The sequence below is a fragment of the Chitinophaga jiangningensis genome (assembly GCF_900142605.1).
Lineage (GTDB): Bacteria > Bacteroidota > Bacteroidia > Chitinophagales > Chitinophagaceae > Chitinophaga > Chitinophaga jiangningensis.
Map to the genome: position 1 here is coordinate 57,672 of NZ_FRBL01000016.1, position 41,220 is coordinate 98,891.

Annotated in this window: 32 protein-coding genes (1 of these 32 cut by a window edge); 7 read left to right on the plus strand and 25 right to left on the minus strand. The window is 47.9% G+C overall.

Features of this window, described 5'->3' with window-relative positions; genetic code table 11:
• From BUB18_RS28650 to BUB18_RS28680, 7 genes are all read right to left on the minus strand, one after another.
• Nucleotides 1-4,714 carry the 5' portion of a T9SS type B sorting domain-containing protein gene (locus BUB18_RS28650; RefSeq protein WP_073087761.1) on the minus strand. It extends 4,193 nt beyond the left edge of the window, so the window shows 4,714 of its 8,907 coding nt (coding positions 1-4,714); it begins with the start codon at nucleotides 4,712-4,714; the stop codon falls past the left edge of the window.
• Nucleotides 4,715-4,743: 29 nt separating this feature from the next.
• On the minus strand, nucleotides 4,744-6,036 hold the full coding sequence (locus BUB18_RS28655) for a DUF4302 domain-containing protein (RefSeq protein ID WP_073087762.1): 1,293 nt from the start codon (nucleotides 6,034-6,036) through the stop codon (nucleotides 4,744-4,746).
• Nucleotides 6,037-6,046: 10 nt separating this feature from the next.
• The gene (locus BUB18_RS28660; protein WP_073087763.1) at nucleotides 6,047-6,955 is read right to left on the minus strand and encodes a zinc-binding metallopeptidase; all 909 of its coding nucleotides are present in this window, start codon (nucleotides 6,953-6,955) and stop codon (nucleotides 6,047-6,049) included.
• Between the two features lie 28 nt (nucleotides 6,956-6,983).
• Nucleotides 6,984-8,453, minus strand: a complete 1,470-nt coding sequence (locus BUB18_RS28665) for a RagB/SusD family nutrient uptake outer membrane protein (protein WP_083550987.1) — start codon at nucleotides 8,451-8,453, stop codon at nucleotides 6,984-6,986.
• Between the two features lie 11 nt (nucleotides 8,454-8,464).
• Nucleotides 8,465-12,100, minus strand: coding sequence for a SusC/RagA family TonB-linked outer membrane protein (locus tag BUB18_RS28670; RefSeq protein WP_073087765.1), 3,636 nt, complete (start codon nucleotides 12,098-12,100; stop codon nucleotides 8,465-8,467).
• 408 nt (nucleotides 12,101-12,508) lie between these two features.
• Nucleotides 12,509-13,516, minus strand: a complete 1,008-nt coding sequence (locus tag BUB18_RS28675) for a FecR family protein (protein WP_073087766.1) — start codon at nucleotides 13,514-13,516, stop codon at nucleotides 12,509-12,511.
• A 108-nt stretch (nucleotides 13,517-13,624) separates the two neighbouring features.
• A complete protein-coding gene (locus tag BUB18_RS28680) occupies nucleotides 13,625-14,221 on the minus strand; it encodes an RNA polymerase sigma factor (protein ID WP_073087767.1) in 597 nt (198 codons plus the stop codon).
• A gap of 400 nt (nucleotides 14,222-14,621) precedes the next feature.
• Between BUB18_RS28680 and BUB18_RS28685 the strand changes: the two genes are divergently transcribed.
• Nucleotides 14,622-15,626 (plus strand): AAA family ATPase, encoded by a 1,005-nt coding sequence (locus BUB18_RS28685; protein ID WP_073087792.1) that lies wholly within the window; start codon nucleotides 14,622-14,624, stop codon nucleotides 15,624-15,626.
• Between the two features lie 41 nt (nucleotides 15,627-15,667).
• On the opposite strand, the gene BUB18_RS28690 is transcribed toward BUB18_RS28685, so the two are convergent.
• The 14 genes from BUB18_RS28690 to BUB18_RS28750 form a co-directional block, all read right to left on the minus strand.
• Nucleotides 15,668-16,594: a PorP/SprF family type IX secretion system membrane protein gene (locus BUB18_RS28690; protein ID WP_083550989.1), complete on the minus strand. Its 927-nt coding sequence runs from the start codon at nucleotides 16,592-16,594 to the stop codon at nucleotides 15,668-15,670.
• Between the two features lie 520 nt (nucleotides 16,595-17,114).
• Nucleotides 17,115-18,140, minus strand: a complete 1,026-nt coding sequence (locus BUB18_RS28695; RefSeq protein ID WP_073087768.1) for a hypothetical protein — start codon at nucleotides 18,138-18,140, stop codon at nucleotides 17,115-17,117.
• 39 nt (nucleotides 18,141-18,179) lie between these two features.
• Nucleotides 18,180-19,289: a hypothetical protein gene (locus BUB18_RS28700; RefSeq protein ID WP_073087769.1), complete on the minus strand. Its 1,110-nt coding sequence runs from the start codon at nucleotides 19,287-19,289 to the stop codon at nucleotides 18,180-18,182.
• Nucleotides 19,290-19,297: 8 nt separating this feature from the next.
• On the minus strand, nucleotides 19,298-20,014 hold the full coding sequence (locus tag BUB18_RS28705; RefSeq protein WP_073087770.1) for a hypothetical protein: 717 nt from the start codon (nucleotides 20,012-20,014) through the stop codon (nucleotides 19,298-19,300).
• Nucleotides 20,015-21,227: 1,213 nt separating this feature from the next.
• On the minus strand, nucleotides 21,228-22,676 hold the full coding sequence (locus tag BUB18_RS28710; RefSeq protein ID WP_083550991.1) for a sulfatase family protein: 1,449 nt from the start codon (nucleotides 22,674-22,676) through the stop codon (nucleotides 21,228-21,230).
• Nucleotides 22,677-22,805: 129 nt separating this feature from the next.
• Complete coding sequence (locus tag BUB18_RS28715) at nucleotides 22,806-23,474, minus strand: hypothetical protein (protein ID WP_073087772.1); 669 nt, start codon at nucleotides 23,472-23,474, stop codon at nucleotides 22,806-22,808.
• A gap of 4 nt (nucleotides 23,475-23,478) precedes the next feature.
• Entirely contained in the window at nucleotides 23,479-25,674 is a 2,196-nt protein-coding gene (locus tag BUB18_RS28720; protein ID WP_073087773.1) for a peptidase domain-containing ABC transporter, read from the minus strand.
• Entirely contained in the window at nucleotides 25,674-28,787 is a 3,114-nt protein-coding gene (locus BUB18_RS28725) for a lantibiotic dehydratase (RefSeq protein WP_178372227.1), read from the minus strand. The genes BUB18_RS28720 and BUB18_RS28725 overlap by 1 nt, the downstream gene beginning before the upstream one ends.
• 25 nt (nucleotides 28,788-28,812) lie before the next feature.
• Nucleotides 28,813-30,024: a lanthionine synthetase LanC family protein gene (locus BUB18_RS28730; protein ID WP_073087775.1), complete on the minus strand. Its 1,212-nt coding sequence runs from the start codon at nucleotides 30,022-30,024 to the stop codon at nucleotides 28,813-28,815.
• 79 nt (nucleotides 30,025-30,103) lie between these two features.
• Nucleotides 30,104-30,304: a class I lanthipeptide gene (locus BUB18_RS28735; protein WP_073087776.1), complete on the minus strand. Its 201-nt coding sequence runs from the start codon at nucleotides 30,302-30,304 to the stop codon at nucleotides 30,104-30,106.
• Nucleotides 30,305-30,326: 22 nt separating this feature from the next.
• Nucleotides 30,327-30,500 (minus strand): class I lanthipeptide, encoded by a 174-nt coding sequence (locus tag BUB18_RS29765; protein WP_178372228.1) that lies wholly within the window; start codon nucleotides 30,498-30,500, stop codon nucleotides 30,327-30,329.
• 93 nt (nucleotides 30,501-30,593) lie between these two features.
• Complete coding sequence (locus tag BUB18_RS28740) at nucleotides 30,594-30,788, minus strand: class I lanthipeptide (protein WP_073087777.1); 195 nt, start codon at nucleotides 30,786-30,788, stop codon at nucleotides 30,594-30,596.
• A 104-nt stretch (nucleotides 30,789-30,892) separates the two neighbouring features.
• Nucleotides 30,893-31,072, minus strand: coding sequence for a class I lanthipeptide (locus BUB18_RS28745; RefSeq protein WP_073087778.1), 180 nt, complete (start codon nucleotides 31,070-31,072; stop codon nucleotides 30,893-30,895).
• A 579-nt stretch (nucleotides 31,073-31,651) separates the two neighbouring features.
• On the minus strand, nucleotides 31,652-33,127 hold the full coding sequence (locus BUB18_RS28750) for a hypothetical protein (protein WP_073087779.1): 1,476 nt from the start codon (nucleotides 33,125-33,127) through the stop codon (nucleotides 31,652-31,654).
• Between the two features lie 128 nt (nucleotides 33,128-33,255).
• On the opposite strand from BUB18_RS28750, the gene BUB18_RS28755 reads away from it, so the two are divergent.
• Together BUB18_RS28755 and BUB18_RS28760 are read left to right on the plus strand one after the other, a co-directional pair.
• Nucleotides 33,256-34,092, plus strand: a complete 837-nt coding sequence (locus BUB18_RS28755; protein WP_245805757.1) for an SDR family oxidoreductase — start codon at nucleotides 33,256-33,258, stop codon at nucleotides 34,090-34,092.
• A gap of 156 nt (nucleotides 34,093-34,248) precedes the next feature.
• The gene (locus tag BUB18_RS28760) at nucleotides 34,249-34,749 is read left to right on the plus strand and encodes a low affinity iron permease family protein (protein WP_073087780.1); all 501 of its coding nucleotides are present in this window, start codon (nucleotides 34,249-34,251) and stop codon (nucleotides 34,747-34,749) included.
• 76 nt (nucleotides 34,750-34,825) lie between these two features.
• On the opposite strand, the gene BUB18_RS28765 is transcribed toward BUB18_RS28760, so the two are convergent.
• Together BUB18_RS28765 and BUB18_RS28770 are read right to left on the minus strand one after the other, a co-directional pair.
• A complete protein-coding gene (locus BUB18_RS28765; protein WP_073087781.1) occupies nucleotides 34,826-35,050 on the minus strand; it encodes a hypothetical protein in 225 nt (74 codons plus the stop codon).
• Between the two features lie 42 nt (nucleotides 35,051-35,092).
• Nucleotides 35,093-36,586 carry a SulP family inorganic anion transporter gene (locus tag BUB18_RS28770; protein WP_073087782.1) on the minus strand — a complete coding sequence of 498 codons (1,494 nt, stop codon included), beginning with the start codon at nucleotides 36,584-36,586 and terminating at the stop codon, nucleotides 35,093-35,095.
• A 131-nt stretch (nucleotides 36,587-36,717) separates the two neighbouring features.
• Here BUB18_RS28770 and BUB18_RS28775 point away from each other — a divergent pair, with 131 nt between their 5' ends.
• Nucleotides 36,718-37,053, plus strand: a complete 336-nt coding sequence (locus BUB18_RS28775; protein WP_073087783.1) for an MGMT family protein — start codon at nucleotides 36,718-36,720, stop codon at nucleotides 37,051-37,053.
• A 105-nt stretch (nucleotides 37,054-37,158) separates the two neighbouring features.
• Here the strand turns inward: BUB18_RS28775 and BUB18_RS28780 are convergent, their stop codons facing one another.
• Both BUB18_RS28780 and BUB18_RS28785 read right to left on the minus strand, forming a co-directional pair.
• Entirely contained in the window at nucleotides 37,159-38,175 is a 1,017-nt protein-coding gene (locus tag BUB18_RS28780) for a zinc-binding alcohol dehydrogenase family protein (RefSeq protein ID WP_073087795.1), read from the minus strand.
• A gap of 101 nt (nucleotides 38,176-38,276) precedes the next feature.
• Nucleotides 38,277-38,807: an NAD(P)H-dependent oxidoreductase gene (locus tag BUB18_RS28785; RefSeq protein WP_073087784.1), complete on the minus strand. Its 531-nt coding sequence runs from the start codon at nucleotides 38,805-38,807 to the stop codon at nucleotides 38,277-38,279.
• Between the two features lie 104 nt (nucleotides 38,808-38,911).
• Here BUB18_RS28785 and BUB18_RS28790 point away from each other — a divergent pair, with 104 nt between their 5' ends.
• From BUB18_RS28790 to BUB18_RS28800, 3 genes are all read left to right on the plus strand, one after another.
• Entirely contained in the window at nucleotides 38,912-39,280 is a 369-nt protein-coding gene (locus tag BUB18_RS28790) for a winged helix-turn-helix transcriptional regulator (RefSeq protein ID WP_073087785.1), read from the plus strand.
• 23 nt (nucleotides 39,281-39,303) lie between these two features.
• The gene (locus BUB18_RS28795) at nucleotides 39,304-40,104 is read left to right on the plus strand and encodes a class I SAM-dependent methyltransferase (protein WP_073087786.1); all 801 of its coding nucleotides are present in this window, start codon (nucleotides 39,304-39,306) and stop codon (nucleotides 40,102-40,104) included.
• Nucleotides 40,105-40,232: 128 nt separating this feature from the next.
• Nucleotides 40,233-41,220 (plus strand): hypothetical protein (locus BUB18_RS28800; RefSeq protein ID WP_143160135.1); only part of this gene is annotated, 988 nt, incomplete at its 3' end.

Here is a 41,220-nt window from a genome sequence, read left to right on the forward strand (position 1 = left end):
CTACCGGCAGGTCGATGACCATATTGGCCAGGCTATCATAAGAAGCAGCTTTGGTAAATACAATCCCACGACTAAACGAATCGCTCAGCGGTTTTATGGTAATATTTTTCCAGGTGATATAGCTGGACGAATCCAGTAACACCCCATAGTTTTGTGCGGCAGTACCGGCAGCGGAAAGCGTCACGGTAGCAGCATTATAAGCTTTGCTGGTAAACGTTACGCGGCTGGTATCCGTAGCACCCGGCACCCTGCGGATGACTACCTGTTCATTATAAACCCCAGGTACTGCTTCGAAGGTAACGGCGCCGGCTATACCACATTCCAGTTTCTGCGCTGCTGCAGTAAACGACTGGAAGTTAGTGGTGCTGGCAGGTTGCGAAGGATCGATGGAATATACTCCTTTCAGCAACGGATCATTCATGTTAGCCATCACCACGCTGGAATAAGCGGTATCAGTGCCTCCGCAAATGATCATGCAACGGAAATATTTCTTGGTGGTGAGCTCTGTAGACGCCAGTGTAACGTATTGTTTTGGCCCGATGGAATCCCAGGGCCCTGCAGCACTGATAGAGCGGTACCATTGGTACACCTGCTTACCACCTGTGCTGTTACCTGTTACGTTAAGGCTCAAACGGTTGCCCATACACAAAGGCGTATTGGGAGTAACTACCGCAGTGCCACCTACCACAGGGGTAATACAATCCGGCAGACTCACCTCGAAGGCGCCCATATCCGGTGATGTAGTACTTCTGTTAACGCCGCGTATATCGGCTGTTACGCCAACAGGTTTACCGCCATTGTCCATCGGAGATATCACCGGCTCAAAGTTACCATTGGCAGGATCCGCGAACACAGGGTCAATGTCAATAGAGTTACTATCCAGTTTAACAGCTGCACGCCAATTATTCAGCGTTGGGTATCCACTACCGGAATAACCGATATTTGCGGTACCTGCGCTTTTCACATAAATCAGGTTATAATCTGATTTTACCACATTCACTGTACTGAAATACAGGCCATGACGAGTTCCTGTACCGGCCCTTGATATTTTGAAAATATTATTTTCTACCAATACATCGTTGACAGCACCGGTATGATAAAATCCATAAATCGTAGAAGTAGTTGCTGCATTATCATCGTATACAACGGTATTATGCTGCCATTGTACAAACGGAGAATTGCTGCTGTACAATCCGTAACCTGTACCACCGGTATTGCGATAGATCAGATTATTAATCACTTTTACAGGAACTGCGGCAGTACCATCTGTATAATATATGCGTATACCATAGGATGTAGAAGTACTGGTACCCGGGCCCGCAAACAGATCGTGCACACGGTTATTACTCACCACCACGGTGCCGGTTGAATTTTCAACAGAAATAGCTTCAGCCGTCGTACTGTTGGTGCGTGCAGGCCTGCTCAGGTCATTTTTATCAATCAGCACGCTGTTGTTGTTATTCACCAGGATACCATTGGAATACCAGTCGTTCACTTTGTTACCGGTGATGATATTATTGTTGCTCATGGCAGTACCATCACCATACACCACGATGGCATAGTAACCACCGGTCACGGTGTTATTCACTATTTTGATACCATCACTTTTTGCGTTGGTAGTGCCGGTAGGACTGGTTTCTGAACCACTCACCACAATACCGCAATAGTTACTGCTGGTAGCAGCAATATCCGTCAGGATGGTACAGCGGCTGATGGTAATGCTGTCCGCATTATTATACAGCTGAATACCATATCCATAGGTAGTTCCGCGGGCATCCACGATGAGGCTGTCGAAGGTAACGTGATCGATTCCACGTAGTTTGATGGTGGCCCTGTCCTCACTGGTTTGTCCGGTAAAGGAGATAGTATTGCCGTTACCGTTAAACGTGATCGTGCTGGTAGCAGATACGCCCGGAATAGAATCCAGGATCAGCTGTTCTGCATAAGGACCGGTGCCGGGTACTACATCAAATACCACAGACCCGGTGATACCGCATGCCATGGCTTCCTTAGCAGCGTTGAAGCTGATGAAGTTACTGGTGCTGGCAGGCTGCGATTTATCGATAAAGTAATGACCTGCAGCAAGGGCAGGATTCACGGTTACCAATACCGGTGTAGAATACGCGGTGTTACCGGAGCAGGTAACTGCCGCGCGGAACCAGGTGGTAGCCGTCATGGTTACAATTGTATCCGGATTAGTAAGGGCAGCACCCACATTGGTAAATGGCCCCGCAGCATCCGTGGCAGTTTGCCATTGGTAAGTCTGGGTATCGCCAATGGTATGGCCTTGTAATGAGAGCGACACCTTATTATTTACGCATACCGGAGTTTTATCTACCACGGCTTTACCAGGCGTTGGCGGCATAGCACAGGGTGGCGGTGTAAACTCAAATGCGCCAATATCAGGTGTGGTAGCGCTGCGTGGTACATCCATGATATCCACTGTTACCAGCGATAGCGGCGTACCCATATTATTGATGGAAGCATTGTTTGGTGTAAAGTCTCCATTCTGTATATCCCTGAACATAGGATTGGTCACATAGGAGCTGGTATCCATGCCAGAGGCGGTCTGCCAGTCGAGCAGCAGTGATTTTGCAGCCCCCCAGTAACCTACATAGTTATTCCCATCGGTGGCACCATTGTAATAGATGTTGTTATTACCGGTAGCAAGACTGGTAGTAGTATTAAAGTAGATACCATACTTGTTACCTCCCCCGCTCCTGGTAACAGATACGAGGTTGTTGAAAAACTGGTTACCATCTGATTTGGTACCTGTGTAAATACCGAAATGGTTATACGTAGTGGTAGCGGTAGAAGCGCCGTCAATTGAAATGGTATTGTGGTAATACCAGTTGTTGTGCGCATCGCTGATGTAAATACCGTATGCACTTCCTGTACCACTGAATTTATAAATCAGGTTATTGGAGATGGTATTTTCCAGTCCGGCATAGGTATCCAGGTTGGTAAAATATATACCATATGCGGATGAGGTGCTGGTAGGATTGGCTCCAAAAGGATTGCTGATCCTGTTGGACGTAATCAAACAGCGTGTATTCATACCCGTGGCATAGATACCGTAAAACGTAGTAGTGACGCGGCGTACTGGTCTACTGATGATATTATCCTCCACAGTAAGCAGAGAGTTGCCATTGAAATAAATACCATATTGATAAAAATCCTGGAGCTTATTGTTTTTTATGTTAATGCCGAGGTTGGGAATAGTAGCACCGCCCATGGAGGTGATGCTGTAATATCCGCCAAAGATGGTGTTATTAATGATGTTCAGGCTATCGACAGAATTATCGCCGGTAGTGGTGGCAGATGTATTAGAAGTGGAGAGCACGATACCTGCGTAGTTAGAAGCAGTACCGGCAGTATCCAGCACCAGCGTACAGCCGTTGATGGTATTGTTATCTGCATTATTTTGAAGATGGAAGCCCCATCCGTAGGTGGTGCCTGTACCAATGATGGTTTTCAGTACCAGGTCTTTGAAAGTAAAATAGTCTGCATTATCCAGTTTTATGATGGCACGGCTGGCTGAAGTACAGGCAAACGCCAGTGTATCACTGCCATGACCGTAAAAGGTGATCGTATTAGTAGCAGAAGCGCCGGGAACAGGTGTGAACAACAGCTGTTCGTTGTAGGTACCGCTTCCGGCAATCACTTCAAATCTAACAGGGCCGTTGATACCACATTTAATGTAGTTGTAGGCATCGTTGAAGGATTGGAAGTTACGTCCACCGGCGGGTGCGTTTTTGTTGATGGTATAATCGCCCATTACCTGTGTTGGGGTGCTTACCTGCACTGCGGTGGAGGTAGCGCTGAGACCGGAGGCATCGCAGGTTACCACACAGCGGTAGCTGCTGGTTACTGCTTGCGTGGTGTTGATGGTGGATAGCGTATCATTGGACATATTCGTCCAGTTGGTACCGTCCGTAGAACTTTGCCATTGGTATTTGATACCGGTAGCTACCGTACTACCGCTCACGCTAAGACTAAAGCCGGTGGCTCCACAGGTGCTGGAAACACTGGCAGTGGCGGTACCTGCGGCAGGTGCGCCGGTACATGACGCAGCTGGCGTCCAGGAGAAGGTCACATCCGGCCGGGTAGTCATCGTACCGTTATTGGTGGTAGTAGCGGTGGCACATACATTCTCCTCGTTATCTGCCCGGTAAGTATGGTTCGCATTGAATGGCAGGCCGGTGGTCCATCCCACTACAGGGTTGTTTGTGTAAGTAGTACCAGGAGATAATACACTCTCACCGTTACATATTTCCAGTACTACGTTATCCGTACCGTTCCAGAAAAAACCGGATGGAAACGTGAAGTTATTCCAACCGGCTACAGGCGTGTAATCCGCGCCGGCGCGGCCCGTAAACGTGGTAGGCAGCCAGGAGGCATTGCTCAGTGTGGCCACACTGGTAGTTCCCATCTTTATGGAATAACCTTCGATGAGGCCGGCCGTTCCCATGGATATCACGAAGAACTTGACCCCACTGATATATCCAGCCTGCATTCCGGCAGCCTGTAGTTCCGAAGCCAGGAACAGGTACTGTGCTTTAGAGCCTTCATATCGGTCCTGCAAGGGACAGGGATACGTAGTAGCAGTATTACCCGTAGTGTTGTTCCCTATACGGATATCTACCTGCGCCGATAACCGGGGGGCTACCAGCAGCAGGAAGATGCTAAGGAGAGTTAAAGTAAATTTTTTCATTTCAGTTTGTTTGGGAATTCGCAATACAATTATCTGTACCAGGCTATCCAGGATTTACCTGTGGTAGCGCTGACCATGAAATAGATTTTTTCAGCAAACTTTACCAGGTAGTAGCCGCCCGGATCTGCAAACTTGGTGATGGTGCTGGCTACCGGCGTAAAAGGACTGGGGCGAGTTCCCAACTCACCATACACGGAGAAGTAGAGGAATCCGTTTGAGTCGAACCGCGGAGGACCATCAAAGCCCACCCCATAAGAATAGGTTAAGCCGGTGCCGGCAGCATTTACCACGATCCACGGCAGCAGATCAATACCCTCCTCATACTGCGGCCAGTAGCCGAAGGAGTAGAAGCGGGAAGTACTGCGTACCTTATAGGCATCCTCTACCCCATTGATATGCCAGCCGTTAAAAGTTTGCCAGTAGTCGCCCCCTTCCAGCGCTTCGTTGTACCATTTCCGTGGTGCGGCAGTATCTACCTGTAACGGCAGTACGGTTTCTGCAATCGTGGCGGACTTACCGTCTATATTGCAGCTGATGGTACCATTGTTCCAGGTGGCGCCGTCCAGTTTGGTGAAAGGCAGCTTCACTGTGTCGGAATAAGGATTGGCGAGGCCGATGCCGGTAGTGGTGTAGTAATAGTTGCTGGTAAATATTTTGTACTTACCTGCTTCCTGCCAGCCGATCAGCATACGGTGGCTGGCTACATCTACCTGGAGGTCGCATTTAGTTTCGCTGGAGGATAAGCGTGCAAAGAAGGTTTGCAGGGAACCGATTTGATCAAAGGTGCGCTGCACCTGCTGGGAGTAATGTGCGTCCTGATCCGCGCGGGTCGCCTTTACCATGTAGGCGGTGGTGTGATTGAAGCGGCCGCGCAGTTTCACGGTATCACCATACACGCCATCAAAGGCAAATTCAAAATCGGATTGCAGTCCGGCTCCATCTACCCCACCATTTACGCTACCATCCGGGTCACTCAGCTCGTGGAGGTAAGAGTAGGTATCAAACAACAGGCTGGGTTGCTGCAACGCTTTTAAGCGCCAGCTGCTCTCCTGCATCTGGTTGCTGCTTTCCAGGGAAAGGTCCGCAAACATCTGCACGCGGTTACTGTCGGTAAACTTCATGTAGAAATTATAGGCACCGCCCTGTAACGGGAATACCAGCGTATTCCAGCCGAATTCCGCGCTCATGAGAATGCGCTGATAGTTGTCCAGTGAGTCTTTGAGCCGCTTGTCGATCGACTCCGTAAACACCGGCTCCATTTCTTTCTTACAGGCAGAGAGGGCTATCATTCCTATCAACAGGCTGTATATAATTTTTTTCATCTGCTGCGATTTAGTAGAGTAATTTTTCGATTTCGGTTCTGGTACGTGCCTGCAGACTGTAGAAGTCGATGTCCCATACCTTATTGAAGTAGTTCACCACCATGGCTTCCTTGGCGCGGAGGTAAGCTTTGGCGGCCGCTTGTGGCGTACCGTTTACACTGCTGCCGGCCGGAATGCTGTTTACGATTTTTTCAAACCCAGCCTTGCCCTCTGTCAGCATGATCGCTATCATCTCCACAAAATCATCATCAAAACCACTCATGGCGTATGCTGTCACAAAGCCATCCCGGCGCGCTTCCGCGTCAGAAATATTATTCCAGTTGCCGGTATACAGCCCCGGGTTAATGCGTTTGTATTCTACAGGATACATGATGTTCTGATGGAGGATGTGGCCGAACTCATGTTCTATCACATGAAACATTTGTTTCACGGTGGATGAATCGGAATATTTATAGCCTGTCATTCCCTTGGTGCGGAACTCATTGAGCACGTACAACACTACCTTGCGGCCACCTTCGGCGGTTCCGAGGGTAATGGTACCATTGCTGTTCCAGCTGGCACTTCCGGAAAGGATGAGGAACTTAGGGCAGTATTTGATGAAGAAAAGGGAATCTGCTTCTGCGATATAGGTATTGATCCAAACCTTGCGGATGGCATCAATCACAGGAATAATTTTTTCTTCTTTTGGCGGTACCAGTGTTTTGTTTACCTCAAACTCAAACTGGTCCCATTTATATTTTACGGCGATGTTAAATGGTACGGTCAGGGAGTCGTACAGGTATTTATCCAGTGCACTGGCTTTCCAGGTGTCCCCACCGAGGCCCGGAATATCAGCCACCAGTTCCATATCATCATCTTTACTGCAGCTTATCAGGCAGCTAAATGAAAGTATCAGGAGAAGCCATTTGATTTTCAACATAGTCAAGAGATATTGGTTGATATAGAAATTATTTCCTTGGATTCAGATCGAGCCCGCTGTTGGCAACGGATTGCGGCAACTGGAAAGTGCATTGGTCATCACCGGGCCTGAGTACGAGATCGGCCCCATTGATGCGTGTATGCGTTACCGTCATACCATAGCGCAGCATATCAAACCAGCGCATACCTTCCTGCACATACTCTGCTCTTTTGAAACTGAGGATAGTTTGCAGGCTGGCGATCCGCTGATCGGTGGTGCCGTAGGCACTGAGGAGGCGGTTCATGGTGATGGCATGAGTGGTGGCACTGTAATTGGTGATGCGTTTGCTGGCAAACAGGTTGAGGTCTTTGAGCACCTCACTGTAATTTCCCAGCCAGGCGTTGGCTTCTAACCGGTTAAACATCACTTCCTCCGTAGTAAACAGCACGTTCATCACGTAAGGCTGGCCGATAGTGGCGTTCACGGAGTTCTTTACAAAGTATTCGGTGTTTTTAGGCACGAAGTAATCCTGGTTGCCGTAGTAGTATACCGGGTAAGCCCAGCGGCCGCCGGTAACGTTGTTGCCGAGTATTTCCACTTCTTTGGCAAACGACAGGTCGTAGCGGTAGCGGCCCATGTACCTGCCTGCGAGGGATTTGGTTTCCACGATGAGCAGGTTGGCATCTTCTGCCGCGTTGGCGTACAGGTCGCGGATCTGCGCGGGCGACATATTATTATACTTCGTGTTCCAGGGGCGCATATGCATACCCAGCTGGTCGCCGGGAAATGCCTGTGCTGCATAGTAGAGCACTTTCTGGTAATCTTTTTTAAAGAGATAGAAGCGCGTCGCAAAAGCATTTGCTGCCAGGCGGTTGAAGTGATAACGGTCAACGGTATACGCTTCGTCCTGTATCAGCGGCAGACCCGCCAGCAGGTCTTTTTCAATCATATCGTACACATAGGCTACCGTCTTTCTTTCATATTGTTTGTGCACCACTGTTTCAGGTTCGGTAACGTAGGGTATTCCCGGATTGCTGGCTGCGGTGGCCGGGTCATATATATGAGAGAAGAGATTGACCAGCATAAAATGTGCGTACGCCCTCGCTACGAGTGCCTCGCCTTTTTGTGCGGAATACAGCGCCGTATCTGTTGCTTCTGCGCAGGCTTTCAAGGCCTGGTTAGCCGCGGCGATGGCGCTGTAAGCGGCCGCCCAGTAAGCTTCAGGGGAATCTTCTTCAATGGATTGCACGTCCTGAAAAAGGTAGGTATCGCTGTTAGGGCGCTCCGACTGACCTATCCCTTTATCCGCCACGTTATCTGATTTCGACTCACACATCACGATGTAGCTGGATTGCGGATAGGCGGTGCCCAGGAGTTTGGATACTTTCTGCGGTGTATCGAGCGCCGTCCAGGTGCTGTCCGGCTGTTGTTCCAGGAACTTGGTGCAGCCGGTAGTGAGCAGTAATGCTGCTGCTACGGCTACGACTGTACGTTTATATATAGTAGGTTTCAGATTCATAATCATATTGTTTAGAGGCCTGCTTTAATGGAGAAGGTGAACTGTTTCTGGATAGGCTGTGCCACACCACCGGAGTTGAAGAATTCCGGGTCCTGGCCCTGCAGTTTCTTATCCGCGTAGATCAGCCATGGGTTGATGGCCGCACCGGTAAACGACAGGCTGTTAAACCCAATCCATTTAGCTTTGGCAGCAGGCAGGGCATAGGTGAGTGAAACTGTTTTGAGTCGCACGAAATCGCCGCTGGCTACCCGTTCTGTTGAATAGTTGTAGTTGTTATACGGATAGCTGCCCCAGATCATGCTCTGTTCAAAAACATCGAGGATGGAAGGGATCACGGTTTTACCTTCTTCTCCCGGCATGGCCCATCTGTTATAGAACTCTTTCGGCATAGCGTCCAGGTCGGAGTAAGCTGTTTTGAACGCTGGCGCCAGGCGGATTTTATTACCTGCCTGGTACGTCACAAATACATTTAAGGAGAGATTTTTATAGCGGAAGGTATTGGATACACCGCCCGTTACCGGAGGGTCTACCGGTCCCATATATACGAGGTGACCGGTTTTGAGGTCCTGCAGGTTTACGTTTTTGTCCAGGTCTCCCTTCTCGTTAATAAATTCAGGAACACCCTCGTAATGGGTCAGGTCTTCATATTTGAGGGAAAAAAGGCTTCGCACCGGGTAGCCTTCAATGTTACCTCCTTCTGCTACTACGAGGTCGAAGATGGCAGGAATGTTTTTAGCGTTGGTAATTTTGTTGGTGTTGTAACCGAAGGTGAGATTGGTTCTCCAGCTGAAGTCCTTTTTACGGATCGGTTCTCCGCCGATCATCACTTCCAGCCCTTTCGACTCCATATCCGCGTAGTTGGCGGCTTTATATAATTCGCCGCCAATACCGGATGTCTTGATTTTGCTGATGAGGTCGAAGCTCTTACGGGTGTATGCGTCGATGGCCCAGTTGATGCGGCCATTGAACAATCCTCCGTCGAGTCCGAGGTTGGTAGTATATAATTTTTCCCAGGTAAGGTCATCGTTTTGCAGGTGTGCCAGCTGAATCACGGATTCTACTTCTGTCAGGTGCGGCCGGCGTGTATTTACCGTTTGGAATACAATGTTTGAATTGGTGGCTGGGCCCATGCTGGCGGTGAGGCCATAGCTGGCGCGCAGGGTCAGGTAGTCCACATGGCGGAACTGTTGCATAAATGGTTCCTGTTCAATATTCCAGGACACGGCGCCGCTATAGGTAGGCAGCCAGCGGGCCTTACGGGAGATACCGAGCCTGTTGGAACCATCGTAGCGACCAGTAATAGTGGCGTTGTACTTGTGGTTATACGCGTAGGTGGCAGTGGCATAAAAGGCAGCGAAGCGGTCAAAATCGCGGCCCATGGTGTAGTAAGGAAAGTTGCTCTCGATGGTTTGCTTCAGTATCTTATAATCTACGAAAGGCACACCGCCATTGTCGTACTGGTAACCGTAGCCGGTGTTGGAAGCGGCCTGTCTGTCTGCCGCTTTCACCTGCTGCCCTACTAATACATTCAGTTGGTGTTTCGTGTTGAAGGTATCGCTGTAGTTCAGGCCATTTCTGAAATCGTAGTTAACCAGCTGATCTTCGGTGCGATTGTAAAAACCGCCGTAAGGTAGTACTACGACAGGTTCTGCGTCCGGGTTGTCAGGGTCGGTATATAAAAAACGGTTGTTGGCCGCGATGGTAGCGTTATCATTAGCGCGATAAGCGCCGGCCATGTTAGACCGTTCGGTGATATTATGTTCACGGCTGGATTTCACGTAGCGGATAGCGCCGGTGAATTCGTAGCGCAGGTTGTTGGTCAGCTGCCACGCGAGGTCGCCCTGCAGGCGCAGGTCCATCATATTCAGGTTGAGATAGTTGTTGCTCAGTTCATTGATAATGTTAAACGGTGCGTAGTTTCTTCTGAAATATTCCAGCTCACCATTTTCATCATAGGCGGTGAGGGTGCGGCTGGTGTTGAGAGAATAGCTGAACGGGTTGATATCGAAGTCGCGGTCGTACTTACCTTCCACCGGGTTGCTGCTGCGACTCAGCGCACCAGGTGCTTTCTGCTGGCGCACGGAGGCCAGCGTGGAAAAGTTAGTGGTAAGGCGGTTAGAGAGTTTATAGGTATTGCGATAATTAAGCGTATAGCGGTTTACTTTATCTGCCAGCGTCCAGCCGTTGTCGCTGTAATAGCTGGTAGAAAAGTAAGATTGTGATTTGTCGTTACCGGTAGAAATGCTCAGGGAATGTTCCTGTACGAAGTTGTTGCGAAAAAGGAGGTTGAACCAGTCCGTGTTGGCGTTGGCGTAGCGGAGCAGGAATTGCTTTCTGGCCTCCGGCGTGTTTTCCAGGGGAAATTCACCTTTATCATCTGCGTTGAGGCGTTCGTAGAGTTTTCCGAACACGCCGTTATCCGCACGGGAAAGGATATCCGAAGTGAGAATACCTTTTCTTTCGAGTTCGGCGAGGACTGACATTTGCTGTGCCGAGTTCATGATATTGAAATCGCCGTACTGTGGTTTCAGCTGCGTGCTGAAGTTGCCGCTGTAGGCAACGATTGGCCTACCGGATTTACCTTTTTTAGTAGTGATCACCACTACCCCGTTCATGGCGCGGGCGCCGTACAGCGCAGTAGCGGCGGCATCTTTCAGGATATCAAAGCTTTCGATATCATTGGAGTTGAGGCCGGCAACGGCGGAGCCGAGCAGTGTGGTAGGGTCGCCGCTGGAGAGCTGGTCGTTGCTGATGTTGACTACATCTTCCAGTACCACGCCGTCTACCACCCAGAGGGGTTTATTATCTCCATTGATAGAAGTAGCACCACGTACGCGCACTTTTGGCGCGGTACCGAAGGTGCCGGAAACGTTTTGGATGGCCACACCGGCTACACGGCCTTCGAGCATGCGGCTTACATCTGTTAACCCTTCGATTTTTACATCTTCCGCTTTGAGGCGGGTAGCGGCACCGGAAAATTTACTTTTATCGATGCTCTGAAAACCGGTCACGATGACTTCCTGTAAGTGTGTAGGCTTTTCTTTGAGTGTAATACTTTTCTCTGCAGTACCGAATTGCGACACTGGTATCTCCTCCGTTTTAAAGCCGGTAAAATTGATTACCAGTACTGCATCCGCAGGAACTTTTTTCAGTTCAAACTCACCTTTTTCGTTGGTGGTAGTTCCTTTGGAAGTGCCTTTGATGAGCACTGTTACACCGGGTAGGGCAATTTGTTTTACGTCAGTAACAATACCGCGTACGTCGGTTGTCCTGGGTTGAATCTGCCACAGGGAACCGGAGAGTTTTGCGGGAATATCTTTATTGTGATTATCTTTTCTGATCACAATACGATCATACATGACACTAAAGGATAGGGAGTATGGTGTGAGCAGTTTATGCAGCAGGACTCCTACCTTTTCATTGGTAGCTGTTACGGTTACTTTATTGGCATTGAGGGCATCGTTACTGGTATACACAAAGGATACTTCCGCGATGGAACTTATTTTTTCCAGTGCATCTTTCAGCAGCACATCGCGCAGCTGAATAGATATTTTTTTGTCGAGCAGGTCCTGGTTGGCAGCGTGTACCGACAAGCAAGGTATAAGCAGGATCAGGCAGAAAAGTATTTGCCGGAATTTCTTCAACATAATTCGGTTTTGATAGACATTATGGGTAATAGGTTCCCTATCCGGTTCCTGGCGGGAATCGGGCAATAGCGGGTCATCTGCTATGCAGTTAACTTTTTGTCAGATAAAACGGTAGGTTCTATCCGGTGGCGGAAGTAATAGTGTTCTTCGTAATCATGTTAGTCCTTATTTATAAACTGGTTGATAAATCTCATTAAGCGCCTAAACAACAATCTGACTAAACAACATATACATCCTCTTCCTGAGGGAGAAGAATAGGTTAAGATCTGTTGTGGGCAAAGTATTCCCGTCCGGAAAAACGTTGTGTTTTTTCCGGTATTAATATGGATAGCGTTAAAAAATTACTGTCGGTTACTCAAAACTCTGTTTGGAACAACGGCATGGCTAACGCATAGATTTTGGTTTGCTTCATTCGCAGGCTTCCCCTGTGATCATAAATCCTTTTCCGTTTTCCAGCTCATTTACTTTAGCATTTCTGAATGGTGCTGCAATCAGATCCAGCTGTTTGCGCAGGTCGTCATTGATGTTAAAGTTGCTAAAAATGGGACATTGTCTGATATTACGCGCATCTAAAGGCACATTATAGATACGTTCCAGATCGCGCAGCACCGTTACTACAGACTCGCCTTTATAGGTTAATACACCGGTACTTTTCCGGGCATAGAATCGGGCATCATCAGTTCCATCTATCAATTGTATTTCATTCGTCTGTGTATTCAGGACCAGCTCTTTGTTGGCGGTGAGTACTTCCGTTCTTGCGGAAGTTTTGTTACCGTTATGTGCATCTACCTGTACCTTTCCACTGATCACTACTACTTTTACTTCTTCGTTATCGCGTACGTCCATGTTAAAGGCAGTACCGAGTACTGTTGTTTTCAGGTATTTTGAGGAGATGGTAAAGGCCGCCTTAGCCGCGTGTTTCACGTTAAAATAGGCCTCTCCTTTCAGCGTCAGTTCCCGGGTATTGGTTCCGAAATTTTTCGGGTAACGGATGCTGGCGCCTTTCTCCAGCACAACGTCTGACCCGTCGGGGAGCGTAACAGTAGTACGTTCCTTGTCGGCGGATACGATCAGCATATTGCTGTTATTACGGAGCAGTATATACGCCGCTACACTGATCACGAGCAGTCCGATGGCTGCGGCGGCGATGCGGCGGGTATACAGCCGGAATACGCCACGGAAATTGTTATCGGTTATGCCTGCACGACGATGAATATTAGCCAGCATGGCAGCGGAGACTTTTTTATCCAGGGTGGACTTCATTTCAGTGAGTTCCAACTGAAAGTCTTCTGCTGCAACGGCCTGCAATTCTGAAAGGTCTTCCCCATCCAGGTAGGTTTTCATCCAGTTCCATTGTTCTGCGGACCAATTATCTGAATGCAGGAGCTGCTGTATATATGCTTTTCTGTTATTCACTATCGTGACGGTTTATATACTAAATACGCCCGTTTGAAAAAATGGAGGGGTCGAATCCCAACTTTTTTTAAAAAAATCACAGATATTTTATTTCCACATATGATCTTATCAGAACTGATCCGGTAAGTTGAGAAAGAACAGCAGGAGTAGTACGTATCGTTGTTCACCATTTCGCTGCATGTAATCGTTGAGTATAGACATGGCTGCAGACAAATGTTCTTTCACGGTATGGCGGGAAATATTGAGTTCTTCGGCTACTTCGGCATAGGTTTTTCCTTCCAGTTTGCATTTAGTAATAATGGTTTTTCTTCGAGGGGACAGTTGTTCAATTCCTTCCATCAATAGCTTGTATTGTGCTTCCTGTATCTGCAGGTTGTCGGTTCCTGCCGCTACGTCATCAGTCATGGCCATCAGGTCTTTTTGCAGCGCGTATTCGCGCACCCGCTTTCGGATGTGTGATACCGACAGGTTAAAGCTGATCACAAACAACCATCCACTGACGGGCTGGTCGGGTTTAAGATCATAGCGTTTTTCCCATAGGCGGCTGAACACTTCCTGCAGAATGTCCTGGGCAACAGTTTCTTCTTTCACGAACTTGAAAATATTGCGATATACCGCTTCATGATATTTCCAGTACAACCCGTCAAATGCAGGGACCTGACTGAGTTGTAATTGTTCGATTAATTCGGCATCGTTAATATTCATATCTCCTCTTTTATATGAATCATAGCGCGGAATATTTGTGGCATGTAAAGTCAGGTTCTTCAAATAACATCATAAGGTTTCATGGACCGTACTTTCGCTGTATAAAATAATAACAAAAAATTGTTATTTTATAAATATATTTATATTAATTATATTTACAACTTATTAGTTTTTGCTAATTAATTTAATGCTGTTAAAAAAATTAACAGTCGCGGTTGCTTTACAAACGGAAACCTGGTACCCGGGCGAATGTTACCTTCCCCAAATCTGCTTTATTTTACCACTATCAGATTCTGCTGTTGCTTTTTGGAGATATATAAACCAAAAAGTCCTTCAAATTCGTATTGCCGGCACCGTATTTTTTTTATTTTTCCCTTACTTTGCCCACCACAGCCTGCTTATGACTAAAGGATTTGTATTCGGAAAATTTTTGCCCTTCCATAAAGGCCACGAGGCCATGATAAGATACGCGCGCGTGGCCTGCGATCAACTGACCATACTGGTGTGTTGCAGCAACACGGAGTTAATATCTCCCGAAATAAGAAAAAGCTGGATCAGCTGCACGGTGGCCGATTTAACGGCAGTGGATATACGTATTTACAACTATAACGAAACGGAGTTGCCGAATACCTCGGTATCCTCGGAAAGTGTGTCTGCCGCCTGGGCGAAGGTATTCCGCTCACTCCTTCCGGAGGTGGACCTGCTGGTGACGTCGGAACCTTATGGGGAGTATGTTGCATCCTTTATGGGCATCCGGCATTTGCCGTTTAACCCGGCGCGTAGTGAGGTACCCGTAGCGGCCTCCATGATCCGGCGGGATCTGGCGGGATACTGGTCCTTTCTCCCCCCGGCGGTAAAAGCTACGCTGGCTTTGAAAGTAGTATTGCTCGGTACTGAATCCACCGGTAAATCCACGCTTACGGATAAACTGGCAAATTACTTTCATGGTACCGCCGTACAGGAAGCTGCCAGGGACATTATCCCTGATTCAAATGAGTTTACGGTAAAGGATCTGTATACAGTGGCAAATGCGCATGCCGCCCGCATTGATGCTGCAGTACAGGGGGATAGTCCGCTGGTATTTATTGATACGGACGTGTATATCACGATTTCTTACGGTATACATTTTTATGATACGCAGATAGCGGTTTCCCCTGAAATTTTTGACAGTAACCGGGCGGACTTATATCTCTATCTCAACAATGATGTGCCTTATTTCCAGGATGGCACGCGGCTGGAGCAGTCGGAGCGCGATGAACTGGACGCGGCACACCGGCGTGTTTTAGCATTGTACAATATTTTTTACAGAGAGATAAATGGAAGCTGGGAGGAGCGCCTGCAAGTGGCAATAGCGTTGGTAGCGGAGGCCTACGCACTTAAGCAAAAGACTTTCTTTGGGGAATAAACATCCCGGACATATCGTATGTCCGGGATGCCCGTATATTATTATTTGAACAGATCCAGGGTGAGGCCGGCTTCGAAACCGCCATCGGTATAGTTTTTATACCCACCGGATTGTTTGGTATACATTAAGTTGAGTCGCACTGCATCGAGCAGGTAAAAACCGGCCCCAACAGTATAGGTACCAGAGGTGTGATACAATCCCAATACATTGAGTTTCTGCTGGAGCAGTCCCAGGTTTACGCCCAGGTCTACAATACCATCATAGCCTTTGATGCTGCGGTAGCAGGCTTTCGGCTCAATGGAGCTGAACACGCTTTCCAGCTGGAATTTGTAGGATACACCAGAGAAGAATATCACCCCACCGTCGGCACCCACATAATCCTTATTGGAGAAAGTGGAGCGGATATTTGGCAGGGCTGCCTGGATGGTCCAGTGCTGATCCGTGTAGGCCATACCGTAGTCGGCCTCGAAGTAATCATCCCGGCGGTTAAACGCGTTGACGGACGGATCGTTCGGGTCACCGTTCACCTTGCTATAATCGATACGTTGGAAGTTCATTCCCAGCGACAAACCGAAATGGAGCATGTTTCCATTCTGGCTGAGCGGGAGGTGATACGCGTAGGTAAGTGCTACACGGGTGCGGTTGAGAAGGCCGGCCTGATCGTTCATGACATTGATACCACCACCGATACGGCTACCGATGTAACCATCTGCGGAAAAGAATTTAGTGGTAGGGGCACCATCGATGCCGTCCAGCTGGCGGCGGTAGGCGGCATTGAAGTGGAAACCTGTATCAATCCCAGCCATAGCGGGGTTTGCGAGATACTGATTTTGGAAATACTGTGTAGATGAGGGGTCCAGCAAAGCACCTGCTCTACTTAACGTCTGGGCTTGCACTTTGGCGGCAGACCCTAACAGCAACGATGCGAATGACAGCGAAACAAAAATCTTTTGGTAAAAATATTTCATTGGTTGTTTTTGGAGACCAGGAATAAAGCAAACATTACTTTCTGTGCGAAAGTAAGGAGGGCCATTCAAAAGATGTGGTAAAATTTGGGAATATAAAGTTAGAATTAATTTCTGGTTATTACCAAATTCTGTGACCAGTCGTGTTATTTTGAGCCAATCGTGTATTCATCAACGTATTGGGGTAGGAAAATGTTGATGAACTTATCTTGATTTTTTTACTTTTAATTTAGGTGGAAAACACGGTTGCATATTAGGAAAGGTTTGTAATCGCGCCTTTGGTGCCATTGGGAGGTGCGGCGCCCGGCTTTTCAGTCCATAGGCAACGAGGCCGGTTCCTGGAATGGGTACCGCGAGAGCGCAGCACGGCACATGATCAGCGCACTGGGAGAGGATTTCTTTGGCAGCTTTGGGGCGTTTGGAGTGGGATGCAGATAGTTTTTGCGATATAAGTGGATGCCTCCGGCATCCACTTATATCGATTTGATCAGGGCCGCAGGCCCTGATCAAATCGATATCTACCCTATTTCAGGGACAACAGGAAGCCGATGGTGAAGTTAGCATCCCAGTCGAACACGAAGGTATCGCAGCTGGTAGCGTCTTTGATGGCTTTATAGATGTTCAGACCACTTTTGATCTTAATTTTATCGGAGGAATACTGACCTGGCTCATTCAGCACGGTGAAGCGCTCTTCGCCATCACGGATTTCCTTGGCCAGTTCGAAAGGTACCCCACCAATGATGAAGCAGATTTCGCGCTTGGCGGCAGGTACTTTTTCTGCCAGGGCCTTGATGCTGGCGTATACGGCATCATCTTTCAGTTCTTTTTCGTAGTACTTGGCGCCGGGGCCTTCCACGGATTTGATGGCACCGCCTTCCATCCAGGAGATTTTCGTGTTACCGGAGCCGATATCCACTACATAGGAGTTTTCTTCGTAGGTAGGAGGCAGTACGCTTTTCAGCGCCAGTTTACCTTCCTGCTCAGCGGTTACCAGGTTTACGATATAGCCCATTTTTTTCAGCTCAGAGGCGATAACGGCGGTCTTAGGCTCTTTTTGTGCGCCGGAGCTGATAACGAAATGTACGTTTTTGGATTTCACCCCTTTATCGAACATGGCACCGATATAGTCTTTCAGACCCTGACGGATATCCGCAGTGGTGGCCATTCCTTCGTAAACGAATGACTTACCGAAATCTTTGGATACTATTTCCCAGTGCTTTTGTTTGTCTACGTTGATCACGAATGAGTTGAAGCCGGAGGCGCCTACCTCTACCACCCCTTTCATTTCACCATCCACTGGTTTTTCGGGCACGTAGTTGAAGGTACGGCGTTCAGCCGTGGCAGTTGTTTTGGACTTGGAGGAAGCTGATTTCTCTGTATCGCCCCATGATTTAGCAGCGGCGGTATCAGTTTCAGTTGCGGGCTTGCTACCTACAGCACCCAGCTTTCCACTTTCTGAGGCCCAGTATCCAATGCCGATGATAGGGAGAGCAATGATGAATACTTTGATTGGCCAACGGAGTCTGGCCCAGGTTGATTTTTCTTCCATTTTAAATTTGTATTTGTTTTTTTTCGGGTTAAATGTTGATTAGTCCATAATAGAGAATCCTTTGTCTACCTTGTCTTCCGGCTTCAGTTCATAGTAGGAATCAGCCATCTGGCTTACGTTCAGTACTTTCAGGTTTCTTTCATCTACCTTGCGGATAAACTCTTCCAGTTCACCCTGTGAAGGTGCGCCACCAACGGTGATGTTGTTGTTCTGGTCGAGGAAATCGAGATTAGAGCGGATGGAAGCGATGTTCTGGCTGATAGCTCCGGTAGCCGCGTTCATGGCCTCCTGGAATACCCAGCCATCTTTGATGTTGAATACTTCCGCCAGTCCTTCCGTGGCATTTTTCATTTTCTGAGTGGCTTCCAGTTTCTTGGAGATGATGGAGATACTGCTGTCGAGCGTGCTCACGTAGATGCGGGCCGCACTTTCGTTGTCTTTCAGTACTTCCAGCACTTTTGCGAACTGGTTGGCATATTGCACGTAGCTGCGAGCGTTTTGTTCTTCTGCCTCTCCTTCTTTACCCAGCAGGAAAGCCTTGGTACGGGTTTCTTTGGCATCACGGGCGAGAGCGTTTGCCTTTTCCATGTTGCTGGCGCCAGCTTCTGCTTTACTTTTTTCTTCGAGGGAGGCGGCTTCCTGTGTGAACCGTTTTGCCAGGCCATATTTTTCCTGGGCAGTTTTCTGAGAAGTTTCGCCGCTGGAAATCATTTCGATTCTGACACCATCCACGTTGGCGATTTTCGCCTTTACGCGTTTGAGGGTATCTCTGGCATCGCGGGATAACATCTGCAGTGTTTCGATCGGGTTGTTGCGGATAATCGCTTTTTCCCCTTTAAACAGCAGGGTGTTACCTAAGCGGTGCAGCACCTGTATAATCTTTGGTGCCAGCAGCAGCAGTACGATGAGTACAATACTGAAGATGACCAGCAGGATACTTTTAGCTGCATATTCCAGCATGAGCGGCAGGTATTTGAAGAATGCGAATGCACCACCAAGTACTAATGCCCAGAAGAAAACACTGGCTACTTTTTTCTTGGCTTCCGGTGTCTGCATCTGCTGTGGCAGATGATCTCCAAGGACCTGGAAAATTGGGAGCTGACTTTTTAATTCGGCAGGGATGTTTACCTGTTGCGGTTGATTTGCCATAGGGACATTTAAATTAAGTTACTTTCAATCAGTTGAAGTGCTTGCTGGATATCGTTGACTACCTCTGCTACAGCGGTGTTGCCTAATGCGATTTTAGCATCGATATCACGTAATTGCGGTTCGTACTTACTATTGATTTCTCTCAGACTTTTTTGTTTAATTTCTAATTGTTGACGCAGTTCATTCAATTTCCGTTCCAATTCCTGAATTTCATTACCCAGGTTGGCTTTTTCTCTTACCTGCTCCTGCTCTACTGCCTGCTTCTGTTGCTGTTTCTGAGCGGTTTCGCGATCGATAATATTTTTCAGTTCAGCAGCATAATGCTGACCTGACTGCAGGAGTTTTTGCTTATCGAGCGACTTATCGACATACTTGAGCGAGGTGTAGGCGGCCTTTAAATTGTTGCCATCTACTCCACCCATTTCGGCGGCGGCGTTCCATACTTCGAAGAAATCGACGCCCGGCTCGTTGAGTTTTTCGAGCATTTCCAGCACTTTGAGTTTCATCTGTTTCACTTCACTCACCGGCTGCTGTCCCGGTAATGGTGGCGGTGTAGCAGGCAACGGTGGGGGCACTGCCGCGGATGTAACAGGTGCTTTTTGTTGCGGGGCTACAGGCTGCGGGGCAGGTGATGGCGGGGGAACTGCATTCGGGTCGTCTTCGAAAATGAGCTTCTTTAAACTTTTCAAGATCCCGAAAGAATTCTTGTCTTTCTCCTCATTCATTTAGTACAAAATTAAAGTTGCTTAAAAATAGGAAATTATTCTGTGCACCCGCCAGCATTCTTGTTATTTAACAAGATGATGAGACTTACGGGAGGGGGTATACGAAATATGTGGCAACATGGAATGGCGTATTTTCCGGTATAGCCGCCTGGCAGGCGGCTATACCGGAAAATCTATATCGTATTCTTCGCGGTGAATATCCGCGAACTGGAAATCCGCTTGCATTGCAACAGGCTTACGCAGGAGATTGTATTGGAGACCGGTGCGCATAGCTGCCTGCCAGGCGGCTCTACGCTGCTAATCGGTAAGGTTCCCTGATAGGGAGGTTATTCGCTGATAATCTGTGTGGTGCATTGATTAGCAATGCGGAATCGCAGGTATTTAAACATCAGGTACACTTTAATTTAAAACCAAAGCCTGAAACTCATACAATAGCGGCGTAGAGCCGCCTGGCAGGCGGCTATGCGGGAAAATCTATATCGTATTCTTCGCGGTGAACATCCGCGAACTGGAAATCCGCTTGCATTGCAACAGGATTACGCAGGAGATTGTATTGGAGACCGGTGCGCATAGCCGCCATACCTGGCGGCTCTACGCTGTGAATCGGTAAGGTTCCCTGATAGGGACGTTATTCGCTGTTAATCTGTGTGGTGCATTGATTAGCAATACGGAATCGCAGGTATTTAAGTAACAGTAACAATTAAGCATATAGCCAAAGAGACAAACTCCCTGATAGGGTGATTATTCGCCGGGAATTTGTGTGGTGCACGGATTACCAATGCAGCATCGCAGGTATTTAAGCATCAGGTACACTTTAATTTAAAACCAAAGCCTGAAACGCACACAATAGCGGCGTAGAGCCGCCTGGCAGGCGGCTATTCGGGAAAATCTATATCGTATTCTTCGCGGTGAACAGCCACTAAACAGATATCAGCATCCATTGCAGTAGGATTGTGCAGGAGATTGTATTGGAGACCGGTGCGCATAGCCGCCTGCCAGGCGGCTCTACGCTGTTAATCGGTAAGGTTCCCTGATAGGGCGGTTATTCGCTGATAATTTGTATAGTGCACGGATTAGCAATGCAGCATCGCAGGTATTTAAGCAACGGTTACCCTTAAACATTAACCCAAACGGTAGCCACAGGTATTTTAGCAACGTTTAGCCGTTAATGTACTGGCGGGTAGCAACATGAAGCTACCCACCCATCATCCCCTTACGGGTTAATTTTCAGCGCCTCCGCCCAGGTTAGTTTTTTCGGATACCCCCACCCTGGCTTAGCCGGATCGCAGAAATCATGGTAACCTTTCATTGACTGGTAAAGCGCTGCTGTCATTGCTTTTACTTTGCCGGCATAAGCCTTGTTACCTGCCAGGTTATTCATTTCCAGGGGGTCTTTATGCAAGTCGAACAACTGTAAGGGGTGCTCCCCTTTTACATTATATATCACCAGCTTCATACTGTCGATAGTAATAGCGCGCTGTAAATTCGAGTAAGTGGTAAAAAGTTCTTTGCGCCCTTTGAAACTATTGGATGTAAATGCCTTTGCCAGTGAAATACCGGAAATACCGGCAGGTGCACGGAGCCCATTGAGTTCGCAAAGTGTAGGAAATACATCGTTGAGGTAGCAGTAGGCGCTCACTTGTTTGTTGGCAGGGATGCCCGGACCACTCCAGATGAGCGGTACACGCATGGAATGATCGTATAGATTCTGCTTGCCCAGCAGACCATGCTGCCCCACTGCCAGGCCATTATCGCCCGCCAGCACGATGATCGTATTTTCCAGCTGACCACTTTTCTCTAACGCCTGCAGTACCCTGCCTATTTCATGATCCACTTCTGTAATCATGGCGTAATACTTTGCAATCTCCTGCTTTACTTCACCAGGGTTCCTGGGGTGCGACAATAACATTTCATCACGCACGTTCATCTCTCCGTTGTCAAAAGGGTGCTGCGGGTAGAAGTTGGCTGGCAGTGAAATTTTGGCCGTATCATACATCGACAAAAATTCAGCTGGCGGCGTGCGGGGATCATGCGGCGCCGTAAATGCAACATACATCATCCAGGGCTTGGTATTGGCCGATTCCAGGAATTTAGCTGCAGCATCGGCATACATTACAGAAGAAAACTGTGCACCTTTGAAGCTATTCCTGTAAGCCCCCACAGGATCATAATGATTCAGCTTCGGCGTCAGATGGCCTCCCTCCTTTTCAGTATGCATACCGCCGAAAAAGATATTATCGCCATCTGCAAACGACCGGTTAAAGGAAGCATAATCACTATGCCACTTGCCAACGCCGTAAGTCTGATAACCCGCCTGGCCGAAAAGTTCCGGGAAAGTAGTATCCCCTGCCGGAATCACGCCGCCGTCCTGATGTACCTGAAACACATGGCGGCTGGTTAACAGCATTGCCCTGCTGGGGGCACATACCGCGCCTCCAAGGGACCCCATAATGTGCGCCTGCGTAAAAGTAGTTCCGCTACGCACCAGCCGGTCCATGTTTGGTGTAATAATCTCCTGGTTTCCTAAGGCATGAATGGTGCTGAATCGCTGGTCATCTGTCAGCAATACCAGCACATTGTAATGCTTTTTCTGCTGCTGCGCCAGTGCGGACAACTGTAAAACTGCCGCTACCATTGTCAGGGCTATACGTAATCGCTTCATAGTACACTGTTATGTTGCGAACATACATTTTCAGTGGTAATCCGAAAGATACTATTTTGGCTTTCCCTGATACTTTACGGCGAAAACGCGGATACAAACACTAAAAATGATACACAATGCCTACCCCGCCTACCCGCCCATAATTGCGCTGCCCAGCAATCGTTGCAACAGGCTTGTTGTTGCCGTGGTAATTTCACCGTTGCCTGTCAGTCGCACCAGAGCGGGTAAACGCTTCCCGTTAGTGGTAACCAACCCATTTTCCAGTGTTATATCTACCGTCAGTAAGGAATCCGCTTCTTCGGCCCGGAGACCCGCCACCTTTCCCCGAAGCAATCCAAACTGCTCCGAAGGAAAGCCGGTCACCCGTATAAGTACTTCCTGCCCCTGCTTCATATGCCAGGCCTCACCAGCCGCGATCTTTCCCGTGGCAGTAATTAAATTTTCATGCGTGATGATAGTTACAGTAGCGGGTGTTACTTCCGGATAAGTAAAAAACCAGGCCCCTGCAAATAGTCCCAGTATAATCACTCCCAACATTACGATACCCTGCCGAATCAGCCAGGGTGGCATCTTACCCATAATTTCCTGCACCGGCTCACTGCGTATATCTTCCAGGGAAGCATGCAACGTACTGCCATTAACGTGATGCCGGTTTCCTGGTACTGGTTCATCACCGGAAGCATGTAATGGATCACCTTTTATGTGATCCTGATTTGGCAGTGCGAACCCGTCGCTTCTCTCCTCCCCGGAAGCATGCAACGTACTGCCGTTACCGTGATGCCGCTTAAACTTTGCCATAACTTTATCCTCCCAGTTCCAATTGATTTTTTACCAGTGAATAATAATTTCCTCTCCGCGCACTCAGCACACCATGGGTACCGGTTTCGACTATACGGCCTTTTTCCAGTACTACAATCTGGTCCGCCTGTTTAACGGTGCTCAATCGGTGGGCGATCACCACCACCGTTCTGCCTTCAAAAAAACGATCCAGGTTTTCCATGATGATGCGCTCATTACTGGCATCCAGTGCACTGGTAGCCTCGTCGAAAAAAAGATACACCGGATCCTTATATACCGCTCTCGCAATCTGAATCCGCTGTTTCTGGCCGGCTGAAATATTATTACCAGCGTTCCCCAGCTTCGTTTGATATCCCAGCGGCAACTCCTCTATAAACTCGCGGATGTTGGCAGTCGTAACGGCATTCAGCAGCCTTGCATTGTCAATTTTCTCATCACTGATGGCTACATTCCTGGCAATACTGCCGGAAAACAAAAACCCATCCTGCATCACATTCCCGCATTGATGCCGCCACCAGCGGGGCGAAATATCCTGCAGATTATGCTCCCCCACATAAATATTTCCGGCCGTAGGCTCGTAAAACTGCAGCAGCAGTTTCATCAAAGTAGTTTTTCCACTACCACTGGCCCCTACTATAGCCGTCACTTTTCCCTGCGGTATCACCAGGTTAATATCCCGGAGAATATCGGGCGACTGCTCACCCCCATAACGGAAGGAAACATTTTCGAGCCGAATGTCACCAAAACCATTGATATTTTCTTTCAGGACAACATGTCCTTCCCGCTCTTCCTCTTCGCGGTTATGGATCTCACTGAGCCTGTCCAGACTAATCCGCGCATCCTGGGCAGACTGAATAAAACTCAGCAACTGATCCAGCGGACTGTTCATCTGCCCGATGATATAACTTACAGACAACATCATCCCCAGCGTCAGGTTACCATTCATAACCTCTCTCGCGGTAATAAAAGATATCAGTATATTTTTCAGTTGATGAAAAAATACGGAACCCACCTGCTGGTACTGGCCCAGCGCCAGATTCTTTACATTGAGGTGAAACAACCCTGCCTGCACCCGTTCCCACTCCCACCTGCGGGAAGTTTCACAGTTATTGAGTTTTATTTCCTGCATACCTGTGATCATTTCAAACAACACGTTTTCATTCTCACTCATGCGCTGGAACTTTTTATAATCGAGTGCTTTACGTCTCTTTAAAAAAAACAGAATCCATAAAATAGCTGCCACGCTAAACACCACGAATACCGCCAGAATTTTCAAACTATACACTGCCAGCACGCAGGTAAATACCAACAGGTTTACAAACGAAAACAATGTGGACAAGGTAGTTCCCGTCAGAAAACTCTGGATCCTCGTATGGTCGCTGATGCGCTGGTGAATATCGCCGATCATCTTACTGTCGAAAAACCGTATCGGCAATTTCATCAGCTTTATCAGGAAGTCGGAAATGATGTTAATGTTGATCCGCGAATTCATGTGCAGCAGTATCCAGCTACGGATCATCTCAATAGCAGTGCTGCCCACAAACAACAACAACTGGGATAAAAGCACCAGGTATACGAAGCCGGTGTCCTGGCGGTTGATGCCATAATCCACCAGGCTTTGCGTAAGGAAAGGCAATGTCAGCGACAACAAGCTCGCCAGAAAAATACTGAGGAACAGCTGTGCAATATATTTTTTGTAAGGTCGCAGGTACTGAAACAGAAAACGAAAACCGGTTTTTACCGGCCCCTGATATTGCTGCGCATAAAAAGCATTGGTGGGTTCCAGCAGCACTACGACTCCTGTATTGGCATTACCCTGCCAGCATTCCAGGAATGTTTCCCGGTCCACCTTTACCATGCCATGGCCCGGATCAGCCACCAGCAGCTGGTCTTTTTTATTATGCCGGTTATAGTTTTGCGGCGGCAATACCACAAAGTGCTGTTGATTCCAATGCAGTATGCAGGGCAGGTCCACCTGTTCATCCAGCTGCTCAAAGGTAATCCTGACAGCGCTGGTATGGAATCCGATTTTCTCTGCGGCCTCGCTGATGCCGAGCATACTCACCCCTTCCCTCGTGATGTTGGAGAGGGCACGCAAATGCTCCAGCGGATAATTACGCCCATAATGCTTTGCCACCATGCGTAAGCAGGTAGGGCCGCAGTCCATGGCATCCAGTTGCTTATAGAAAGTAAATCCCATTACTTAGCGGCGGCCTCCATCGCCAGTTGTGACAGATAAAATTTTTCAAGAAAATGATAGAGCACCAGTTCATGCTTGCGTTGCTTACCCACAAACAGCCGGTTGATAAACATATGCAAGTGGCTGGCCACAATACGGGTATACGTTTCCGTGCTGCCGCAGGTCTCGCGTATCTGCGCGGCCACCGGGCGACAATGGGCACTTCTTTCCGTAAAGCAGGCAATCGCCTCGGCAATATCATTTGCATCATCCTGTTCGGGATGCATGTAGGAGGCTATCTCCTGCTGGTATTTCCTGTACTTATCATTAAGCTGCTTATGCAGCAGTGCCGCCCCGCCAAACTCCTCCAGGAAACCCTCCCGTAAACTGCCCAGCAGTTTTTTCCGTTGGGTCAGTGTTAATCCAAAATCATCCAGCATGGTATGCATTCCTCTCAACGCCAGTTTCCAGCGATACTCCTCGCCTTCCACTCCATCCAGCATGCTGATGATATTAATAACGGCATAGCTGTCGTGCCAGAACAACGCTTCACTGGCTTCCATGGCCTGCGCAGCATACCGTTCCAACTCCCGTACATAAGTATCCGTTTGTATTTTATGTACCAACCCGTTTGCGATATACGGCGCCAGGTACTCCTGAATTTCATGCAGCAGCCCGTCGTTGAGGTGAGGCTGCCGGCTGTTTAAAAAACGTAACCGGATATGCGGATGCGGATCGGCATACCGCAGGAAAAAGAACTGTTCAAAACGCTGGTCATCATTCCATATCGGCAACTGATCAGCAAAGTATCCGGATAACAGCTCTTCAGCCACCCGGTAGCCACAATATATTTTCAGGTACATCCATTCACTGCCTGGTGCAAATGCGCGGATTGGAGATGCGTGCTCCTGCCGGGATTTCGTCACCGGTTGGGCAAAAACCTGTTGCAGCGGCGCTTTGGTAAAACTTAAAGGAATTAATAACTCATGCGCATATACGTTGCCGGCACCATCCCGCAGCACACCAGCACCACTATCAGACAAAAATTCCCGGAGTCGCGCCTGGCCATGCTTTCTCAGATGGTCCGCCAGTATTTCCACGGCCAGCAGGGCAGATAAATCCAGGAGCAGCTCATTATCCGCCTCCGTGAGCACTACCCTACCGGGTAGTTGATATCTCCCCATAAAATTTTTAATGGTAAGCTCTTCCGGCTCTTTCTCTTTTTGCTGTATGTTCCAGCAGGCCCGGGAAACAATAATATTTTTGTATGTCACCCGTGGCAGTTGCGGCCTTGCATTCAGCACACCCCAGTCCCAGGCGAGGTTTGAGACCAGGGACTGGTGCTGTAAATCACAGAGAAATTTATAGACCGGCAGCGAATTATAGCTGTAGTTATGCGCAGAGCTGAGCCGCGGATAAACACGCTTATTCAGCCTGGCACTTCTCAATATTACTTCATTACCTTTCACGGATACCAGCAGGTCATCTACAGGCAGTTGATAAGCCTGCGGCACACCGGGTACGCCGATATAAGGAATTTCAAACTGTCTGAGGGAAGGTCTGATCAGTACATTCGCTGCTCTTGCTTCCGGGAAATGCACGATTTCAGCAAACACCGCATCTGGCGCACTGGCTTCTTCCTGCGCCAATGCCGCTTTCATTTTTTCCGCCAGCACCGGATCACCACTACAGAAGCGGCCTATCAGGTTAGCAGCGGAAGGGCCGCCGGCCGATTGAAACACAAAACTAAACTCGCCACTATCCGCGTGTGCAGCACTTTCTGCCAGCAATGAGCCGAACAGGTAACTGCTGCTGGCCAACTGTAACTCATTAGGATCTCCAAAAGCTTTCAGCTCGTCGGTGGTGATATTAACCGCAGCACCTGTTTGCAGGAACTGCTCATATTTTTCAAGGGTATATTGCTGGTATTTGGACCAGCTAACGGTGGTGGGCTGTTGTGGCCCATTGGTTTGGATGTCCTCCACAAAGGGGGCATGTACAGATTGCTGGGAGGCTTGTCCATAGCCTATTCCGGCTTCTGTGTCCAGCACGAGGCAGAGAGCTACTTCTGCTCCGTCATAACGTTCGCGGAAGCGCTCGGCGAAGGCCGACAAATCACTGCTTCCTCCTTTCGTATAGCCGTGACAGAGTGCCGTCAGTTCGCTCACCTGCTCCAGCAGGTTGGTGAGCAGCTGTTCGCCAATGGTACAGGTACCGGTTTTAAACAGGTCTACCTGCAGGAGGTCTTTAGGTGTATCAAGTGGAAATGCGGCGGAGCAGGCCTCCTGGATTTTAACCAGTCGCGCAGGTTCCAGATTTTGCTGTTGTAAAAGCTGCTGTATATGCAGCAGGTGGGTTCTTAGGGTTTCAACGTCTTCAATGGTCGAAAGGCGGTCTATGAGGGAACCGAGGTTGTCTACATCGGTTATCTTAGGCTCAGTTTCGGCAATGAGCAGCTGGGCGCTGATCAACTCTGTTACAAAGCTCATTGCTTCTTCATTGGAAATAGCATTATCAGTAGCCATTATACTATCGGCCACCTGTTGCATGGTAGCACCATTAGCAGCCGCTTGCAATGCGGCTTTCAGGTAGTCTGTCACCGGTACGGCCGTGAGCATATACTTCCGCTTGTTGTTAACAATGGAAAACTCGGCATAGCGGTATTTATTCCCGCTCTGGTAAATGCTATTATTGGGATAGTAACGCAGCTGTGGTGCAATGGCAGGTTGTTGCTGCAAATAATGACATATGCGGGTAAAGTAATCCATATCCAGGCGAATGTGCTGACGGGCCGCTGTTATGCTATTTAACTGCCATTGTGTATGCGCGCTGATATTGCCGGTGATACAACCGGCAAACAGGCCGTAGGGGGTGCTGCGGGTACAGGCACGTACCCAGTATTTGTAGAGCGACTTACGCAGCTTTGCCACTTTTTTTTCAGTGAAGTCGTGTGGCGTGGTGGTGAATCGCTCCAGCTCCTTCAGCAACTCCCGTGAAGCGATGTGCAGGGCATAAAGAAAATCGGGATGTGCTGCCTGCAGGTCAGGCAGTGATTTTTCCAGTATTTGCCGGTAGTAGTCTACCGGGTAAAGCGGGCTTCTCAACAAAAAAAATCCGGTATGCGACAGTGCCATTGCTAATAGTTTGTTGAATAAAAAATCAGGATAACAGAAAACATTCATCCCAGGTGAGTGGAGTTTCATGTAGTCGCGACATCAATGCCAGTCCTACTCCGGCGCCGCCATCCAGCAGGTCCCAGGAGTAGCACCAGTCTTTATCCTTTCCTCGCCACACGAGAATACCGTGTTTGGAACCATCATCGCTGAATGTGATTTCCAATGCGGCTTTGCCGTACCAGTATTCCGCGCATGCCTGGAAGGCCGGTTCACCCGTTTCGAACCAGAATTTGCGGTAGAAAGCGGCAATGCCGCTGGTACCGTGGCAGAGGCAGCAGTCCAGCACGCCGGCCGACTCATTACTATTCCGACGGATGTTGTAGTGCATGATGTCCAGTGCTTCTTTTTTCCAGGTTTCGTTGTTGAAAATACCGCCGCAATACCAGAGTGTCCATGCCACGTTGAGGTCACCGTAGCACCAGGCAAGGCGACTATTACTATTGGCGTATTTTCCGTCGAGGATAGCGGGGTATAATGCGTTGAGTTCATCCGGCACCGCGGCAAGGCGGTTGTTGAGGATAAAAGCCATACATTCCGTTACCAGCAATTCGCAGGTATCTTTGGAAATGCCTGCGGCGTAGAGCTTTGCCAGCAGTATCAGGGCCGCGCAGCTGCCATGGGCGAGGCTGAAAGCATCTACATATTCCCCTACTGGTTTATCGTGCGTGTAGAAGATGGGCAGACTTCTTCCTTTGGGAGTGAGCTTACTTGCTGCGAGGAGGTGATCTGCGCAATCGGACAGGTGCTGCCTTACATCGGGCCTTGTGGCGAAGGGAACGAGGAAGTTGCACATACCGATGCTACCATGCAGGAAATCAAAATTTTTCCATTGCAGGTTGAGGTTACTCTGTGCAATGGTGGCTGTAACAAAATCGTCGGCGAGGTGGTGCAGGTCCATATCCAGGAACTGGTGCCTGCTCAGGTGTTCGAGCAGCCAATAGGGGCCGGTGTGGCCGGAGCAGAAGGAGTAATTGGTTCCTTCTTCCGGTGTATAGGCGTCGTAGATTTTTTCCAACAGGCCGGCGGCATGATCAGCGTTAGGATCGATATACTGTTCATAGTAAAACAGGTATAGCAATGCACCCCAGGGACCTTTAAAAAGGCTGTTGGCATATTCGGCTCCATAGCGCTGTTGATCCAACACGGGGATCAGGTCTTCATAAATTTGTCGCAGCTGTAATTTTGTTGTTTCCATTGGTAAGAGCTGGTGAGGTTGGAACAATAGGGAAAGCAGTGGCTTTCCCTATTGAAAAAATTGCTGTCTTTTACTACCATCAAGGGATCTGGCAGCAAGGCTGGCCGGCACCCGGGCTGGTTGCTCTGCAGCTGGAGATAGCGCGGGTATCTTCTGTACAGGTAATGTACAGCGTAGCGGCGCCACCGTTAATCCGGTATTGTTGCTCAGCATTAAGCAGTGCTACCGTTTCTTTTCCGAGCATCAGCTTTTTGCTGAGGTCTACTTTTTTCTTTTTCATAAACAAGATTTTGAGAGTAAGTTTATCGTACGCAGTCGATCGGACAGGTAACTTCATCCGTTTCAACGCAGCATGCACTCCACCAGGTCAGTGGTGCGCCACCGGCGATTTTAGCCTGTTGCTTGGTATTCAAAGAGGCGATCGCCTCTTTTTTCAGCAACAGTTTTTTGCTGAGATCTACTTTTTTCTTTTTCATTTTGTCAGAGTTTGTGGGCATAGCAATGCCAGTAGCTGTTGTGCACCACAGCCGGACAGCTATTTCCAGATTAACGAATACCGAATTGCTTAATTAGCACATGATGCAGTACATCTGTCCCGGAGGAATTGTTACACATGTCTCCTGACTGGTAACCAGGCATCCATCAATACGAGAGATAGCAAGTGCGCCACCGGCAATTTTCGTTTGCTGACTGGCATTCAGAAGGGCTACAGCCTCCTTGTTCAGAGAAAGTTTTTTCTCTAAGGGAAGTTTTCTTTTTCTCATAACAAAATTGGAATAAATGATTACGGGTTACAGGTTTTGTTGACACGAATGCGATGATATGAAGGCGGGTTAACGACCAGCATACCTCCTTTTGGGTAACAACATTAAACGCACTGATAGCCTGGGCGTGGGTGTGTTTCACAGGTTTCCTGTGGATCATAGGTATTGCAGTACTGGGTAGCTGCACCACCTGCCAGGGATTTTTGTTCAGATTTGCTGAGTGTTGCTACTGTTTGTTTTTTGAGGGACAGTTTTTTCTCCAAAGAGATTTTTTTCTTTTTCATAAACTAAAAATTTACAAAAATATCCTCCCCTGTCTTCAATGAAGCCATTACGCCATGGGGCGGTTGTTCAGCGCAAAAATTTTCAGGATGGGAGTGGATTAATTTCCAAACACGTTGACATATCAGCAGTATAGTTATTTTGAGCAATTGAGATACTGAAGATAGGAAAAAGGAATTTGAAAAAAAATAGTTTTAGAAATTTTTCTGAAAATTTCTGAAGTTGGGGTTATTATGTTTATTGATAATTGATTAAAAAATGATTAGCCGCGTAGGGACGCCTCGCAGGCGGCTATCAATACACCATCTGCGGTACAAGGATTTTAGCGAAGATCATGGAGTAGAGATGTCCGGATAGACGCCTGCGCCTCGCAAGCGTGTATAAAAACACCATCTCCGCGACAAGGATTTTAGCGAAGATCTTGGAGTAGATATACCCGGATAGACGCCTGCCAGGCGTCTCTACTACGCGTTTAATATGGTTATCAAACCGCAATATTATTTTCCTAAACAATAGAAAAGGTAAGGTAGGTATATATTCACCGCCAAATAAAAAAAATTATTAAATCACTACAATAATGATCAACGGCTACATTTAAACCCTTTACGCACCGCTTCCAAACCACTCCATACCTTATGCCCGAAAGGCCTGGGCGATAACTCAATAAACACACGCTTATGCTTTTCCTGCTCACAATCACCCACAATTACTCTTGTATGTAAAGCCATTGGCAGCTGGGTCATATAATCCAGCATCTTCACCGTTCCTTCATACACAAGATCTTTACTTCCTGCTGCTGATACAGGTTTGAGCGAAACTGTAACCGGTATTAATTTATCTGACGGAATATTACGCGGACCTATGTTCCTACCCACCAATCCTTTGTAATAACTTTCCAATGCAGTTTTAATATCATTTAAACCGGTAGCTGCACCGGCTTCCAGCCACCAGAGTATCACATATGACCAGTATTCCTCACTATCCTTATCACCCCATCCCGGTGCGAACCTGATATCTTCCATACCTTTGTAATTAATTTCAGGTGCAAACTCAATCGGAAATGGGATCAGCTCTGTTGCCCAATCCTTTGGCGCCGGCAGGAAATAAGGCGGTTTGTACGTAACCGGATCAAAAATATTCAGCTTGTTTTTAACCCAGTGAATACAATCCACTTCATCAATCACCGACCAGGCAGCGGGTGTGCGCACTCCATTGCTCCGCATTCCAGGTGCCAACGCCGGCACAAATGAAGCATCCTTATTCCCCAGCAACAACAGGCGCTTGATCAGCTCCGCTCCTTCCGCCATATTAGTTTCCTGTACGCTGAATCTGCGATGTTGGAGATACCAGCTAATATCGGTATCATAGTATAACCGCACCGGCATATCTTTTAAATATTTTTCATTACCAGTACTATCATTTCGTATATCCAACGGCGTTAGCTCTGAAAATTTCAGCCTGGCTTTATCAGGGGTTCCTATATTTTCACGCATATGAGCAGTATAAAATTTTGCATCCCCTACACTCCCCGGAAAAAAATTAATACGTATTGCCGCGTTACTACGTTCCCAGGTACCTAACAGATCCAGCCGGCAATCGGCACCAAACAAGGCTTTGATTGATACAGGAGCACGGGAAGGGTCCTTCACCATCATTTCCGCATAGCGAAACACTGCTATTCCCGGATCACCATACGCCCCCAGTGCAAACTTATCCGCCGGCACCCCATATCTTTTTACCACATCGTTCAACACACTATCCATGCGCGCAGTTACCTGCGGTGTAGCATAAAACTGCAGTTGCAAAGAGGCGTATACCGTGAGTAAATTATTAGCCGCAGCCACATTATGCAATTTGGTTTCCGGTAAAAAACTTTCCGGCGGCGCATAGCTACCGAAAACCACTACCGCTCCTTTTACAGGACCATTGGGCTTTACAGCCATATAGTATCCATTGGCAGTATCTGTTGGGGTGAAATAAGTTTTATCCGTCTGCTGGGCCAGCAGATTGCCGGAAGCCACGGCAAGGGCGGTTAATAATAAAAAGTTGCGCAACATGGGACAGGCTGTTTATGGTGGATATCTTACTAAGGTAGATATCAGCATGCACTTATTTAGCAAGGCTACGAAAAATTAATTTCCACTTGAAAAATTGATTCCTGATAAATCTCCTCAAAAGCTTCACTATGAACAATTACAGCCAACGGTTGTTAACTCAGAAAACAGAAACCATGACTGATTTAAAAGGAAAAAATATAATTGTAACAGGCGCCGGCATGGGACTTGGTCTGGCCGCCTCCATTGAGTTTGCAACACAGGGCGCTAATGTTTTGCTGGTCGACTATAACGAGCAGGCATTGGATGATGCAAAAAAGCAGGTGAGTGAGAAAAATCCAAATGGTAAAATTGCTATTGCATTGGCCGATGTTTCCAATGAAGAACAGGTAAAAGCCTATGTTAAACAGGCCACGGATACACTCGGCAGCATAGACGGGTTTTATAATAACGCAGGCATAGAAGGCAGGCAGGCACCAATCGCGGAATATGATGTGAATGTTTTTCGCAAGGTAATCGACATTAATCTCTTTGGCGTGTATTATGGCCTGCGCTACGTGTTGCCCATTATGCAGGCGCAGGGAAAAGGCCATATCGTAAACGTGGCTTCCGTGGGTGGTATACGCGGCGTTTTAAATCAGATGCCGTACGTAGCCAGTAAACATGCAGTAGCGGGTATGACTAAAAACGTAGCCCTGGAATATGCCCGCCATGGCATTGTGGCCAATGCCATCGCTCCGGGTGCAATTCTGACGCCCATGGTAGCCGAGGCATTTAAACAGGTAAATCCCGCCGATCCTAAAGCTGCAGAATCGGAGTACGCAAAAGCCAATCCCACCAAGCGACTCGGCCTGCCCGTGGAAGTAGCCAAACTGGTGGCATTCCTGCTGAGCGACGACTGCACCTACGTTAACGGTCAGATTATCGCCATTGATGGCGGGGAAAGTAACAGCTATGGAAACGTGTAAACCACGATTAACCACATATTTTTTCACAGCCCGTTCCACGCGACGGGCTGTTTTGTTATACACGCTAAGGGTACAAGTATCCACAGTTTAAGGGGCTAAACGCCTGTAAATGAGGTGGTCTTAATTTTGCATAACATCCTGTAAAACCCATCGGTTATGCAAAAACAGGAAATAGTTCCCGGCAATGGCCAGTCAAAAACCGGTTTCTTCGAAGGCCTTGCCACCAAAGCAGTATCCATTACCGGTAGTGCAGGTGCGTTTATCACCGCTATGCTGGTTGTTATTGTGTGGGGTATCACCGGCCCAATCTTCAATTACTCCGACACCTGGCAACTTGTTATCAACACCGGCACCACCATCGTTACCTTTCTCATGGTATTCCTCATTCAGAAATCCCAGAATAAAGATTCAAAATCTGTACAGCTGAAACTAAACGAACTGATCGCTGCCAACAAGCTGGCCAGTAACCGGCTGATAGATGCGGAAAACCTTTCTGAAGAAGAGCTCGATATTTTACATAAATATTATTGTAAGATGGTAGAAGTTACCCAGGAACATATTCACCTCAGGGAATCACATTCTGTGGAAGAAGCCATAGAGGGGGCTATGAGCAAGAGCGGAATAGATGAACAAAAAGAAGAAGAAAAGAAACCCTGACATCACCTTCCTCAACATAAAAAAACTCAGGCAATCCGATTGGGGATTGCCTGAGTCATTTTGTAGAAATAGCGCGCTATTTCTTATCCTTTTTTTGCTTGGTATCTTCCTCTTTTTCTTCCGGCTCACCACCGAAATTATCGTCACCGGCTTCTGCTATTCCCTTAATAATCGAAGATACGGGGCCTTCCATTTTCTCCTGCGGTTGCGGCCCCAGCGTTTCCGGATCAGGCTTTACAGGTGAATCATTTTTTTTCTGTTCCTCCTTAGCCTTTTTTTCGAGTTTTTCTTTGTCAGACATAGCAAATGGTTTTACTAAACTTGTAGAAAAACCGTGCCGATACTAGATTATATTTACACTGATCACTGACGCAGCATTTTTCAGCAATACATGACTATCCTCGCTAAGGTGCCTCAACTGCAGATTTTTACCTGCTTCCGCATAGCGGGCGGTGAGTGCATGTACGGCGTCGATGCCGGACATATCGGCGATTCGGCTATGTTTAAAATCAATGATTACTTCCTGCGGATCTTCTGCAACGGTGAATGTCTGATTAAAACCAGCGACTGCGCCGAAAAACAGCGGTCCCTGCACCTCATAGTACTTAATACCCGCCTGATCTGTAAAATGGGTGATTTTTAAGCGCTGCGCACTCTGCCAGGCGAATACGAGTGCAGAAATAATCACTCCTGTCAGCACTGCCAGCGCAAGATTGTGCAATAATACCGTGATCACTGCCACCAGGATACCGATGAAAATATCGTGTCGCGGCATTTTGTTGATAATCCGGAAGCTCGCCCATTCGAATGTACCGGCTGCCACCATGATCATTACGCCGGTGAGCGCAGCCATCGGCACGCTGCCAATCACAGGGGCGCCAAAGAGTACCACGGCCAGGATGGTCAGGCTCGCAATGATGCCTGACAAACGGGCCCTGGCACCAGCGGATAAATTCACCATCGTTTGTGCAATCATCGGGCAGCCTCCCATACCGCTGAAAAAGCCGTTCAGTATATTGGCGGCACCTTGTGCTATACTTTCGCGGTTGCCGTTGCCTTTGGTACCGGTGATCTCATCCACCAGGTTGAGGGTGAGCAGGCCTTCCGTAAGGCCTACACCTGCCATTACAAGAGAGTAAGGCGCTATGATCTTCAGCGTTTCCATACTGAAAGGCACTACCGGCAAGTGAAACGGAGGAAATCCACCGCTAACGGAAGCAATGTCACTCACGGTTTTGGTATGAATACCAAGCACCATTACAATCACAAACACGACAATAATAGCCACCAGCGAAGGGGGAATTGCTTTAGTCACTTTAGGCAGGAGCACCACGATGGCGATGGTGAGGGCTACCAGGGCAGCCATGGTGAGTAATGCAGCACCTGTGAGCCAGGAGGTAGCGCCATTCACGGTTACCTTGAATTGCTCCAGCTGCGCCATGAAAATAATCACGGCCAGCCCGTTTACAAACCCGTACATCACAGATTTAGGAACCAGCGCAATGTATTTTGCCAGCCGGAAGAGCCCTACCAGCAGTTGAAACACGCCTGCCAGTGCTACGGCTGCAAACACATAATCGATCCCGTGCGACTTCATCAGCGCAATCAGCACTACTACGGTAGCGCCCGCTCCTCCCGAAACCATGCCCGGGCGTCCGCCGAAGATGGCAGTTACCAGCCCCATCATAAAAGCGGCATACAGCCCCGTAAGCGGCGGCAATCCGGCAAGGATGGCAAATGATAACGACTCGGGAATCATGGTCATGGCGACGGTTAAACCGGCCAATACCTCGTTTTTATAATCCGGCTTCTGACTGAAATCAAACAGATTGAACATTTCTCTATGTACGATAAACAAAAAATAGCTTTGAAGGGCGCAAAGGTACGATTAATCACGCGGCATAGGGAGACTAATATCTCCCCAAACAAAAAAATTAATACCTTGGTATGGAATAGAAAACCTTGTGTATGCAATCCAAAATAACTGATACCGAATCCGTTTATAAAGCAATTTTTGATATAGTGAGATGTATACCCAAAGGCCGGGTCACCTCTTACGGAGCGGTAGCTAAAGCGGCAGGATTAAAGTCCGGCGCACGGATGGTGGGCCGCGCCATGAGTTTTGTTCACGGTCAGAAACCTCCCGTACCGGTGCAACGTGTGGTTAACAGCAGCGGGCAACTCAGTGGCGATGATGGTACGCGTGCAAAAAAGCTGGCGGCCGAAAAAGTGCAGGTGAAAAATAACCGGGTGGTGGATTTTAAGAAAGTCTTCTGGGACCCTGTAACGGAAATTGAATTGTAGTATATATTCCAATGACAAGCAAGGGATCATTGGCACCAGCGCCTGGCTGCAGCAAATAAAAGGCGGCGCCAACGATAGCAATTAGTCACCATCGACGCCAGCAGATTAATCCAGTTCAATCATCGCCTTAATAACGCCTGTAGCGGGATTCAGCCAGCTTTCAAACACTGCTGGCACCTGCTCAAACTTAGTACGATGAGTTATATAGTTTTCCGGTTTGATGCGTCCTTTGCGGATGCTGTCGATCACCAGGTCAAAGTCCTCCCGGGTGGCATTGCGGCTACTCATCAGGGTAGATTCGCGTTTGTGAAATTCAGGATGAGAGAAACTAAATGCTTCTTTCTGGAGGCCGATGAGCACATACCGTCCACCGTGTGCCAGGTAGTGAATGCCCTCATTGATAGCCCGGAGATTACCCGTGGCATCTATCACAACGGTGGCCATGTCTCCCCCGGTGATATCCGCTAACTGCTGTACCGATTCCGGCTTGCCGGCAACAATCGTGTGCTGTATGCCCAGCTGTTTGCGACAAAACTCCAGGCGACTCTCACTGATGTCCATCGCGATTACCTGCGCGCCTGCAATCCTTGCCAGTTCCATGGTACCGAGTCCGATAGGCCCTGCACCAATCACCAGCACAAATTCATCTTTTTCCACCGCAGCACGGCGCACCCCGTGGGCGCCAATTGCCAGCGGCTCTACCAGGGCCAGACTATCAAAACCCAATCCCTGACCATGAATAAGTGCGTACTCCGGCACCTGGAAATATTCCGTCATACCCCCATCAATATGCACCCCGCAAACATTTATTTTAGCACAGCAGTTAGGTTTACCACGCCGGCACGCGATACAGGTACCGCAGTTCAGATAAGGGATAAATGTAACCGCCTCGCCGGCAGCGAAGCCGGTGGCAGGGTTCACCTCTTCCAGAATACCTGATAACTCATGCCCTAAAACACGGGGATAGCTGAAGAATGGCTGCGTACCCTGAAATGCGTGCAGGTCGGTACCGCAAATGCCTATACGTTTTATACGAATGATCGCGTGGCCTTTTTTAGAAGCAGGTTTTTCCCTGTTTTCCCAGGCAAAGCTGCCGGGAGTGGAACATACCAATGTTTGCATGTAAGCTGAATTTGACTGTATGCAGGCAAAGTTAAGCGGCGGTGCAGGCGGCATATAGATTAAATCGGACTTCTTTTTATACAAATCCGACCTTTCAGCTCTTAGAAAGCGGCTAAAAAAGCCAGGTACTGCGCTTCACTTTCCTGAATCCATTCCGGCGCAGCGTTCAGTTCCAATCCGTACCACGCAAAAAATGGCTGGTAATCCGCACGTATATACTGAAATGTTATTTCAAACGGAGCTGTCAGCTGCGCCAGGGTGTACTTATATTTCGCACCGGGTGCATATTCAGCCTCATTTATACCTACGGACAGTGCCAGTGCTACCTTTTTACCGGCCATCTGATAGCCGCTTTTACTGCCATATGCCCAGCCATAGGTGAGCACCTCATCCAGCCACTGTTTGAAAAAGGGCGGACAATTAAACCAGTAAAACGGGAACTGGAAGATGATCTTGTCGTGCGCAGCCAGGAGCTGCTGTTCTTTTGCCACGTCAATCTTCCCGTCAGGGTATACCTGATGCAGCTCATGTACAGTATATTTTTCCGGATGCCGGCGTGCCGCCGCTACCCATGCCTTGTTGGCTACTGACTTTTCCATTTCCGGATGTACTACGATAATCAATGTTTTCATATTGCCTGTTTTGTGATTCGTTTGATAAGGCAAATGTAGGCCCGTTACCTGCTATTTTGTATCTTAGCAACCGATTGTATGGTACTATCAAAAATGTAAGTATTATGACCAGTATTAAGAAAACCTCTGTTAACTACGAAAATAAGCTGCAGTTGGGTTCGGAATGTGCGCAGGTATATGCTGCACTTATGCTCGGCGGGCAATGGACCCTGGCCATCTGCTGCCACCTTGCCGGCGGCAAGCTGCGCTTCGGGGAACTGCGCAAAAAAATTCCGGCTATCACGGAGCGTATGCTCACGCTGCAGTTAAGGAAGATGGAAACTAATAAACTGATAGTGCGGAAAGTATATGCAGAAGTGCCACCACGGGTGGAATACGAACTGTCTGAGAGCGGGCAGAAATTAATTCCGATCCTGATCCAGCTGGACAACTGGGGCCGACAGCACCAGGAATACCTGCAGCAACACGCATAAATCACGTTAACCACTATACGAAAATGGAAAATTACGATCTCTACTTTGCCGCCAATAAAAAACTATGGAATAACAAAACTGCGGTGCATGTAGCTTCCGATTTTTATAACCTGGCGCAATTCAAAGCCGGTGCTACGAGTCTGAACCCGGTTGAACTGGCTGAAATGCCGGATGTAAAAGGCAAATCCCTCCTGCACCTGCAATGCCATTTCGGAATGGACACCATCTCTTTTGCGCGCATGGGCGCCACCGCCACTGGGCTGGACCTCTCCGATGCCGCCATTGCGGCAGCCACCGAACTGGCCGCTTCCCTGGAAGCCAATGCCAGCTTCGTATGCGCTAATGTATACGATGCCAATGAGCATCTCTCCGAAAAATTTGATATTGTATTTACCTCCTACGGCACCATTGGCTGGCTGCCGGATTTAAATCGCTGGGCTGCGGTAATAAAGGAAAGACTGAAACCTGGCAGCATCTTTTACATGGTAGATTTCCATCCGGTGGTATGGATGTTTGATGATAACTTTTCTTTTATCAAGTACTCCTATTTCAATACCGGGGAGCCTATTGTGGAACAGCTCAGTGGCACGTATGCGGACCGGCAGGCGGACCTCCACGATACCGAATACGGCTGGAATCATTCGCTGTCGGAAATCATCAGTGCATTGCTGAATGCCGGATTAACCCTTGAATTTTTCCATGAGCACCTGACATCTCCCTATAATTGTTTTAATAACACGGTGGAAGTGACACCTGGAGCGTTTCAGATAAAAGGGATGGAGGGGAAGATACCTATGTTGTATTCGATGAAATTTATTAATTAGTAATACTAACTATATTTTCAAGAGCATATCATTTCCCTTCTTTTTTATTTTTTGGCGTAGATTATGTTTTGATAGACGCCTGCCAGGCGTCTCTACACCATTATTTCATTTTTAGCATAGATTATGTTTTGATTGGCGCCTGCAAGGAGGATTTACACCATTATTTCATTTTTAGCGTAGATTATGTTTTGATTGACGCCTGCCAGGAGGATTTACACCATTATTTCTTTTTTAGCGTAGATTATGTTTTGATAGGCACCTGCCAGGAGGATTTACACCATTATTTCATTTTTAGCGTAGATTATGTTTTGATTGGCGCCTGCAAGGAGGATTTACACCATTATTTCATTTTTAGCGTAGATTATGTTTTGATTGGCGCCTGCAAGGAGGATTTACACCATTATTTCATTTTTAGCGTAGATTATGTTTTGATTGGCGCCTGCAAGGAGGATTTACACCATTATTTCATTTTTAGCGTAGATTATGTTTTGATAGGCACCTGTCAGGAGGATTTACACCATTATTTCATTTTTAGCGTAGATTATGTTTTGATAGGCACCTGCCAGGAGGATTTACACCATTATTTCATTTTTAGCGTAGATTATGTTTTGATTGGCGCCTGCAAGGAGGATTTACACCATTATTTCTTTTTTAGCGTAGATTATGTTTTGATTGACGCCTGCAAGGAGGATTTACACCATTATTTCTTTTTTAGCGTAGATTATGTTTTGATTGACGCCTGCAAGGAGGATTTACACCATTATTTCTTTTTTAGCGTAGATTATGTTTTGATTGACGCCTGCCAGGAGGATTTACACCATTATTTCTTTTTTAGCGTAGATTATGTTTTGATTGACGCCTGCCAGGAGGATTTACACCATTATTTCTTTTTTAGCGTAGATTATGTTTTGATTGACGCCTGCCAGGAGGATTTACACCATTATTTCTTTTTTAGCGTAGATTATGTTTTGATTGACGCCTGCCAGGAGGAGTTACATCCGTTTATACTGTGGCTTAGCGAAGTAGAGACTTTTAGATTTGTGCAATGCATACACTTAATAAAAATCTTTACTATAAAAATTCTTATTACCTCTTTTCCGTTTGTGAATTTGTCAG

Bases quoted from the DNA above. Each gene is read 5' to 3' on its own strand.
- BUB18_RS28655 (WP_073087762.1), bottom strand. From the start codon at position 6,036: ATGAAAAAAATTATATACAGCCTGTTGATAGGAATGATAGCCCTCTCT.
- BUB18_RS28660 (WP_073087763.1), bottom strand. From the start codon at position 6,955: ATGTTGAAAATCAAATGGCTTCTCCTGATACTTTCATTTAGCTGCCTG.
- BUB18_RS28665 (WP_083550987.1), bottom strand. From the start codon at position 8,453: ATGAATCTGAAACCTACTATATATAAACGTACAGTCGTAGCCGTAGCA.
- BUB18_RS28670 (WP_073087765.1), bottom strand. From the start codon at position 12,100: ATGTTGAAGAAATTCCGGCAAATACTTTTCTGCCTGATCCTGCTTATA.
- BUB18_RS28680 (WP_073087767.1), bottom strand. From the start codon at position 14,221: ATGAATATTAACGATGCCGAATTAATCGAACAATTACAACTCAGTCAG.
- BUB18_RS28685 (WP_073087792.1), top strand. From the start codon at position 14,622: ATGACTAAAGGATTTGTATTCGGAAAATTTTTGCCCTTCCATAAAGGC.
- BUB18_RS28690 (WP_083550989.1), bottom strand. From the start codon at position 16,594: ATGAAATATTTTTACCAAAAGATTTTTGTTTCGCTGTCATTCGCATCG.
- BUB18_RS28695 (WP_073087768.1), bottom strand. From the start codon at position 18,140: ATGGAAGAAAAATCAACCTGGGCCAGACTCCGTTGGCCAATCAAAGTA.
- BUB18_RS28700 (WP_073087769.1), bottom strand. From the start codon at position 19,289: ATGGCAAATCAACCGCAACAGGTAAACATCCCTGCCGAATTAAAAAGT.
- BUB18_RS28705 (WP_073087770.1), bottom strand. From the start codon at position 20,014: ATGAATGAGGAGAAAGACAAGAATTCTTTCGGGATCTTGAAAAGTTTA.
- BUB18_RS28710 (WP_083550991.1), bottom strand. From the start codon at position 22,676: ATGAAGCGATTACGTATAGCCCTGACAATGGTAGCGGCAGTTTTACAG.
- BUB18_RS28715 (WP_073087772.1), bottom strand. From the start codon at position 23,474: ATGGCAAAGTTTAAGCGGCATCACGGTAACGGCAGTACGTTGCATGCT.
- BUB18_RS28720 (WP_073087773.1), bottom strand. From the start codon at position 25,674: ATGGGATTTACTTTCTATAAGCAACTGGATGCCATGGACTGCGGCCCT.
- BUB18_RS28725 (WP_178372227.1), bottom strand. From the start codon at position 28,787: ATGGCACTGTCGCATACCGGATTTTTTTTGTTGAGAAGCCCGCTTTAC.
- BUB18_RS28730 (WP_073087775.1), bottom strand. From the start codon at position 30,024: ATGGAAACAACAAAATTACAGCTGCGACAAATTTATGAAGACCTGATC.
- BUB18_RS28735 (WP_073087776.1), bottom strand. From the start codon at position 30,304: ATGAAAAAGAAAAAAGTAGACCTCAGCAAAAAGCTGATGCTCGGAAAA.
- BUB18_RS29765 (WP_178372228.1), bottom strand. From the start codon at position 30,500: ATGAAAAAGAAAAAAGTAGATCTCAGCAAAAAACTGTTGCTGAAAAAA.
- BUB18_RS28740 (WP_073087777.1), bottom strand. From the start codon at position 30,788: ATGAGAAAAAGAAAACTTCCCTTAGAGAAAAAACTTTCTCTGAACAAG.
- BUB18_RS28745 (WP_073087778.1), bottom strand. From the start codon at position 31,072: ATGAAAAAGAAAAAAATCTCTTTGGAGAAAAAACTGTCCCTCAAAAAA.
- BUB18_RS28750 (WP_073087779.1), bottom strand. From the start codon at position 33,127: ATGTTGCGCAACTTTTTATTATTAACCGCCCTTGCCGTGGCTTCCGGC.
- BUB18_RS28755 (WP_245805757.1), top strand. From the start codon at position 33,256: ATGAACAATTACAGCCAACGGTTGTTAACTCAGAAAACAGAAACCATG.
- BUB18_RS28760 (WP_073087780.1), top strand. From the start codon at position 34,249: ATGCAAAAACAGGAAATAGTTCCCGGCAATGGCCAGTCAAAAACCGGT.
- BUB18_RS28765 (WP_073087781.1), bottom strand. From the start codon at position 35,050: ATGTCTGACAAAGAAAAACTCGAAAAAAAGGCTAAGGAGGAACAGAAA.
- BUB18_RS28770 (WP_073087782.1), bottom strand. From the start codon at position 36,586: ATGTTCAATCTGTTTGATTTCAGTCAGAAGCCGGATTATAAAAACGAG.
- BUB18_RS28775 (WP_073087783.1), top strand. From the start codon at position 36,718: ATGCAATCCAAAATAACTGATACCGAATCCGTTTATAAAGCAATTTTT.
- BUB18_RS28780 (WP_073087795.1), bottom strand. From the start codon at position 38,175: ATGCAAACATTGGTATGTTCCACTCCCGGCAGCTTTGCCTGGGAAAAC.
- BUB18_RS28785 (WP_073087784.1), bottom strand. From the start codon at position 38,807: ATGAAAACATTGATTATCGTAGTACATCCGGAAATGGAAAAGTCAGTA.
- BUB18_RS28790 (WP_073087785.1), top strand. From the start codon at position 38,912: ATGACCAGTATTAAGAAAACCTCTGTTAACTACGAAAATAAGCTGCAG.
- BUB18_RS28795 (WP_073087786.1), top strand. From the start codon at position 39,304: ATGGAAAATTACGATCTCTACTTTGCCGCCAATAAAAAACTATGGAAT.